The following is a 56,573-nucleotide window of genomic DNA, read 5'->3' as shown; positions in this document are numbered from 1 at the left end:
CGTTGATCCGCCTGTTCCAGCAGGCGCAGGAGCCGCTGGGCCTGCTCGGCGCCTTCGCCGACGGCATGGCCGCGCTGCATGGCGAGTTGGGCGACATGGGCCGGCGCCTGCAATCGGCGGCCAGCAGCGGCGACTGGCCCAGCTATGGCCGCGCACTGCGCCAGTTGATCGACAAGTACATCCGCACCATCGACGTCGAGGATCCGTTGGCAGGGCCCAGCGACAGCGAGCGCCTACGCGACCTGCTGCGGCAGACCGTGGCCGGCGCGCTGGCGGCGCTGCTGCACACCCTGCCGGAACTGGCCGGCGAAGCCGAGGCCAGCGGCGAGGCGCTGCGCCAGTGGCGACCCGGGCAACCGCTGGAGCCGGTGGCGCAGCAGGTGCGCGAGTTGTGCCACCAGATCGCGTTGCGCGCCAACGACAGCCAGGAGCAGCAGGCGCTGTTGCTGAGCCTGTTCGACCTGCTGCTGGAGAACGTCGGCGAACTGCTCGACGACACCAGCTGGCTGCAGGGCCAGATCGCGGTGGTGCGCGACCTGATCGCCGGGCCGCTGGACCGCTACTCGATCGAGGAGGCGCGCGGCAGCCTGCGCGAGGTGATCTACAAGCAGGGCCTGCTCAAGCAGGGCATCGCCGAATCCAAGGAGGCGATGAAGGACCTGATGCTGAGCTTCGTCGAAGATCTGGACGGCATGGCCGCCAGCACCGGCGAATTCCACGACCGCATCGCCGACTACTCGCAGACCATCCGCGACGCGCGCAGCATCGCCGACCTCAACCGCCTGCTGCAGGAAGTGTTGCAGGACACCGGCCACGTGCAGGAGCAGGCGCTGCGCGCGCGCGACCACCTGATCGCCGCGCGCCAGGAAGTGGAGGCGGCCGAGCAGCGCATCCTGCGCCTGGAGCAGGAACTGCAGGACGTCAGCGGCCTGGTGCGGGTCGACCAGCTCACCGGCGCGCTCAACCGCCGTGGGCTGGAGGACCTGTTCGCGCGCGAGCTGGTACGTACCGAACGCAGCGCGCAACCGCTGTGCGTGGCGATGCTGGACCTGGACGATTTCCGCCAGCTCAACGAGACCTACGGCCACCCCGGCGGCGACAGCGCGCTGCGTCACGTGGTGGAAGTGGCGCGCACGACGTTGCGCGCCAGCGACGCCATCGCCCGCTTCGGCGGCGAGGAATTCGTGCTGCTGATGCCGGACTGCACGATCTTCGAGGCCAGCGCGGCGGTGACCCGCGTGCAACGCGCCCTGGCCCAGCGCGCGGTGGTACACGAGGACCAGCGCGTGTTCGTGAGCTTCAGCGCCGGCGTGGCCCTGCGCCAGCCCGGCGAAGCGCAGGACGCGCTGATCCGCCGCGCCGACCGCGCGCTGTACGAGGCCAAGAAGGCCGGCAAGAACCGGGTGGTGTCGGCCGATTAGCTGGCGCCGGCGTGGCCGGCGCGGGATTGGCGAGTCGGGATTGGGGACGCGCAAAAGCGCGCATGCGCGGCGCTGTCACGAATCCCGGATCTCCAATCCCGAATCCCTACTGCCGCACCTTCTTGACGCCCAGCACCACCGCCAGCACCACCGCGCCGGCCACGATACCCACCACCGCATTGCCCAAGGCCAGTACCAGGCTGCCCAGGCCGCCGCTCGGGGCGATGGCCTCGATGGCGTGGTGCAGCGGGCCGATGCTGTGCACCAGGATGCCGCCGCCGACCAGGAACATCGCCGCGGTGCCGGCGACCGACAGGGTGCGCATCAGCCACGGCGCCAGCCACAGGATGCCGCGGCCGATCGTCGCGGCGGCGGCGCCCTTGCGGCTCAGGTACAGGCCCAGGTCGTCGAGCTTGACGATGCCGGCGACCAGGCCATAGACGCCGGCGGTCATCGCCAGCGCGATCGCCACCAGCACCGCGACCTGCTGCACGAACGGCACGCCGGCGACCACGCCCAGCGACAGCACGATGATCTCGGCCGAGAGGATGAAGTCGGTGCGGATCGCGCCCTTGACCTTGTCCTTCTCCAGGGCCACCACGTCCACCTGCTGGTCGGCCAGCGCCTGCACCTGCTGCGCGCGACGTTCCGCGTCCTCGTCCTTCGAATGCAGGAAACGGTGCGCCAGCTTCTCCACGCCCTCGAAGCACAGGAAGGCGCCGCCGATCATCATCAGCGGGGTGATCGCCCACGGCAGCCAGGCGCTGATCGCCAGTGCCGCCGGCACCAGGATCGCCTTGTTCAGCAGCGAGCCCTTGGCCACCGCCCACACCACCGGCAGTTCGCGGTCGGCGTTGACCCCGGTCACCTGCTGCGCGTTCAGCGCCAGGTCGTCGCCGAGCACGCCGGCGGTCTTCTTGGCCGCGACCTTGGTCAGGATCGACACGTCGTCGAGCAAGGTGGCGATGTCGTCGAGCAGGGTGAACAGGCTGGCGCCGGCCATGCGGGGATTCCGTGCGGGGTGGGCGGCGATTCTCGCCGATTCCGCCGCGCGGGTGCGTGAGCGGCACGGTCTCAACCGCGCGTAACGCCGGCTCGGCTATCGTCCGCGACGACGCCGCACGGCCCGCACAGGACACCCGCATGGACCAGTTCCTCACCGCCCCCCGCGCCATCGTCGACGACGTGCTCGCGGCCGTGGCCACGCTGCAACCGCTGCTGCTGTCCGAAACCGGCAGCGGCACCCGCACCGTGCTGCAGGCCGCGCGCGATCCGCGCCAGGTCGCCGTGCTGTCCGGCGGCGGTGCCGGGCACGAACCAGCGCATGCCGGCTTCGTCGGCCCCGGCATGCTCAGCGGCGCCATCGCCGGCGACCTGTTCGCCTCGCCCGGCGTGGAGGCGGTGCTGGCGGCGATCCGCGCCTGCGCCGACGCGCCCGGCGTGCTGCTGGTGATCAAGAACTACACCGGCGACCGGCTCAACTTCGGCCTGGCCGCCGAGCGCGCCCGCGCCGAGGGCATCGACGTGGCCAGCGTGCTGGTCGCCGACGACATCGCCCTGCCCGACGCCGCGCAGCCGCGCGGCATCGCCGGCACGGTGCTGGTGCACAAGTACGTGGGCCACCTGGCGCGCGAGGGCGTGCCGCTGGCCGACCTGGCGCAACGCGGCCAGGCCTTCGCCGACCGCCTGCTGTCGCTGGGCATGGCCTTGTCCAGTTGCAGCGTGCCCGGCCAGCACGTCGGCCGCCGCGCGCCGGAACTGGGCCTGGGCATCCACAACGAACCGGGCGCGCGGCCGGTGCAGCCGAGCACGGTGGAGGAAGCGCTGGCGCTGGTGCTGGACCCGCTGCTGGCGCAGGCCGATGCCCGCTTCGGCGCCGACGCGTCGCTGGTGCTGATGCTCAACGACCTCGGCGGCTGCTCGACGCAGGAACTGGGCGTGCTGACGCGGCTGGCGCTGCAGCGCATCGGTGTCGAGCGGGTGGCGCTGATGGCGGTGCCGGCGGCGCTGATGACCTCGATGGACATGCACGGTTTCTCGATCACCCTCGCCCCGGCCGATGCCGACGTGCTTGCCGCGCTGCAGGCGCCGGTGCAGACCCTCGGCTGGCCCGGCGTGCGCGTGCCGCACGCGGTGCGGACCTTTGCGCCGGCACTGAAGCGCGACGACAGCCACCGCCAGGGGACGCGCGATGCGCAGTGCGCGGCAGCGCTGGCGCGGGTGGCGCAGGCACTGATCGCCGCGCAGGCGGAACTGGACGCCCTGGACGCGCGCAGCGGCGATGGCGACGCCGGCAGCACCTTCGCCGCCGGGGCGCGCGCCCTGCAGCAGGCGTTGGACACGGATGCGCTGGCCACCGGCGACGCCGCCGCACTGGCGCGCGGCCTGGCGGCGACGATCGAACACAGCATGGGCGGCTCCAGCGGCGTGCTGCTGTCGATCCTGTTCACCACCGCCGCCAGCGCCCTGGCAGACGGACGCGACTGGGTGCAGGCGCTGCAGGCCGGCGTGGCACGGATGCAGCACTACGGCGGCGCACAACGCGGCGACCGCACCCTGCTCGATGCGCTACTGCCGGCACTGGACGCCCTGGCGCAGGGCGCCGGCGTGGAGGCCGCCGCGCACGCCGCCCGCGCCGGCGCCGATGCCACCGCACAGCTCACCCGCGCTGGCGCCGGCCGCGCCGCCGCGGTGCCGGCGGACGCATTGTGCGGCGTGATCGACCCCGGCGCCGAAGCGGTGGCGCGGGCGTTCGCAGCCTGGCGGTGAGAGGCGGCCAGTCATGTCGGCCAACACGGTTAAAGGCAGGCCTGGGTCATCCGCGACGGCAGGCGCTACCGCGACCGCCTGTCGCGGCTGAAGCCGCTCCTACGACAAGCCAGCACATGGCATGCGTAGCGTTATGACCGCACGCGCAGGTAGACCCGCGTGCAGTTCAAGGACCATCGCCGGCTGCAGCCTTTGTAGGAGCGGCTTCAGCCGCGACAGGCTGCACCGGGAACGCCCGTCGCGGCTGAAGCCGCTCCTACAAGGCTTGCGGCGAGCTGCCCGGGTGCACTGTGGGAGGGACTTCAGTCCCGACGCGCGCGTGTCGAAATCGCCAGCGCCTTTGGAACATCGCCCCGCCACCCGCTACTCAGCCGACGCAGCCTCCAGCACCTGCGCCACCGCCTGCAGCGAGCCGTGCACCGAGCCGGGCTGCAGCGCCAGCGCCTGGGTCTTGCCGCGCACCACCACCTCCATGCGCTGCGGCACGCCCTGCGCATCACCGACGATGCGGTAGGTGGTGTCGCCGCGCGTGAAGCTCAGCACCTGGTGGTCGGCGTCGTAGTCCATCGCTTCGCCCTCCGCATTCGGATACAGCAGGTCCACCCGCTGCTGCGCGCCGATCGCCGCATAGAACGGCTTGCCGCTTGCGCCGTCGCCGACATTGGCGAACACCACGATGCGCTTGCCGGCCGGCGCCAGGCGGAACGCGAGCAGGAGCTTGCGCTCGCCCGCGGTGGTACCGCCCTGCTCGTCCCACAGATAGTGCGTGTCGGCCACGCGCTTGCCGGCACGGTCGCGGTACACCGTCTCCTGCGCCAGTCCCGGCCCCTCGCTGCGCGCATCCTCCACCACCTCGCGCTCCAGCAGCGGCTCGCCATCGCGCACCGCGTACGTCGCGTACTGGTGCCAACAGCAGCCGTCCTTGGTCATGGTGTGGAGTTCGCGCGCCTGCGCATCCACCTGGAACAAGCCGCAGTTGCTCTGTGCCAGTTCGGTGAAACCGGAACTGGCCTGGAAGCCGTCGGCGGTGCCCAGGTACACCTGGTAGGACGGGCCGTGATAGCAGCTGTTCTGGCCGTCCATCACCGCCAGGTCCTTGATCCCGTCGAAATTGAAATCGTCGTAGATCAGCACGCTCTGCTCGCCGTACGGCAGTTCATGCACGTTGGCCTTGACCTTGCCGCTCTTGCCATCGGTGTCCAGCACCAGTTCCGACGAGGCCACCTCGAGCAGCGGCGTGGCGTTGCCGCGGGCGAACACGCGCACGATCCCGGGACGGAACACCTCGTCGTTGTCCTCGACCTCCAGGGTCGCGCGGTAGCGGTCGGAAAAGTCCTGCAGCTCGTAACTGCGGCGCGTGCTGGCAGCGAAGGCCTTGGCGTCGAACTCCTCGCCGGCATAGCGCTGGGGCGCGGGTGCCGCAGCCGCGGTCGCCGACAGCAGCCCCGTCAGCAACGCGCACGCGCACAGGACGGCGGCACGGCAAACGGCGGGCAAAACGACGACGGACATGGCAGCGCTCCTGGCAGGTGATGGCGAACGCCCAGGGTAAGCGCGGTCGCGGCACCGGAACAGGGGCTGCCAACCGCCCGTGGGTCAGAACAACGCACGCGCGAGGGCGCGCAGGGCGCTGCGCACCTCGGTGGCGACGCCGGCGCCGTCGTCGCCCAGCCAGGCCATGACCAGCAGCGCCAGGATCACCGCCGCCAGCAGCGCGAGCCGGCGTCCGCTCATCGGGCCACAGCCATGCCGACACCGCGCGCCCGCGTGCGCGTCGCGCCGTCCCATGGCGCGGTCTCTGGCGCAGCGCGCCGATGATGACCGCGCCCCGAGGGATGGCACCGACGCGCCCCGATCGACCTCGCCCGTTCGCTCCGCTGCACTCCGCTCCCTCCGACTTGCGCCATCGCAACGCGGCAGGATACGACGCAGCGCCATGACGGGACGCCATCGCCAGCGGCCCCGGGGACGTAGCGGCGATGACGGCAGACCACCTGCACGGCACCCGGCGCCGATCGCGGCTGTCGCAAGGGCACGATCATCGGCCCTCCCCTCCCGTCAGCGACGACCAGAGACGTCACGCTGCGGGATTCACCGCGCGACGACCCGGCGGTCGCCACACTCATGACCTGCCTTTCGCCTGCCGGAGCCTACCTTGAGCGCGACGCCCGACGCTGCGGACGCACCGCACGTGATCGGCGGCCTCAGCCGCCGCACCCAGATCCTGCGCCTGCTGCTGCGCTACCGCAGCTCCGGGGTGTTTTCCGGCATGGACATGGAGACCGCCCAGGGCGAGCACGAGCTGCCGCCGGAAGGCACGCCCGAACAGTTCGTCACCGACCTGGAGGCGCTGGGCCCGACCTTCGTCAAGCTCGGGCAAATGCTGTCCACGCGCCCGGACGTGGTGCCGCCGGAGTTCGCTACCGCGCTGGAGCGGATGCAGGAGAACACCGCGCCGATTCCGAGCGAGCGCATCCGCGAGATCGTCGAGGCCGAACTCGGTGTCGGCATCAACAAGGCCTTCTCCGCGTTCGACGACACCCCTCTGGGCAGCGCCTCCCTGGCGCAGGTACACCGCGCCGCGCTGCGCGACGGTACGCCGGTGGCGATCAAGGTGCAGAAGCCCGAGGTCGCCGCGCAGGTGCGCTCGGACCTGGAGGTGCTGCGCAGCTTCGCCAGCGCCGCCGACAAGCTGACCGGGCTGGGCCGGCGCATCCGCTTCGCCGACTGGCTGGCCGAGTTCGGCAAGGCGCTGCTGGCCGAACTGAACTACGAGGCCGAGGCCGAGAACCTGGCGCGCTTCGGCGAACACCTGCGGCCGTTCCCGCAACTGTGGGTGCCGCAGCCGGTGTGGGACCTGTGCAGCCGCCGCGTGCTGACCATGCAACTGGCCGAAGGCGTGCGCGTGGACAAGATCTCCGGGCTGCGCCGCACCGAGCAGCCGATGGACGACCTGGCCGCGGCGCTGGTGCGCGGCTACCTGGACCAGATGTTCGTGCACGGCGAGATCCATGCCGACCCGCATCCGGGCAACCTGCGCGTGCTCGCCGATGGGCGCCTGGCGATCTTCGACCTGGGCATGGTCGCGCACGTGCCGCCGAAGCTGCGCGAGCGGCTGCTCAAGCTGCTGTTCGCGGCGGTCGACGGCCGCGGCGAGGAAGTGGCCGAGGAAACCATCGCCCTGAGCACGCGCCTGGAGGACTTCGACGAGGAGCGCTACCAGCGCGAGACCGGGCAGATGATCGCCCGCTACGCCGCGCACGACGCCACCTCCGAAGGCCGGGTGGTGCTGGACCTGGTGCGCATCGCCACCGCCTACGGGCTGCGCACGCCGCCCGAATTGAGCCTGCTCGGCAAGACCCTGCTGAACCTGGAAGCGGTGTGCCGCGCGCTGTCGCCGCACCTGGACACGCGCGTGGTGGTCGAGGACCAGCTGCAGCACGTGATGCGCGCGCGGCTGAAGAAGTCGCTGTCGGCGGCCAACCTGGCCAGCGAGGCGATGGAGCTGCAGGCGCTGCTGCGCGAAGGCCCGCGCCGGCTCTCGGACATCCTCACCCTGGCGGCGGAGAACCGCCTGCAGGTGCGCGTGGCTGGGCTGGAGGAATCGCGGCTGATGGAGAGCCTGCAGAAGATCGCCAACCGCGTCGCCGCCGGCATCGTCACCGCCGCGCTGATCCTGGCCTCCACGCAGATGATGCGCATCGACACCGGCACCAAGCTGTTCGGCTACCCGGCGATCGCGATGGTGCTGTTCCTGCTCGGCGTGATCCTGGGCCTGGGCATCGTGGTCAGTGCTGTGCTGTTCGACCGGCGCATCCGCGCCCGCGAGGAGCGCGGTAGGCGCTGAAAAGCCGGGAGTAGGGAATCGGGAATGGGGAATCGTAGGAGCGGCTTCAGCCGCGACCTGCAGCGCCGACAGGCAGCAGCCAAGCCTGCTTTGCGCTTCACCAATCCCCAATCCCGAATCCCCAATCCCCGCTACTGACGCACCAACTTCACTTCCTGGGGCGATTCCAGCGCGATGCCCTCCTCGGCCAGGCGCTGCAGCAGGGCGAAGAACAGGTCGCTGCGGGTGCCGTAGGTCAGCCGCGGCGAGGCCACGTAGGCGAAGCTGTTGAGGGTGACGTGGCCGCTGGCGATGGAGTCGATGAACACCGACGGCGCCGGGTCGTCCAGCACGCCCGGGTGCGCCGCGTACAGCTCCAGCAGCAGGGCACGCAGCTTGGTCACATCGGTGCCCAGCGACACCGCGAACTGGATCTGCACCCGCCCCAGCGGCCCGGCCAGGGTCATGTTGCGCAGGGTCTTGGTGATCAGTTCGGAGTTGGGGACGATCAGGGTGGAGCGGTCGCCGACCTGGATCTCGGTGGCGCGCACGCTGATCCGGCGCACGTCGCCCTCCTGGTCGCCGATCTTGATCCAGTCGCCGATCTTCACCGGGCGCTCGGCGAGCAGGATCAGGCCGGACACGAAGTTCTGGGTGATCGACTGCAGGCCGAAACCGATGCCGACCGACAGCGCACTGACCACCAGCGCGATGCGCTCCAGGCCGATGCCCAGGGCGGCCAGCGCCCACAACGCCGCCAGGATGATGCCGACATAGCGCGCCACCGTGCTGATCGAGTTGCGCGAGCCGTCGTCCAGTTCGGTCTTGGGCAGATAGGTCTGGGTCAACCAGCGATGCAGGTACTGCATGACGCCCAGGCCCAGCAGCAGCACCAGCACCGCGCGGGCGATCGCGCCCGGGTACAGCACCACCTTGTCGCTGACGCGGATGCCGTCGGACAGCAGCGAGAACCAGTCCGAGACGATGGAGACGTTGGTACCGAACGGCATCAGCAGCGCGCCGACGCCGATCAGCAGCAACAGCACCCGCAGCAGCGCCGAGGTCAGCACGCCCGCCTGCTCCAGGCTGCTCGAACGCACCCCGAACGCGCCGTTGGCGGCGCGGCCGATGCGGCCTTCGCTGGCGAACAGCCACAGCGCGAAGTCGTCGGCGAAGGTCATCAGCAGGCGCACCGCACCGACGATCATGGTGATCCAGATGATCTGCCGGGTGATGAAAAGCCCCAGGTGCAGGTAGCCCAGCAGCGCCGCCAGCAGTGCCACCACCACCGCCACCTTGACCAGCACCCCGATCAACGCCAGCACCCCGCCGTGCTGGCCGGGCGGCGGCGGCTGGTCGTTGGCCAGCGCCTGCGCCGCGGCCTCGGCGTACTGCCGCCGGCGCAGCCGCGACAGGCTGGTCAGCGTGGCCAGGATCAGCACCCCGTAGACCAGCGCGATCACCCCGTCGGCGGCGACGGTGGCCGAATCGCTGGTGCGCGCGGCCTGGTTGACCACCAGCAGCATGCTGCTGAGCCAGGCCAGCGCCGCGGTGGCCCAGGTGTACTTGCGCAGGCGCCGCGCGGTGGCGTCGTCGATCGGGAACAGCCGCCAGCTCGGCTGGTTCGGCAGCAGCACGCTGGCGCCGAGCGAGCCCATGAAGGCCGCGGCGAAGCTGACCCACACGAAGCCATTGAGCACTGCATCCAGGCGCTCGGGCACCGCGTCGATGCTGCGCAGGGCTTCGGCCAGCGCCACCGCGGCCAGGCCCGGGGTCAGCGTGCCCAGCAGCAGGAACCAGATCGCCAGACCGGAGCGGCGCAGGCGGCTGCCCGGCGCGCGCGACACCGCATAGCGCTTGCCCAGCCAGCGCAGCAGGTAGCGCAGCGGGAACAACAGGATCAGCGCGATGGCGATGCCGAACCCGAGCGCGCCGCGGCCATGCTCGGCGATCGCGCCCTGCAGCGCCTGCTGGCCCAGCGCATACAGCGCCAGCAGCTTGGCCTGGTCGTCGGGGAAATCGGCGGCGATCTGCTTCCACAGCGCCGGCGACAGCGGCGAGGGCGAGCGCAGCGACAGCTCCTGGCTGAAATGCTCGGCGCGCGCGCGTTCGATCTCGTCGGCCAGCTGCCGCGCCTCCACCACCATCAGCTTGCCGCGCTTGACCCCCGAATCCAGCGCATCGCGTTGCTTGGTCAGCGCCTTGCGCTGTGCGGCGATGTCGGGCGAGTCGCCGGTGGCGGCCGGGCCGAGTTGCTGCAAGCGCGCATTGACCTGCGCCAGCTGCTGCGAGAGCGCATCGGCGGCGGTCTGCGCATCGTTGGCGGCATCGGAGACCTGCGCCACCAGATCCTGGAACGCCGTCTGGTTGCCTGCGTCCACTTCCTGGCCGCGCGCGTCCTTCAGCGACTTGGCGGCGTTGTCCAGCAGGGTCTGCGGGTCCGGCGGCGCGTCGTCGGCGTCCTGCGGCTGGGCGGAGGCCACGGCCGCGCACAGCCACAACAGCAGCAGGACGCAACGCAACAGGGACGACGAGGACGCGGAACGGGGCAGCAGGCGCACGCAGGGACCGGCACGGGCATGCGCGGACCACCGCGCGTGCGGCGCACTATACGGCGCGGCGCTTGAACCGGGCCAGCGGTGACGGGGGGCTGATACTGGGGCTCGTGTTTCGAGGGGTACCGGGGCCACCTGCGCGGGTGCGCGGTGGCCACCGGGGGCTGCCTCCCTTCACGACCGACAACGCGTAGGAGCGGCTTCAGCCGCGATGGGCGTTACCGGGAACGCCCGTCGCGGCTGAAGCCGCTCCTACGACGGCACGCGGGTCGCCGCGACCGATGCCCGCGTTCACTGCGCTGCTGTCGTCAGCACGATCTTGCCGATGTGCGCACTGGACTCCATCAACGCATGCGCCTGCGCCGCTTCCTGCAGCGGGAAGCAGCGGTCCACCTGCGGTTTGATGCGGCCCTGCGCCAGCAGCGGCCACACCCGTTCTTCCAGTTCGCGCGCGATCGCCGCCTTCTCCATTACCGAGCGCGGGCGCAGGGTCGAGCCGGTGTGGGTCAGGCGCTTGGCCAGCAGCGGCATCAGGTCCAGTTCGCGCACCTTGCCCTGCTGGATGCCGATCTGCACGATGCGCCCGTCCAGCGCCGCGGCCTGGTAGTTGCGCGCCAGGTAGTCGCCGCCGATCAGGTCCACGATCACGTCGGCGCCACGGCCCTCGGTCAGGCGCATCGTCTCGGCGACGAAGTCTTCCTCGCGGTAGAGGATGGCCGCCTCCGCGCCCAGCGCCAGGCTGGCGGCGCGCTTGTCGGCCGACCCCACGGTGCTGATCACCCGCGCGCCGAAGGCCCGCCCGAGCAAGGTGGCGACGCTGCCGATGCCGGAGGTGCCGCCGTGCACCAGCAGGGTCTCGCCGGACTGCAGGCGGCCGCGCTGGAACACGTTGGCCCACACCGTGAAGAAGGTTTCCGGCACCGCCGCGGCCTCGGTCAGGCTCAGCGCTGCCGGCACCGGCAAGGCGTTGCGCTCGTGCACCACCGCGTACTCGGCATAGCCGCCGCCGGCGACCAGCGCGCAGATCTGGTCGCCCAGCCGGTAGCGTTCCACGCCCTCGCCCAGGCCGACCACCTCGCCGGCGAACTCCAGCCCCGGCAGCGGCGAGGCGCCCGGCGGCGGCGGATAGCTGCCCTGGCGCTGCATCACATCGGGCCGGTTGACGCCGGCCGCGGCCACCCGCACCAGCAGTTCGCCGCGCCCCGGATGCGGCAGCGGCACGCGCACCGGCACCAGCACCTCGGGCGCACCGGGCTGGCGGATCTCGATCGCGGTCATGGTGTCGGGCAGCGCGGCGGCGTGGGTCGGGGACATGGCGGGGTCCTGGCAAAGAGCGCGGCGCACGCAGGCGCAGGCGCGTGGGGGAACCGCGATGATCGACCTTCCGCGCTGAGGGGTCCGTGACGGCGGGCGGCATTTACCCCGGCCCCGTGACACGCGTAGGAGCGGCTTCAGCCGCGACAGGCATGACCCAGGAACAGCCGGTCGCGGCTGAAGCCGCTCCTACGGTGCCGCCCAGCGCAGGCGCCGCCTAATCGCCCACCGGTGCCGCTTTCGCCGGCCATGGCGTCATCGCCGGCACCGCCGCCTCGACCCGTTGCGGATCCAGCCGCGCCTGCAGTGCCGGCAGCGCGATCGCCAACGGGCAGCGCAGCCGGCCGCCGCAGCCGGGCAACGGCCAGCGCCGCTCGCGCAGGCCGTGGCCGTCGAAGCGGTTGGCGCGCAGCGCCGGCAGGGTCGGCACCAGGCTGCGCAGTTGCAGGAAGTCGTGGCCGTCCTGCCGCACCAGTTCCAACAGCAGCGCACCACCGGGCGGATACGCGTCCGGCTGGCCGCGCACGAGCGGATCGATGCCGAACAGGCCGGCCAGATGGGCCAGGTTGGTGTCGTGGCCGAGCAGCAACAGCGCGCGCGTGTCCGCCGGCGCCAGCGCTGCCACCGCCGGGGTCTGCCCGGCCGCCGTTTGCAGCGTCGCCAGCAGGTGCGCGAGCAGGTTGGAGCCGCCGGCACGTGCCGCCGGCAGCGCCCGCTTGCTGTAGGCGAAGGACGCGTTGTGCAGGCCGATCAGTCGCTGCAGCGCCGCGGCATCGGCGCGCCCCCACGCCACCTGCGGCAACGGCAGGCCCTGCGCGTACTCCAGCATCAGGTTCTCGGCCAGGCTGCCGGCGGTCTTCAATGCCTTGGCCGCCTGCGCCGGCTCCTGCAGCCGCTGCGGATCGTCCAGGCGCGGCGCGACCGGCGCAGCGCAAGCCGGAGTCGCGCAGCCGGACAGCACCCGCTGCAGCGCGCGCAGCCGGGTGCGGGTGGCCGCGTCCAGGTGCAGCGGCGCCGCGGGCGCAGCGTCGTCCTTGTCCTCGTCCTTGCCGAAATGGAACAGCGGATTGTTCTGTGTCGTCGGCAACGCCAGGTACTGCGCCTGACACCCCGGCAGCAGTCCCTCGGTGAACGCCGCCGCGCTGTCGTGATTGCGCGGCGTGCTGTCGGCGATCACCACCGCGCCGGACCTGGCGCAATCCGGCGCCAGCGCCGCCGTGCCCAGCCAGCGCTGCCGATAGCGCGCGCCCAGCGCCTGCATGCCGGCCGCCCCGTGCCCAGTGAGCTGGCCGGGCGCCACCGGCCATTGCGGCCACGGCTGTGCGGCGTACTTGGCCAGCTCCTGCGGCGATTGCGTCGGTGCGCGCACGCCGTGGCGCATCACCACGATCGTCAGGCGCACCTCCGCCGCGCTCGGTGCGGCAGCCGCCGCCTGCCTGGGCGATGCGGCCACCGGCCACGCGGCGCTGGCGACCCACAGCAGCGCGGCCAGACGCCATCCGCTGCGCACGCGTGCAAACTGGGAAAAGGACATGGCCGGCCTCAGAACTTCAGCGACAGGTCGAGGAACACGCCGCGCCCGGCCAGGCCGAAGTACAGCGGCTGGTTGTCGGAGGAACGGGTGCCGGCGTAGCCGATCAGCGCGTGCCGGTTCAGCAGGTTGTTGACGTCCATGCTGATCGAATAGCCCTTCAGGCCGTAGGGCCCGTGCGTGCTGCGGTAGCCCAGCGCCGCGTCCAGGCTGGCGTAGCCGCCCAGGCGCTGGTCGTTGCCGAACACGGTGGCGCCGCTGGCGGTGGTGCTGTTGTCCACGCCGTACTGTGCGCCCACCATCTTCTCCATCAGCGAGCCGAAGTAGCCAGTGCCGCTGTTGTACAGCAGGCCCAGCGCCGCGGTCACCCGCGGCGTGCCGGCGACCTGGGTGCTGCTGTGCTTGTAGGTGGCGTCGTTGTAGCTGGCGTTGGCGTACAGGCTCAGGATCGGCGTCAGCGCGTAGGTGGCCTCGGCCTCGGCGCCGCGGTACACCGCGCCGCCGCCGTTGACGTAGGCGCTCTCGGTACCGCTGTCGGTAGTGATCAGGGTCTGGCTGATGTAGTTGCTGAAGTCGATGTAGTAGACGTCGGCGCCGAAGGTCAGGCCGCGCGCGGCGTAGCTGGTGCCGAGCTGGTAGTTGCTGGTCAGTTCCGGGCGCAGGCCGCGCGCGCCGTTGAGTTCGATCACGTCGATCGGCGGCGCCAGGAAGCCGCGCGCAGCCTGCACGTAGCCGCTCCAGTGCTCGTTGAAGGCCTGGTGCAGGCTCAGCGACGGCAGCGTGGCGTCGTAGCTGGCCGTGCTGTGCGCCGGCGCCGGCGGCGTGCTCTTGTTGAGCTCGGCATCGAGCTGGCGCTGCACGCGCGCGTAGCGCAGGCCCGGGCTGAGGGTGAGGCTGTCGCTGAGCTTCCAGTCGTACTGCAGGTACGGCTGCAGGGTGTCGGTGCGGTCGTGCAGGTTGTAGTTGTACAGCGGGCCGTACTTGGTGCCGCTGGCCGCGCCGGTGCTCATGTCCACCGGCAACTGCTGGCGCTCGTCGAGGTTGCGCTCCACCCACACGCCGGTCTGCAATTGCCCCGGGCCGAGGTCGCGCGCCAGCCGCAGCACGTCGCCGAAGGCGCGGAAGTCGTTGTCCGACAGCTTGCCCGGCACGTCCTTGGCGGCCTTGGACAGCTTCTTGCCGGTCGCGCCGTAGAAGGTCACGCCGTTGTCGGCGGCGCTCTCGCTGGTGGGGATGCTGGTCTTGGCCGCGGTGTGGTCGAAGCTGTTGTAGTAGATCTTGTTGTCCAGGTCCCAGTCGCCCAGGCGCGTGCTCAGCCCCAGGTAGGTGAAGCTGGAGTAGTAGGCGGCGGCGTTGTAGCCGGTGTAGTTCTGCAGGGTCGGATCGTTGCCCAGGCCGTAGCGCCAGCCATGCTGCGCGATCTGCGCGCGGGTGGCGCCCTGCACGGTGTTCTGGTGCTCCTGGTTGTAGCTGCTGACGAAGGTCAGCGTGGTCGCCTCGCCGAGATCGCTGACGGTCTTGAGGAAGGCGTGCTCGCGGCGGTCGTCGGTGCCTTTGAGGTAGGTGTCGCTGGCCTCCTTGGACAGGTCGGCGAACAGGCGCGTGTTGCCGATGTGCTCGTCGGCGCTGACACCGCCGGCCCAGGTGTTCCAGCTGCCGCCGGTGCCGTAGACGGTGACCCCGTCGACCTCGCTGGGATTGCGCGTGCGCAGCGCCAGGGTGCCGCCGAAGGTGGCGTTGCCGATGGTGGCGCCGCCGCCGGGGCCGCGGTCGATCTCGGCCTGGCCGAGCACGTGGTTGTTGAAGTAGGCCGAGGTGGTGTGGTGCAGATCGCTGGCATCGCCGAACGGGATGCCGTCGAAGGTGATGTTGAACTGGCCGTCCTGGAAGCCGCGGATGCTGATGCCTTCGTTCTTGCCCAGGCCCGGGCCTTCCGGCGAGGTGGTGACCACGCTGGGCGCGTACTTGATGATGTCGTCGTAGTTGGAGTTCAGCCGCAGGCCGTCGCGGATGAAGCGCTCGCCGATCACCGACGTCGGCTGGCTCGCCTCCAGCGGCGCGGCGCTGGGCGCCAGCGTGTCGACGCTGTTGGCGGTGACGTTGATCGGCGCCAGTTCGCGCGGGCAGTCGTGCTCGCCGTCCGCCTCGGCGCGCGCCGGGGCGGCGCTGCGCGGCGCACGCGGCGCGGCGGCCGGGGCGGTGGCGACGCTGCTGCGCACGATGGCGACCGAGCCCGGGGTCAGCATGCGGTAGTCCAGGCCGGTGCCGGCAAGCAGGGCGTGCAGTTGCTGCGGCGGTGCCAGGCCGGCCGGGGCACCGCTGCTGTGCAGGCCCGCGGCCAGCGCCGGGTCGTACATCAGCTGCAGGCCGCTGCTGCGTGCGAACCGGTCCAGCGCCTGCGCCAGCGGCATGGGCGCGATGGCCGCCGCCGTGGCGGCGGGCGCCGACCAGGCCGGCAGCGAGGACGCACTGCCGAGCAGCAGGGCGATGGAGACGACGAGAGGCTTGCGCATGACGATCACACCAGAGGGGAGAAAGGGCGGCCCCGCGCGTGCTGCGCGATGGCCATGCGTCCTAGGAGTGCCCCGGCGCGCCGTGCGGCTACCGTCGATTGCGTGAATTTTTTCTTACAGCGGCGCCGGTGCGCGGCGGAGGGTCACCGCCTGCGCATCGCGCTGCACCTGCACGCCGGGCAGGCTGCCGACATAGGCGACGAAGGCCTCCGGATCGCGCAGGTGGAACACGCCGCTGACCCGCTGCGCCGCCAGCGCCGGGTCGGCGATGCGCAGCGGCCGCGTGGTGTAGGCGTTGAACAGCCGTGCCACCTCGCCGAGGCTGCGGTCCTGCACACCGACCTGCGCCGGCAGCCAGGCAGTGGCGTCGGCGATGTCGGCATGGTCGCGCAGCGCCAGCACGCGGCCCTGCGCATCCACCCGCGCCTGCTGGCCGCCGCCCAGGTCCGCCAGCGTCGTCCCGTCCGACGGCAGGTCGCCGCGGCGCCACCATGCCGGCGTGTCGCGCGACACCTGCACCCGCCCCTGCAGCACGGTGACCCGCGCCCCGCCGGCCTGCGGGTCGACCCCGAACACGGTACCGACGTCGCGCAGCACCAGGGTGCCGACGCTGACCCGCAGCGGCCGTGCCGGATCGTGGCCGAGATCGAACACCGCCTTGCCGCGCAGCAGGGCGATATCGCGGCGCTGCGCGCCGTAGCGCACCGCGATCGCACCGCCGCGCTGCAGCTGCACCATGCTGCCGTCGTCCAGCGCGATGCTGCGCGGCGCGTCCGCCGGCGCTTCGTAGACCGTTGCCGGCACCGGCGTCGGAACGCTCAGGCGCAGCGCCAGGCCGATGGCGGCCAGCGCCAGCACGGCCGCCGCCGCCAGCGGCCAGCGCCTGCGTCGTGGTACGACACGGCGCGGGTTGAACGCCACCGCCGGTGTGTCCACGTCCGGGCGCAACGGCACCACCACCGCCCCGCTGCGCAAGGCATGCGCGCGCAGTTGCGCACTGCTGGCCTGTTGCGCCTGGGCCGCGGCCGGCAGGTCGCCGTGCATGCGCGCGATGTCGAGATAGGCGGCCACGTGCGCTGGCGAGTGCCGCAGCCAGCCCAGGAACGCGGCCTGCCGCGCCGGCGGCAGCGTGGTCTCGCGCTGCGCCAGGTACCAGTCCGCGGCGGCTTCGGCGCTGCGTCGTGACTCCTCACGCATAGCGCGCCATGCCCTGCCGGCACACCGCCAGGCCCTTGATGATGTATTTCTTGACCATGTGGCTGGAGATCTGCAGTTGCTCGGCGATCTCCTGGTAGCCCAGCTCGTCGCGGTAGCGCAGCACCATCGCCGCACGGCACTTCGGCGGCAGCCGCGCCATCAGTTCGGCCAGGCGCTGCCGGCGCTGCGCGCGGTGCACCTGCGCATCGGCCTCGCAGGGCACTGCCAGCCGGTCCAGCACGTCGTCCAGGCAGGTATCGCGCTGGCTGCTGCGCTGGTGCAGCAGCGCGTGCTCGCGCATCAGGTTGGCGGCGATGGTGAACAGGTAGGCTTCGGGATTGGCGATCTCCGGCGCATGCGCCTCGCTGCGCTGCAGCCGAAGCCACACTTCCTGCAGCAGGTCGTCGGTATCCCAGGCCGCGGCGCGGCGCTTGCGGAAATAGCGGCTCAGCGACGGCCGCCATTGCAGGAACAGCCGCGACAGGGCCGGCAAGGGTTCGGGACGCACCAGGCGCTCGCAGGATCGGAAAAGCCTGCGATGCTGGCCGCGGCAGATGACAGTCCAATGACGCACGGGTCCTGCGGGCGCAGCTGCGCGGTTGCGCCCGCGGCGAGCATTCAGCGCACGCCGCTACCTGCCGGGTCGCTCGATCGGCGCATGCAACGCGGCCGGCCACCGCGCCTGCGCCATCGCCATGGACGCGGCGGCGGGGCAGCCCAGCGTTTCCCGAGCGGGACAGGATGTCCTTCGGGCCGGCCTTCCGTTCCATCGGCATCGCCCCATATCGTGAAGGTTGCCGCGTCCAACCTCGGGCGGCGTTCGCACGAAGGATCTCTCCATGACCGACCCCATCGTCCAGATCAAGCCGCTCGGCTTCCCTTGGGACACGATCGACCCGTTCCTGTTCTGCGTCCACCACGACGATGCCTACCCCGCCGGCAACGGCGCGATGGGGCCGGCGGCGTCCCTGCACGGCCGCGCCATCGGCCAGGACTTCAGCCGCAAGGACGGCTGGAGCATGTATCACGGCGAGGAGATTCCCGGCTTTCCCGGCCATCCGCACCGCGGCTTCGAGACCGTGACCATCGTGCGCAAGGGCCTGATCGACCATGCCGACTCGCTCGGTGCGGCGGCGCGCTTCGGCGCCGGCGACGTGCAATGGGTGACGGCGGGCGCGGGCATCGTCCATTCGGAGATGTTCCCGCTGCTGGACACGGCGGCGCCCAACCCGCTGGAACTGTTCCAGATCTGGCTCAACCTGCCGGCGCGCAACAAGCTGGCCGCGCCGCACTTCACCATGTTCTGGTCGGAAGACCTGCCGCGCTTCACGGCCACCGACGACGCCGGCCGCACCACCGAGGTGGCCTGCGTGGCCGGCCGCATCGGCCCGGTCGACGCCGCGCCCGGCAGCGCCGGTGGCCCGCTCGCGCCGCCACCGGATTCGTGGGCCGCGCAGGACGATGCCGATGTGGCCATCTGGACGATCCGCATGGCACCCGGCGCACGCTGGACCCTGCCCGCCGCGCAAGGCCGCGGCACGCGCCGCAGCCTGTACTTCTTCAAGGGCGCAGCGGTGACGGTGGGCGGGCGCCCGGTCACCCGCCACGCGGCGATCGAGTTGCGCGCCGATCAAGCGGTCGAGTTGGTCAGTGGCGACGGAGAGGCGAGCGAGTTCCTGGTGCTGCAAGGCCGACCGATCGCCGAACCGGTGGCCCAACACGGTCCGTTCGTGATGAACACCCAGGCCGAGATCGCCCAGGCCATGGCCGACTATCGCCGCACCCAGTTCGGCGGCTGGCCATGGCAGGACGAGGCGCCGGTGCACGGCAGCGACCCGGCCCGCTTCGCGCGACATCCGGATGGGCGCGAGGAGCGGCCGGCGCCGCACGCGGTCGCCGCCAACGGCTAGGGCGTGTCACCGATTGCCGAGAATGCCGCGTTGGCTCTGGCAGGCGCGCGCGCCCATGGCCGCGTCATCGCTCGGGCGTCGACGGACGTCCACGTCCTCACGCCTCCTGGCCACAGGCGCACGCAATCGCGGCGCGGCATGCTCGGGGATTGATGGCCACCCCAGCGGCTGTTTCTTCTCCCCTCGAGAGCACGGCCCTCATCGTCGGGGAAGGTGCCCCGCAGGGACGGATGAGGGTAGTGACGCAGCCTCGTGCGCCGCAAACGCTGCGCGTCGCTTCGCGCCGTACCCTCACCCCAACCCCTCTCCCGGCGGGAGAGGGGCCACGCGTTCCATAGCGGGCCGAGGCTAGTGCCTGCGCGGCGGTGACCGTCGGCCGCTAGAATGGCCGCATCGCCCACCGGCTCCAGAGCGCTTCGACCTCGCCGATGACCCTCGCACCCGACAGCCGCGCGCCGCGCAAGCGCGTGGCGCTGTACGAAGACGTGGCCGAGCGGCTGCGGCAGAAGATCTACGACTACGTGCTGCCGCCGGGCGAATGGATCGATGAGCCGGCGCTGGTCGCCGAACTGGGGATCAGCCGCACCCCGCTGCGCGAGAGCCTGAAGCTGCTCGCGGCCGAAGGCCTGGTGCAGATCGAACCCGGCCGCGGCGCACGCGTGACCCGGCTGACCCTGGAAGACCTCAACGAGCTGTTCCCGGTGATGGCGCTGCTGGAAGGCCGCTGCGCCTACGAGGCGGTGCGCAAGGTCGACGCCACCGGCCTGGCGCGGCTGGAGACGTTGCACGCACGCATGGAGCAGGCCGCCGACGAAGGCGATCTGGCCGAGTACTACCGGCAGAACTACCTGATCCACGAATCGGTGCAGGAACTGGCCGGCAATCCGTGGCTGATCCGCGTCACCCACGACCTGCACCGCATCCTCAAGATGCACCGAGGACGCCAGCTGCTGGCGCCCGGACGCATGCAGCAATCGCTGTCCGAACACCGCGAACTGATGGACTGCTTCCGCCGCGGCGATGCCGAAGGCGCCGAGCGCACCATGAACCGGCATCTGCAAAGCCAGGGCAACGCCCTGGCGATGTACGTGGCCGCCGGCGGCAAGTTGAACGTGCCGGCGCCGTTGCCTGGGAGCCGGGATTCGGGATTGGAGATTGGGGATTCGTAACAGCGGCGTCTGCTGCGCCGATGAAACGCTGCGGCGGTCGAAACCCTGCAAAAAAGCGCCGACCCAACGGCCGGCGCTTTTCTTGCAACGCAGGTTGGATCAGGAACCGCGATCCGCTCTAACCAATCCCCAATCCCGAATCCCCAATCCCAGCCTCACAGCCACCCCGGCACCACCAGCAGCAGCCAAGCCAGCAACGGGCCGAAGAGCACCACCAGGCCGCTGTAGATCAGGAAGCGCTTGTACAGCGCATCGCGTTCGTCCGGGGCGGCCGAGGCCACCACCAGCGCGCCGTTGGTCGAGAACGGACTCACGTCCACCACCGTGGACGAGATCGCCAGGGCGCAGATCACCCCGGCCGCGCCGAGGTGGCCCTGCAGCAGAAACGGCACTGCCAGCGGGATGGTCGCGCCCAACACCGCCGCCGACGAGGCGAACGCGGAGACGATGCCGCCGACGTAGCACACCAGCAGCGCGCCGAGCAGCGGGATGCCGATGTCGGATACGCTGTTGCCGATGAAGTCCACCGCCCCGCTCTCCTGCAGCACCGCCACGTAGGTGACCACGCCGCTGATCAACAGCACCGTGGACCAGCTGATGCCGTCCACCGCGCCCTTCTGCGCCTTCGGCGACAACAGCGCCAGCACCACCGCCACGGTCATCGAGACCAGGCCGACGTTGAGGTTGTAGATCAGCGAGGCGATGCCCAGGCCGAGCAGGCCGAACAAGGTCAACACGCGATCGCGGTTCAGGCGCACCGACTCCAGCGCCGCCGGGTCGGTGGACAAGGTGCCGCCGCCGGCCGACAGCAACGCGCCATGGCCTTCGATGGCGAACCGGCGATGCGAGGACTGATCGCCCACCGCCACGTACTCGGCATTGGCCAGCGACGGCGTCTGTGCGCGCCGCAGCAAGGCCAGGCCGCCAAAGGCGAAGAAGCAGATCACCGCCATCAGCAGGTTGAAGCCGAGGCTGGTCAGGAACACCGCCATCTCGGTCACGTCCAGCCCTGCCTTCTCCACCACCTTGTTGGTGATGCCGCCGTACACGCTGATCGGCGAGAATCCGCCGGCCTGCGCGCCATGGATCACCAGCAGGCCCATCAGCAACGGATTGATCCTGTACTGCTTGGCGAAGCGCAGCGCGACCGGGCCGATGATCGCCACCGCCGCCGGACCCAGCGCACCGAACGCGGTCAACACCGCGGTGACCACGAACATCACCCATGGGATCGCCACGATCTTGCCGCGGACCGCGCGCACCGCCCAATGCACCAACAGATCGATGGTGCCGTTGTTGCGCGCGATCGCGAACAGATAGGTGATGCCGACCAGGGTCAGGAACAGGTCGCCGGGAAACCCGGCCAAGACCTCCTTCCCGTCCATGCCGACCCAGACGCCACCGATGATGAAGGCCAACGCGAACGCGACCGCGCCCATGTTGACCGGCAACGCCGTGGCCACGATGAACATCACGATCAAGCCGATGATCGTTGCGATTTGTGGACTCATGCGCCCTCCCGAGCTGGCTGGATCCGTATCACTGCCCCTGCCGCGAATGGCCACCCGCCATCCTGGGTCGATCGCCCATTGCCAGCCGCCGTTGCGGCGCGGCGGCGGCCATCGCCGTCCCCGGTCGCCGCCGCGGCTGACATCACTGCATCCGCTGCTCCGCCTGCCGCACCCACGCCGCCGCTGCGGCCAGGCTGCCGAACTCCTCCACCGAGCGCGCCTGGCACTCCGGCAGCACCTCGCGCGCGATGCGCGCCAGCGCACCGCCCGGCCCCAGTTCCAGGAACACGCGTACGCCGCGTTCGGCGGCCTGGCGCAGCGTGCCGGCCCAATCCAGCGTCGTCGCCAGCTGCGCCGACAAGGCGCCGATGGCGTCGTCGCGATCGCCGATACGGTGTCCGTCGATGCCGGCCAGCACCGCGGCGCGCGGCGCCGCCAGCGGCGCGGCGCGCAAATCGGCGGCGAACGCCTGCGCCGCGCTCGCCAGCAGCGGCGTGTGCGCGGCCACCGACACCGGCAGGCGCGCGACCCGCGCGCGCTGCGCACGCGCCTGCCGCTCGCCGTGCGCCAAGGCATCGGCATGGCCGCCGAGAATCAGATGGTCCTCGCCATTGACGATGGCCAGGTGCAGGCCGGTCTGCGCGCACAGGGCCTCGGCCTGTTCGCGCAGCAGGCCCTGCACCGCGATCAGACCGTCGCCATTGCGGCTGGCCGCATCCATGCGCTGCGCGCGCTGCACCGCCAGCGCCAGGCACGCGTTAGCCTCCAGGCCGCCGGCCAACGCGTGCGCGGCCAACTCGCCGATGCTGTAGCCGAGCAGCAACGCCGTCGCCGACAGTTGCGGCAGCAACGCCGCCGCATTGGCCAGCACCGCGGCGCAGACCAGCGGCTGCGCGATTGCGTTGTCGTAGCGCGCGTCGTCGCCGGCCAGCGCGCGCGGGTCGGCGGCGAGCACCTGCGCCGCCGCCGCCAGCACCGACTCGGCCGCCGGCACGCCGGCGCTGTGGTCGAACATCGCCGGATGTTGCGCGCCCTGTCCCGGGCACAGCAGCGCCAGGCTCATAGGCCCTCCTGGCGCTGCAGGAAGCAGGCGCAGGCCAGCAGGTCGGCGCTGCCGCCCGGGCTGAGCCGGCGCGCGACGAAGGCGTCGCCGATGCGCGACAGCTGCTGGCGCCAATCCGGCTGCGCAGCGCCGCCGGCCTCGAGAAACGTCCGCGCACTGCGCTGCGCGAAGCGCAGCCCGTCGCGGCCGCCGCGGTGCAACAGATTCAGATCGTCGGTCTGCGCGATCAGTTGCAACAGGGTCTGCGCCAGCGCCGCCTCCTGCGCCAGGCCCGCACGCAGCGCCGCCTGCAAGCTCGGCAATGCCACCTCGCGCAGCAGCGGGAAACCGGCCGCCGCCTGTTCGCGCACGCCGGCCACGCCGTGCAGGCGACGCATGCGCTGGCCGTGGCTGTGCGGGTCCAGCGGGGCGTCCAGCAGCGCATCGCGCCAGTAGACGCCGACGGCATGGCAGACCGCCACGCCATCCGGCGCCGCCTGCGTCCGGCTGCGCAGCCGCGCCGCTGCAGCGACCAGCAGGCCCAGGCTGAAGATCGCGCCGCGGTGCGTGTTGATGCCGCCGGTGGCGCGCAGCATGGCACGCTCGGCGCCGATGCCGAGTTGGCGCAGCGCGGGGAACGCCGCGGCGGTCGCGCCTGCGGCGGCGATCGCGACGAAGTAGCCGCGCAACGCGAACAGGCTGCGCAGGAACGTGGAGGCGTCCATGTCGTCGTGGCTGCCGCGATCGAACGGCGTGACCAGGCCAGGCTTCGGCGCGCAGGCCAGCTCGGCATGCAGGCTGGCGACGGCGAGACGGCCGAGGCGGTGCGGCATGGCGGCCGGATCGTGGAAATTCGCCGCGGTCTTCGCCGCGGCATGCGTCGCCGTTGAAGTCACCTGCGGATAGCCTGCAGAAGGGGCTTCTTCGGCACCGGTCGCGTCCGCTGCCGCGGAGACCACGGCAGCGTTCGTCGCCGCTGAAGCCGCTCCTACAGGGACATGTGCATGGCCGGCTATTTGCACCGCGGGAGGGACTTCAGTCCCGACGGCTGCCGGTATCGGAAAGATCGCGGCTGCGATCGTCGCGGCTGAAGCCGCTCCTACGGGGACTTGCGGACAGTCGGCTACCTGCACTGTAGGAGCGGCTTCAGCCGCGACCGCTACCGGCGCCGCGCCGTCCACCGCTGCAGGTGCCCGCACGAAGCTGCGGTCTTCCACACCGCGCAGCGCCCGCAGTTCCATCACGCCCCCCATGCCTGCAGCAGTTCGGCGCGCGGCTGCAGCCGACAGTCGCGCAGCGCCTTGACCAGCAGTTGCGCGCTGTCGCCGGCCAGTTCGCGCCAGCTCACCGCGGCGCCGTCGGGCAGCAGCACTTCGCCATCGACGCGGCGGCCGTGGCGCTGTTCCCAGCGCGCCAGATCGGCGAGCAGCGCCGTCGCCCGCGCTGGCGACGGCACCGGCCACAGCAGATCGATGTCCGAGCCGGCCTGCACGTACGGCAAGCCGGTCAGCGCCTGCCAGGCGAAGGCGCCGAACACGCGCGGCGCAAGGCCATGCGTGGCGGCCAGCGCCTGCAGTGCGCGCAGCGGCCCTTGCCACGGCGGCACGGCCCGCACCTGCGCGCAGACCTCGTCCAGCGTGAGCGGTGCGCGCTGCCGCACTACCGCATCGCGCTCGGCCGACAGCGACAGGCGCTGCTTGCCTTCGGCCGGCGGCAGCGACACGCCGAGACGCAACAGCTGCGCATCATCGCTGCGATCGCCGCGGGCGACGATCGCCGGATGGCCGGCCGCGAACCAGTCGCGCAAGCGCGCCTGCGCACCCGGCGTACGCGCCTGCCACGGCGCGTCGGCCGCCAGCCAGACCAGGTCGTGCCGGGCGAGCGGCTCATGCATGGCCGGCGGCGACCTCCGCGGCAATCCGTGCGGCCAGCAGGCGGCCGTTGCGCTCGGCGCCGCGCTGCGCACGCGTGTCGCCGTGCAGCGGCGCCTGCAGCGCGGCGACCAGCGCTTGCGCCAGATCGCCCTGCCACAGCGCATCCACCGCGCCCATCGCCGCGTAGTTCTCCACGCCCGGCGCGAAGACCGGCGAGCTCTTGCTCAGCGCCTGCAGCTTCTCCAGTGGCTGTTTGGTGACCCGCGCCATCGCGCGCAGGTCCATCACCCTCACCTGCGCCTCGGGCAACGCATAGATCGCATCGGCCATCAGCCCGAAGGCGAGGAAGCCGCCGCTGACCGATTCGCCGTAGACCAGCGTCAGCAGCCGCGCGCCGCGCCGCCGCGCCAGGTCCAGGCATTGCGCCAGATGGCCGAAATAGCCGTTGATGCCGAGCAGTTCGTCCTTGCGCGACGGCCGCTGGCCGGCGGTATCGACCAGCATCACGATCGGCCGCTGCGGGTGCGACCGGGTGCTGTCCAACACCGCGGCGGCCAGCGCCAGCGCGTGCTCCACGCCCACTTCCAGCTTGTCGGCGCTGCCGATCACGCTGACCTCGCCCAGCGCGGTGCTGGCGCTGCCGCCGATCACGCCGTCGTGCACCTCGACCCGGTGGCCGAGCGGGAACAACGCTTCCAGCAAAGGCATCAGCTCCATCACGGGCTCCGGTCGGCAACGGCGGCAAGAAAGGCGGCGGTGTCCAGCAGCGGCAGCGCTTCGGGATCGGCGATACCCTGACGGCGCCAGATGTCCACGCCGTCGCGGCAGTCGCCATAGGCGTCCAGGCGCGTGCGCAGCGCGGCGTGCTCGGCGGCGATGCGCGCCAGGCCGTCGTCGTCCGCGGCCGCCGGCGGCGCCGCCAGCGCGGCGATCGCCGCGGCGCGGAAGTCCTCGATGGCATCGGCGACCAAGGCCTGCGCCTCGCCGAGCAGATAGCGGTGCTTGCCGCCGGTCACCCGCCACACCAGGGCGCGATCGCGCGAGTCGAATTCCTCCACGCCGCGCACCGTCTCGATCACTTCCGGACCCGAAAGACCAAGCCGCCCTTCCTCGGACATGACCACGCGCGTGCAGCAGCGGCTGACGATGCCCATGCCACCGAAGCAGCCATTGCCACTGCCGATCAGCGCCAGCACCGGCACGCCGGCGGCGCGCGCGTCCAAGGTGGCGCGCATGATTTCGGAGATCGCGATCAACCCGGCATTGGCCTCGTGCAGGCGCACACCGCCGCTGTCGGGCAGCAGCAGCACCGCCGCCGGCCTGGTCGCCGCGGCGCGCTGCAGCAAGCCGGTGAGCTTGGCGCCGTGCACTTCCCCGACCGCGCCACCCATGAACTGGCCTTGCTGCGCGGCGATCAGCACCGTGCGCCCGTCGAGCCGGCCCTCGCCGACGACGATGCCGTCGTCGAACGCGCCGGGCTGGTCCAGTTGCGCCAGGTGCGGACTCATCGCCCGCTGGCGCGGGCCGACGAACTCGCGGAACGAGCCGGGATCGAGCAAGCCGGCGATACGCTCGCGCGCGTCGGCTTCGTAGAAGCTGCGCGGGCGGCGATTGTTGGGGATCGCACTCATGCGCAACTCCGGTGTTGGGGACGTACTCGCCGAACTCGCCGAATCGGCAATGCGGGACCATCGTTCACTGCAGCGGGTATCCGGATCGCAGTCGGCGCCATCCAGGTGCTGTCGGAAGATCGTGTCGGGGCTGAAGCCCTTCCCACAGCGTTCCTCGCGGGAACGGGGTCCCTTGTAGGAGCGGCCTCAGCCGCGACGAACGCAGCCGAAATCTCGCACGCTCCAGACCCAGTCGGGGCTGAAGCCCCTCCTACAGAGAGCTCAGCGATTGCGGACATGCGGACTCGACGCATCACGCATCCTCCTGCAACGCTTCCACCGCCTGGTCCAGGCGCAAGCCGACCACCGCCGGAGTGGCGCCGACGTCGTTGATCGAGATGCGCACGTCACGCAGCGGATGGCGCGCGGCGAAATCGTCGAGCACCGCCTGCCAGATCGTGCCGAAGCCATCGGCGGCGGTGACGATCTCGATCTGCATCGCGCCGCCGAGGTCCTGCGGTTCGATCAGCACTTCCAGGTTGCCGGAAGACACCACTCCGACCAGCACGTGGTCGCGCCGGCCATTCGGCGCCAGGCGCCCGTCGTAGCGATAGCGAAGGGTTTCCATCGACGTCCCTTACCAGTTGCGGAAACGTTGCGGCGGCGCGTACAGGCCGCCGGACCAGCGCACCAGATCCTTGACGCTGCGCGCGGCCAGCAGGTCGCGGGTGGCGTCGCGCAGGCGGATGCCGAGATCCTCGGGGCGGCGGATCACGCCGCGGTCGCGCAGGTTCTCGACCATGCGCCGGTCGCGGCCCAGACCCACCGCGGTGTAGCCGGCCACGCCGCGGATCGCCTGTTCGCGCTCCTCCGGCGTACGGCACAGCAGCAGGTTGGCGATGCCCTCTTCGGTCAGCACGTGGCTGACGTCGTCGCCGTAGATCATCACCGGCGGCAGCGGCATGTTGGCGCGCTCGGCCAGTTCCCAGGCGTCGAGCCGATCGACGAAGGCCGGCGCCATGTGCTCGCGGAAGGTCTCCACCATCTGCACCACCAGCTTGCGCCCGCGCGGCATCTCGCCCGGGCGCGCGGCCTCGCGCCCGGCTTTGAGCCAGGCCTCGCTGCCGTGACGGCGGCCGCGCGCATCCGATCCCATGTTCGGCGCGCCGCCGAAGCCGGCGATGCGGTCGCGGGTGGCGGTGGAACTGTTGCCCTGCAGGTCGATCTGCAGCGTGGACCCAATGAACATGTCGCAGGCGTACAGGCCGGCGGTCTGCGAGAACGCGCGATTGGAACGCATCGAGCCGTCGGGGCCGGCGAAGAACACGTCGGCGCGTGCGGCGATGTAGCGCTCCATGCCGAGTTCCGAGCCGAACGAATGCACCGATTTGACGAAGCCCGATTCGATCGCCGGGATCAGCGCCGGATGCGGATTCAGCGCCCAGTGCCGGCAGATCTTGCCGCGCAGGCCGAGCGACTCGGCATAGGTCGGCAGCAGCAGTTCGATCGCCGCGGTGTCGAAACCGATGCCGTGGTTGAGCCGGTCCACGCCGTATTCGGCGTAGATACCCTTGATCGCCATCATCGCCATCAACACCTGGATCTCGGAGATCTGCGCCGGGTCGCGGGTGAACAGCGGTTCGATGTAGTGCGGACGCGGCGCCTGCACCACGTAGCCGATCCAGTCGGCGGGAATGTCCACGCGCGGCAGCGTGTCCACGATCTCGTTGACCTGGGCGATGACGATGCCGCCCTTGAACGCGGTGGCCTCGGCGATCACCGGCGTGTCCTCGGTGTTCGGCCCGGTGTAGAGATTGCCTTGGCGATCGGCGGCTTGCGCCGCGACCAGCGCCACGCGCGGGGTCAGATCGACGAAGTAGCGGCCGAACAGTTCAAGGTAGGTGTGGATCGCGCCGATCTCGATGCGCTTGTCGGCGACCAGCCGCGCCAGGCGCAGCGCCTGCGGCCCGGAAAACGAGAAGTCCAGGCGCTGCGCGATGCCGCGCTCGAACACGTCCAGGTGCGTCGGCAACGCCAGCACCGATTGCAGCAGATGCAGCCCGTGCACCCGCGCCGGATCGACCTCGGTCAGGCACTGCGAGAGGAAATCGGCCTGTTTCTGGTTGTTGCCTTCCACGCACACGCGATCGCCCGGCTCGATCACCGCCTCCAGCAGCGCCACGGCGTCCTGGGCCTCCACCAGGCGCCCGCGCGCCAACCCATCGGCGCGCTGCAGACGTTGCCGGCGATTGTCGGCGAGCGTGTTCCAGTCCTGAGGCATAAGGCTTTCCGTCGGCGAATGGAGGTGGCCCAACATGGTGGCGAGGCCGGACCGATACTGTAATTACGATATAATTATGAAGCTGTGACCAATGCACGCTGCGTTGCAACAGGCATGCTGTCGATCTGTTGCATCCGGATCCGGGGCACCCACGATTCAGCGTGCACGGCGTGCATGGTCGTGTCGTTGCCGGCCTTGCCGGCTTAGCGCCGCCCCAGACGTCGCGAGCGGTCGCCAGGGGCGCGGAGGAGCCGCGAGTGCGGGAGGGGGTCATGGGCATGCCGCGCACCGCCTGCGGCGGCTGCGTCGCCGTTCTGTAGCGGCTCTCAGGGCGTGTCGCCGATTCCCGGATGCCTCATTGGTTTTGACAGGCGCCGGCTGCGCGGCTGCCAGGACCAACCGAAGGGCCGCGCGACTGCGCGCCCCCATGGCCGCGTCATCGCTCGGGCGTGGACGGACGTCCACTTCCCCCGCCTCCTTGCCAAAAGCACACGCGATCGCGGCGCGGCATGCGCGGGATTTAGGGCACACGCCCCAGTGGCTGTTTCTTCTCCCCTCGGGAGCATGGTCCTCGTTTTTTGGGAAGGTGCCCCGCAGGGGCGGATGAGGCGACTGGCGAAGCCTCGTGCGCCCCAAACGCTGCGCGTCGCTTCGCGCCGTCCCCTCACCCAGACCCCCGCTCCGCGCCCTGGCCCGCGCTTGCGGCGCGGGCGCTCCAGGGTGCGCGCGCCAGTGGCGCGCAGGCCGCACCCTGTCGCCCCAACAGGAGAGGGGCGGCGTGCTCAGTAGCGCGCCGACGCCAGCGCCTGCGCGCGCTCCAGTTGCTCGGCGATGCGCTTGCGCGCCTGCTGCAGTTCCTGGCGGGTGGCGTCCTCCTTGGCGGCCGGCACCAGTTCGGCATCGATCACCGACAGCGCATCGGAATACTGCCGCACCACCGCCGCCGCGTAGGCGTTCATGTAGGCGGAGTTGTCCTTCTCGTCGCCCAGCGCCTGCAACTGCGCGCGGCCCTTGGCCACCTGCGCGGCGATCTTCTCCGCATCGCCAGGGCCACCCTTGCCGGCGGTGGCCGGGTCGGCATCGTGATGCACGGCAATGGTCTCGCGGGCGAAGTCGGCCACGGTCTTGCTGACATCGCGCGACAGCGCCTGCTTCGACAGCGCCACCACGTTGCCCTCCAGCACCTGCAGCATCGCCTTGGCCGAAGCGTCGCCACCGATCGGCGCACGCCCGCTTTCGCCGCCGACCGGCGCGGCGGTGGGCTCCGGCGAGGTGGCCGGCGCGGTGCGCGAGGCCTGGTCGCCGGGCTTGCCGCAGCCGCTCAACGCGACGGCGGTCAGCGCGGCCAGCAGGGACAGGCGGGCGGGATGAAAGGATGAGGTCATGGAACGCTCCTGGTTGGTCTGCGTCCCACCATGCCCAGCCACCGCGCAAACCTGCGTGAATCGTTGGCGGCGGACAGGGTTGGATGCAGGCTACCGTGAACGCATGCGCGGTAGCTGCAACGCCAAAGCGCCGCGCCTAGGCGCGTGCTGTGCCGCCGGCCGTCATTGCACCCATTGCGCTACATCCCCGGAGCCGGCCTGGCGCGACCGGCCCCGGGCGCGGCTCAGCCGCAGCAGTAGCAGATCAGCGGCTGTCCGGGGCCGCCCGGCCCCAGCTCGCCGCCGAACGGCGCGCATTCCTGCTGGCAGGCCCAGGCGCTGCAGGCCGCCTCCTTCTCGATGCCGTCGCCGGCAGTCGCCTGCACCGCGCCAAAGCCCATGCTGGCCAGGAACACGGCCGCGAGCATCCCGTTGCGTAACGCTGTCCAACGCTGTTTCATGGCTTACTCCTCGATGGTTGCCAAGGCCGGCGGCGCATCCGTGCTGCGCACTGCGGCCATCAGGTCCTGCATCCGCTCCGTGGTCTCGAAGACGCCGACGCGCGCGTAGCGCACGCGTCCCTCGCGGTCCAGCGCCAGCAGCGTCGGCACGTTGCGCGCGCGAAACAGCATCAGCGCGCGGCGATCGGTCAGCGTGGTCACCGGAAACGTAAAGCCATGCTCGGCGGCGTAGCGCTGCGCCTGCGCGGGACTGCAGTGGCACACGCCCAGCACTTGCACGCCGGGCTGCTGCGCGGCCAGGCGCTGCGCCGCCTGCACCACGTGCGGCGCCGAGCGCTTGCAGTACGGGCAGGTGGTGGTGAAGAAGAACAGCACCTGGCGCTCGGCCGTCGGCTCACCGAGCGTCAGCGACGCGCCGTCCAGGCTGGTGGCGGCGATACGCGGCACGTACATGCCCAGATACGGCTCGGTGGTGCGGGTGACGAACCAACGCCGTTCCTCGCGCAGGCTACGGTTCTGCCAGGCCAGCACCAGCACCAATGCACAGGCCACCAACAGCGCCAACCAACTCCAGGGAAACCGCCGTGCCATGCCGTGTGCCCGTGTCACCGTGTTCCCTGCAGGCTGCGCAGCTGTGGCGCGATGGTCAACGCTTTGCGCGCAGGTGCAGCGAATGCGTGATCAAGCTGGGGAGCGAGTCACGTGCCCCATGGGTGCGCATTCCAGCGGTGTGCTGCACGCATCGCGGCGCAACGCGTGTGCAGCGTCGCCATGCGCAGAACGCCGCCTCATGGCGCGACAACGCCGCCTTCACTGCATGCGGCACGCGGTCGCGATGTCGCTCGCTTGCAGGAACGGAATCAGGCAACGAAGCGTCGACGCACGCATGACGCAGCCTCGGCATCGCATTGGTAATTCGACCCGCCGGGCGGTTTGTCACGACCCTCAGGATGCGTCCCGCTCACCGAACGCACGCTGGCAGGCCTCGCGGTCGAACTGCAGCGCGGCGCGCATGCGCTGCTCGGTGAGTGGGCGTACCACCCAGTTCACCTCCAATTCGCCGCCGCGCGACACCACGGTGGGAATCGCCAGGAACCAGCGTGCGCCGGGGCCGCGGCAGTACCAGAACGCATCGCCTTGATTCACGGCTGGGCTATCCGGCAAGAGCGCCACCTGCTGCGTCGTGCGGATGAGCTGTTGCGCCTTCTTCAGCACCTGCAGATCCACGCCGCGCAGGGCGATGCCGTCGCTGGTGAAGGACAGGTGGCGAAACGAGGCCATCAGCAGGGCGTCCATGCGGCGCTTGTTGTATCGATGGAGGCCTACCGCCAGCAGCGCCACGATCGCGGCGAACAGATAGAAGACCGCGTTCGCCATCACTTGCCCTCAGTCACCCGACCACCACGCGCGATGCGCAGCGACCAGGCATGCGCTGGTCTCGCTGGCCGTAGTGCGCATGCGACACAGGACGCGACCGCACTTCCTGCAGGGAGGCATCCGCCACGGCACACCGGCAAATGTCAGCCACGGCGCCTACGCCAGCGCCGCACTGATCTGCGCCGCGGCATCGCACACCGCGCGCATCGCCGCCTGTGCGTCGATCGGTTGCGGGCGGCGTTCGATGAAGGGCACGGTGAGGGTGTAGCGGGCGATGCCGTGCTGCAGGATCGGTGCGGTGAGGTCGATCACCCCGACCACCGCCTCGCTGGGATGGATGCTGTAGCCCAGCGCGCGCACCTCCTGCGCCGCGGCCAGGAACGCGGCGCGGTCGTACGCCACCTCGCTGGCGTCCAGGCGCTGCAGCAACTGCGCCTGCGCATCGGCCGGCTGGAACGCGAACAGCACCAGGCCCGAGGTGGAGTGCGCGAATGGGCGGCGGTGGCCGGGACGCACCACCAGCCCCAGGTCGCTGGGCACGTCCATCTGAGCGATGACCACGATCTGGTCGTCCGACGGCGCCACCAGGTGGCAGGGCTGACGGATCGCGTCGGCCAGCGCGCGCATCACCGGCAGCGCCACTTCGGTGACGTTCTGCACGCGCGGCTGTTGCATGCCGAGCATGAACAGGCGGTTGGTCAGCGTGTAGCCCCCCTCGCCCGCGGCCCGGGTCAGGTAGCCGCGCTCTTCCAGCACCTGCAGCATGCGGAAGATCTCGCCGCGCGAGCGGCCGATGCCCTGCGAAATCTCGCCCATGGTCATCGGCCGCCCGTCGCGCGCCAGCAGCTCCAGGATGTCCAGCCCCTTGTCCAGGGCGGGCGCGCGGTACTTGGGCAAAGGGGTGGTCATTCCGTCGAGGACCCGGCAGCAGGCGAAGAGGGCTAGGGTACAGGGACGCCGCACCGGGCCGCACCGCTCGCGCGTTGCGCTGCGTGAATCGGCGCCGGCGACTCCATGCAAATATGAACTCAAATTTTATATTTGCATGGCACTCGCCGGCGCAGTACGCTCCGCCGACAATCCGAACGCGACGCGGCACACCTTGGGAGGGGTAGGCGGCAATGCACTACAGCAGCGAACGCGCCACCCCGGCGCCCGCCAGTCTCACCCGGACCGCGCTCGCGCCGCTGGTCCTGATCGTCAGCCTGTTCTTTCTCTGGGGCATGGCGAACAACCTCAACGACATCCTGATCAAGCAGTTCAAGAAGGCCTTCGAACTGACCGACCTGCAGGCCGGGCTGGTGCAGAGCGCGTTCTACCTGGGCTACTTCGTGTGCGCGATCCCGGCGGCGATGTTCATGCGCCGCTACAGCTACAAGGCCGCGGTGGTGCTGGGCCTGCTGCTGTACGCGGTCGGCGCGTTCCTGTTCTACCCCGCCGCGCAGGTGCACACCTACTGGCTGTTCCTGCTGGCGCTGTTCGTCATCGCCAGCGGCCTGGCGTTCCTGGAAACCACCGCCAATCCGCTGGTCACCGTGCTCGGCCCGGCCGAGGGCGCGGCGCGGCGGCTGAACCTGGCGCAGGCGTTCAATCCGCTGGGCTCGATCACCGGCATCCTGGTCGGCCAGCACTTCATCCTGTCCGGCGTGGAACATACCCCACAGGAACTGGCGGCGATGGCGCCGGCCGCGCGCGAGGCCTTCTTCGCCACCGAATCGCTGGCGGTGCAGACCCCATACCTGATCATCGGCGCGGTAGTGCTGCTGTGGGCGCTGCTGATCGGGCTGACCCGCTTCCCGACCACCCGCGCCGGTGGCGACAGCGCCGGCGCCGGCGGCTTCGGCCAGTTGCGGCGCAACCGTCGCTTCGTGTTCGCGGTGATCGCGCAGTTCTTCTACGTCGGCGCGCAGGTCGGCATCTGGAGCTACCTGATCCGCTACCTGCAGGACGGCGTGCCCGGCACCCCGGAGAAGACCGCCGCCGATTTCCTCACCGTCTCGCTGGTGCTGTTCATGGCCGGCCGCTTCATCGGCACGGCGCTGCTGCGTTTCCTGGCGCCGGCGCGGCTGCTGGGCGTGTTCGCCCTGCTCAACCTGCTGCTGTGCGCGGTGGCGGTGGCGCTGCCGGGCTGGATCGGCCTGTACGCGCTGGTCGCCAGCAGCCTGTTCATGTCGGTGATGTTCCCGACCATCTTCGCCCTGGGCCTGGACGGACTGGACGACGATGCGCGCAAGCTGGGCGCCTCGCTGATCGTGATGGCGATCATCGGCGGCGCCGCGCTGACTGCGGTGATGGGCGCGATCTCCGACCATGCCGGCATCCACTGGGCGATCGCGGTGCCGGCGCTCGGCTTCGCGGTGATCCTCGGGTTCGCGCTGCACGCTTCGCGCCGCAGCGCGACGCCCCTCCCCTCTGCCCGCGGAGCCTGAGCCATGCCGCGCCATTGCTATCTGCTGGACCTGCACGACGACCCGGCGCTGATCGCCGAATACGAACGCTGGCATCGTCCAGACACGGTGTGGCCGGAGATCGTCGCCTCGCTGCGCGCGGCCGGCATCCGCGAGCTGGACATCCACCGCTGCGGCGATCGCCTGGTGATGCTGATGGAGGTGGACGAGGCGTATTCGCCCGCGGCCAAGGCCGCCGCCGACGCCGCGGACCCGCGGGTGCAGGCATGGGAGGAGCTGATGTGGCGCTTCCAGAAGCCGCTGCCCGGTTCGGCACCCGGCGAGAAATGGCGCGAGGCGCTGCAGATCTTTTCGTTGCAGGCGGCGCTGGCGGAGCAGGAGCGCAAGGGGGCGGGCTGAGGCGTTTGCGAGCGGGTTTGCGTGTGTTGGAAAGCCGGTGCCTAGCGCGCGCGAGATCGGTTGGTTTGCCGCTTCGCTCGTCGCGGCTGAAGCCGCTCCTACAGTTCCAGAGAGTGCGGCAGGCGCGGCGGATGCTGGGTGGCTTTTGTGGGAGGGACTTCAGTCCCGACTGCGCCGACGCCGGTGCATTCACAGGTTCATGCGTCGCGACTGAAGTCGCTCCCACAGCGAGCGATCCAGCACCGCTGCCGCCGCCGTCGTAGGAGCGGCTTCAGCCGCGACAGATGCACTGGCAACCATCGCAACCGGTGCGTTTCCTTCTGCGGAAACGCACCAATTCGGTTGGCGTCAGGCGCCCTGGGCCGCCAGGTCCGCACTCCAGAACGGGCCATCCGGGTACAGGAACTGGGTGACCGAGGCGGCATGCATCTCGGCCGAGAAGCCCGGCGCCATCGGCGCCAGATAGCGGCCGTGCACGATCCGCACCGGATCGACGAAGTGCTGGTGCAGGTGATCGACGAACTCGATCGCGCGGTCTTCCATCTTGCCGGTGATGGCGACGAAATCGGCCATGGCCAGGTGTTGCACCAGTTCGCACAGGCCCACGCCGCCGGCATGCGGGAACACGCGCACGCCGAACTTGGCCGCCAGCAACAGGATCGCCAGGTTCTCGTTGACGCCGCCCACGCGCGCGGCATCGATCTGGATCAGGTCCACCGCGCCGGCCTGCAGCAACTGCTTGAACACCACCCGGTTCTGGGTGTGCTCGCCGGTGGACACCGGCACCGGGGCGATGCCGCGGCGGATCGCGGCGTGGCCGAGTACGTCGTCGGGGCTGGTCGGCTCCTCGATCCAGGCGATGTCGAATTCGGCCAGCTGGCGCATCCAGGCGATCGCCGGGCCCACGTCCCAACGCTGGTTGGCGTCCACCGCCATGGCGATGTCCGGACCGATCGCCGCGCGCGCCAGGCGGCAGCGGCGGATGTCGTCCTCCACGTTGGCGCCGACCTTGAGCTTGATCGTGCGGAAGCCGTCGGCCACCGCCTCCTTGGCCAGGCGCACCAGCTTCTCGTCGGAATAGCCGAGCCAGCCCGGCGAGGTGGTGTAGGCCGGATACCCCTGTTCCAGCAGCGTCTGGATGCGTTCGGCGCGCAGCGGTTCGGCCTCGCGCAACATGGCCAGCGCCTCGTCCGGGGTCAGCGCGTCGCTGAGGTAGCGGAAGTCGATCGTAGCCACCAACTGTTCCGGCGACAGCTCGGCGATGAAGCGCCATAGCGGCTTGCCGGCGCGCCGCGCGGCCATGTCCCAGGCGGCGTTGACCACGGCCCCGATGGCCATGTGCATCACGCCCTTCTCCGGGCCCAGCCAGCGCAGCTGCGAGTCGTCGGTGAGGCTGCGCGCGAAACCGCCCAGGTCGCCGATCACCGTCTCCACGTCGCGGCCGACCACGTGGTGCGCCAACGCCGCCACCGCCGCGCTCTGCACGTCGTTGCCGCGGCCGATGGTGAACGCCAGGCCGTAGCCGGCGAGGCCATCGTCGGCGTCGGTGCGCAGGCGCAGATAGGCGGCCGAATAATCCGGATCCGGATTCATCGCATCGGAACCGTCCAGTTCGCGCGAGGTGGGGAAACGAACGTCGAAGGTCTCGAGCGCGACGATTTTGCTCATGGGGATCCTGGTGGGTGAAGCGGTAGGAAAGTCAAAAAAACCGGTGATACAGCCCCTCTCCCCTCGGGAGAGGGGTTGGGGTGAGGGTGCGGTGGTGCATGGCGGGCACCGACCCTGCAAAACAAGAACGAAGTCAGAGCACGTCGCGGTGTCGCGCACGCGCGAGCGAAAATCCACATCTGCATACATTGCGAGGTGGCTTCGCCCCCGACCCTCACCCCAACCCCTCTCTCTCCCAAAAGGGGACTCCCTTCGGTCGCCGAAGGGAGAGGGGCTTTAAGCCGCGTCGCGCGGATGCGCGACCACGGCCTGGCGCTGCTCGCCCAGGCCTTCGATGCCCAGCCGCATCACGTCGCCCGGCTTCAGGTACACCTGCGGCTTCTGCCCCAGGCCCACGCCCGGCGGCGTGCCGGTGCTGATCACGTCGCCCGGCAGCAGGGTCATGTAGCGGCTGATGTGGCTGACCAGCTCGGCCACGCCGAACACCATCGTGCGGGTGCTGCCGTTCTGGTAACGGTGGCCGTTGACCTCCAGCCACATCGACAGGTTCTGCGGATCGGGCACCTCGTCGGCGGTGACCAGCCACGGGCCGATCGGGCCGAAGCCGTCGCAGCTCTTGCCTTTCACCCACTGCCCGCCGTGCTCGAGCTGGAACGCGCGCTCGGACAGGTCGTTGATCACCGCATAGCCGGCGACGTGCGCCAGCGCCTCGTCCACCGACACATCGCGCGCGGTATCGCCGATCACCACGCCCAGCTCCACTTCCCAGTCGGTCTTGAGCGAACCGCGCGGGATCGTCACCGTGTCGTTGGGGCCGCTGATCGCACTGGTGGCCTTCATGAACAGCACCGGCATCTCCGGCACCGCCATGCCCGACTCGGCGGCGTGGTCGGCATAGTTCAGCCCGACGCAGATGAACTTGCCGACGCGGCCCACGGCGGCGCCGTAGCGCACCTCGCCGTCCACCTGCGGCAGCGTGGCCGGGTCGAGCGCGCGCAGCCTGGCCAGGCCGGCGGCGGTGAGATGCTCGCCCGCAACGTCGTCGATCACCGCCGAGAGATCGCGCAGGTGGCCGTCGGCATCGAGCAGGGCCGGGCGTTCGTGGCCGGGTTCGCCGTAACGCAGCAGTTTCATGGGAAATCCTCTGTCGTAGTGGGAAGGCGCGGTCAGTTCGACCAGCCGCCGTCGATGATGTGGGTCTGGCCGGTGGTGAACGAGGATTCGTCCGAGGCCAGGTACACCACCAGCTGCGCGATCTCGCGCGGGTCGCCCAGGCGGCCCATCGGCTGGCGGTCGGTGAAGCTCTTCCACACTGCCTGCTCGTCGCCGCCCAGCGCCTTGACCCGCTCGCCCAGCGACGGCGTCTTGATCGTGCCCGGGCAGATCGCGTTGCAGCGGATGCCCTTGGCCACGTAGTCGGCGGCGATGGCCTTGCTCAGGCCGATCACCGCCGCCTTGGTCACGCCATAGGCGAAGCGGTTGGGCACGCCCTTGATGCTGGACGCCACCGAGGACATGTTGACGATGCTGCCGCGGCCCTGCGCGAGCATGCCCGGCAGCACCGCCTGGCACAGGTAGTACATCGCATCGACATTGATCGCGAACGAGCGCTTCCAGGCCGATGCATCGCAGTCGAGGATGCTGCCCTGGTGCACGTAGCCGGCGCAGTTGAACAGCACGTCGAAGGTCGGCTGCGCCGCCACCAGCGCCTGGATCGCGGCGGCGTCGGTGACGTCCAGGGTCTGCGTGGCGATGCCATCGGCCTCGGCGGCCAAAGCCTGCAGCGCGGCGGCGTCGATGTCGGTGGCCAGCACCTGCGCGCCTTCGCGCGCGCAGGCCAGTGCGCTCTCGCGGCCGATGCCGGCGCCGGCGGCGGTGATCAGGCAGCGCTTGCCTTGCAGACGGCCGCTCATGCGCGGCTCCCGGAAACGGATGCGAACGTGGTCATGGGGCGGGACTCCAGGTGGGGGAGGAGGAAGCGATCGGATCGGACAGGCGGTAGACGCGCCGCGCATTGCCGGCGAACACCGCCTCGGCGTCGCCGGCGGCATGCTGCGCGACCCAGGCCTGCGCCAGCGTCATCCAGGCGGCGTAGTCGGCGCGCTGGGTCAGCACCGGCCAGTCGCTGCCCCACAGCAGCCGCTGCGCGCCGAAGCAGGCGAACAGCTGCGCCACGTAGGGGGCCAACGCGGGATCGTCGATGGCGGCGTCGGCAGGGAGTTCGGTGAGCAGACCGGACAGCTTGCACACCACGTTGGGATGCTGCGCGAGCTGCGCCAGGCCGTCGGCCCAGGCCCGGAAGTCGGCACCGCCGATGGCCGGCTTGGCGGCATGGTCCAGCACCACGCGCAATTGCGGGTGACGCTGCAGCCGTGCCAGCAGCGCCGGCAGGTGCAGCGGCCGCACCAGCGCGTCGAAGGCCAGATCGTGCTGCAGCAGTGCGTCGAACGCCGCGTCCAGCTGCGGCCGCGCCAGCCACTGCGGATCGGCCAGGTCCTGCACCATCGGCCGCAGTCCCTTGAGCAGGCCGGCGCCGTCGGCGCACAACGCGGCGATGCGCGCGGCGACATCGGCCGCCTCGAAATCCACCCAGCCGACCACGCCGGCGATGCGCGGCTCGGTCCGCGCCAGCTGCAGCAAATAGCGCGTTTCCGCTTCGCTCTGCGCCGCCTGCACCGCCACCAGCGCGGTCACGCCGTGCGCGTCGAGCGTCGCGGCCAGGTCCTCGGGCAGGTAATCGCGGTACAGCACGCCCAGGTTTGGGGTCAGCCAGGCATAGTCGCCACGCGCCAGGCGCCAGAAATGCACATGGGCGTCGATAAAGTTCACGGCGTCGGCACCGGCGCGCGCAGCAGGCCGTCGTCGCGCAGCTGTTGCCACAGCGCCGCGGGAATCGCCGCGCGCAGGCGGGTGGCGGCGCTGGCCACTTCCGCCGGCGTGCGCATGCCCGCGACCACCGTGCTCACCGCCGGATGGGCCAGCGGGAACTGCAGCGCCGCCGCGCCCACGTCCACGCCGTGCGCCGCGCAGGCTGCGAACAGGCGCTGCGCGTGCTGCAGCGTGGCCGCATCCACCGGCGCGTAGTTGTAGGTCTCGCCCGGGCCGCGCGCATCGCTCAGCAGGCCGGAGCTGTACGGCCCGGCGACCAGGATGCCGACCTGCCGCTGCAGCGCCTGCGCCATGATCCGCTGCGCGGCGTGCTGCTCGAGCAGGGTGTAGCGGCCGGCCAGCATCACGCAGTCGAGCGGGAACAGCGGCAGCAGTTCCACCGCCACGTCCTCCTCGTTGACGCCGATGCCGATCGCCCGGCACGCGCCCTGCGCCTTGAGCGCGGCCATCGTCGGCAAGGCCTCGTCCAGCGCCTGCCGCAGCATGGCCGGATGGCGCGCGCCGTGGGTCAGGCGGCCGATGTCGTGCAGCAGCAGCACATCGATGTGATCGGTGCCGAGCCGCTGCAGGCTGGACTCGAATGCACGCAGCACGCCATCGCGGCTGTAGTCGAACTCGGCGCGGCGCCCGGCCACGGCGAAACCCTCGCGCCCCGGCGCGGCCGCGGCATCGTCGTAGACGCAGCGCCCGACCTTGGTCGAGAGCGTGTAGCTGGCGCGCGGCAAGCCGCGCAGGCCCTGCCCCAGGCGTTGCTCGCTCAGCCCGTAGCCGTAGTACGGCGCGGTGTCGAAATGGCGGAAGCCGGCGGCATAGGCGTCGGCCACTGCGGCCAGCGCCACCGCGTCGTCCACCTCGGTGTATAGGTTGCCGATCGGCGCGGCGCCGAAGCCCAGCGTGGACAGGTGCACGCCGCTGGCGCCCAGCGCACGTGGAGCGCTGACGGCATCGGTGGCGGCGCTCAACGCCATGCCCGAACTCCCAGGATGGGCCGCACCGCAGATCGCCCGCGGACGCGCGAGGGACGGTGGCGACGGGGATTGCACATGGCACGCCTCTGCCCGGGATCGGGCGCGGTGGGTTAAGGCCGCAGCATGCGCGCTCTGGATGGCAGCGGGCACGGCGACTGTTCGCATATGAATATAGCAATCACAAGTGAACAATCAACCTGCAGCGCAGCAATCGCCTGGTCGGCGTTGGGACGGCAGCACCAGCGCTGACAGCGCGTCCGGCCGCTGCAGCAACGGCAGCGGCGTGTGCGGCTGCAAGGCCGCCGGCAAGGTGTAGCCCCAGGCCACGCCGGCAAACGCGATGCCGGCCTGACGTGCGGCCTCGGCATCGCGGATCTCGTCGCCCACGCAGAGCGCCCGCGCGGCGGGGACGCCGCAGGCGCGCAGGCTGGCGCGCAGCTTGCGGCGCTTGCCCAGCACCGCCGCGCCGCAGCGCACGTCGCGAAACTGCGCGAGCAACGCCGGGCCGAGCACGCGCTCGGCGTTGGCGCGGCTGTTGGACGTGACCAGGGCCAGCTGCACCCCGGTCTGCGCCAACTGCACAAGCAGCTCGGCGATGCCGTCGAACAAGGCGATACGCGCGATCTGCTCGCTCATCAGCGTGCGCATCCGTTGCGCCACCGCCGGCACCCGCCACCAGCGCAGGCCGCTGCGCGCCATGAGCTCGCGCGCGCTCAGGCTGCGGATTTCGTCCAGCCGTTCGACGTCGAAACGGCGGAAGCCGAATTCGTCGGCGACGCCGTTGATGGTCGCCAGGAACCAGGGGAAGGAGTCGGCCAGGGTGCCGTCGAAATCGAAGATGACCAGGTCGTAGCGGCGCATGCGGCGGCAGCATGCCGGAGCGCTGGCATCCACGCCAGCGGCACGCCTGCCGATCGCGGCAGCCAGGCACGCGGATTGGCCCGCCTTTCATCCGCCGTTGCCGTGCGCTTCACCCGCACGCGCCTGCGCAGCGCGCACGCTGCAGGCTCATCGCACGGAGACGGCCATGCACATGCAATCCCCCAACCCCGCCCAGGATCCGCAGCAGCCACCGAACGAGGTGCCGGGCCAGGTGCCGAACCCGGGCGTGGACCCGACCCCGGACCGGCCGATCGATCCGATCCCCGACCAGCCGACCGACCCGACCATCCCGCCGATCCAGGACCCGGTCGGCGGCGTCGACGCCCCGGTGCCGGGTCCGCGCGGACCGACGCAGTACGTCTAGGCAGCTGCGACCAAGGAGCGAGTGTGGAGCTTGCGGCGCGCGATCCGCCGCAGGAATAACGTCGATGCCGGTTGGAACGCCGCGGCTCGGCGTTCATGGGAAAGCCTGCCGCGGCTGAAGTCGCTGCTACGCGATTCGTATCGCGGCTGCCAGGTTCGCGACAACACGAATGATGAAGCGACCTTGCTGCCGGCAGACGCAAGAGCATCCACCGTCGTAGGAGCGGCTTCAGCCGCGACCAGGCTTTCCCAGGAACGCCCGGTCGCGGCTGAAACCGCTCTTACGTGTTTTGCTTGCCTCAGCGAATCCGAAAGCCCATCGTCGCCTCTACCGCCTGCTGCCAGCCGGCGTACAGGGCCTCACGGCGCTCGGCCGGCATGTCCGGCTCGAAGCGGCGGTCCACCGCCCACTGCTGGGCGATCTCGGCACGGTTCTTCCAGAACCCGGTGGCCAGGCCGGCCAGGTAGGCCGCGCCCAGTGCGGTGGTCTCGGCCACTTCCGGGCGCAGCACCGGCACGTCCAGGATGTCGCTCTGGAACTGCGCCATGAAGTCGTTGGCGATGGCGCCGCCGTCGGCGCGCAGTTCCTTCAGTTCGATGCCCGAATCGACCTGCATCGCGGTCAGCACGTCGCGCGTCTGGTAGGCCATCGACTCGATCGCGGCGCGGATGAAATGCTCCTTGGTGGTGCCGCGGGTCAGGCCGAACACCGCGCCGCGGATGTCGCTGCGCCAGTACGGCGCGCCCAGGCCGACGAAGGCCGGCACGAAATACACGCCGTCGTTGTCGCCGGCGCGCTCGGCATAGGCCTGCGAGTCGCTGGCCTTGCCGAGCATGCGCAGGCCGTCGCGCAGCCACTGCACCACCGAGCCGGCGACGAAGATCGCGCCTTCCAGCGCGTACTCGACCTTGCCGTCCACGCCCCAGGCGATGGTGGTGAGCAGGCCGTTCTTCGACGCCACCGCCTTCTCGCCGGTGTTCATCAGCATGAAACAGCCGGTGCCGTAGGTGTTCTTGGCCATGCCCGGCTCGAAACAGGCCTGGCCGAACAGCGCCGCCTGCTGGTCGCCGGCGATGCCGGCGATCGGCACCGCGTGGCCGTAGAAATACTGGCCCTGGGTGTTGCCGTAGATCTCGCTGGACGAGCGCACCTCCGGCAGCATCGAGGCGGGGATGTCCAGCAGCTGCAGCAGTTCCTCGTCCCAGCGCAGTTCATGGATGTTGTAGAGCAGCGTGCGCGAGGCATTGGTGTAGTCGGTGACGTGGACCTTGCCGCCGGTGAGATTCCAGATCAGCCAGCTGTCGATGGTGCCGAAGGCCAGTTCGCCGCGCTGCGCGCGTTCGCGTGCGCCCTCGACGTGGTCGAGGATCCACTTGACCTTGGTCCCGGAGAAATACGCATCGATCAGCAGGCCGGTCTTGGCCCGCACCAGGTCCTCGTGGCCGTCGGCCTTGAGCTGGTCGCAGATGTCCTTGGTCTGTCGCGACTGCCAGACGATGGCGTTGTAGATCGGCTGGCCGGTGGCGCGGTCCCACACCACCGCGGTCTCGCGCTGGTTGGTGATGCCGATGCCGGCGATCGCGCTGGCGTCCACCTGGTGGTTGTTGAGCAGTTCGGTGATCGTGGTGTAGACGCTGGTCATGATCTCGCGCGGGTTGTGCTCGACCCAGCCCGGCTGCGGGAAGATCTGCGAGAACTCGCGCTGGGCCATGCCGACGATGCGGCCCTGGCGGTCGAACAGGATCGCGCGCGAACTGGTGGTGCCCTGGTCGATGGCCAGGATGAACTGCTTTTCCATCGGAGACTCCTGCGGGATGCACGCCGCGCGCACGGGCGCGGCGCCAACGGGGAATGGGGAGATGCGCGCAAAGCGCGCGGAAACGAACGTCCGGCGGGCGCTAGCCGCGGCGCGCGGCGGCCTGTTCCTCTTCCAGCGCCTTCACCCGTGCCGGCAGGAACGGATAGATCAGCCACTGGTAGGCGGCACCGCCGATCACGCCGCCGATCAGCGGGCCGACGATCGGGATCCACCAGTAGTTGTCGGCCGACGGCAACGCCGAGGAACCCCAGCCGGCGACGTAGGCGAACAGGCGCGGGCCGAAGTCGCGCGCCGGATTGATCGCCCAGGCTTCCAGATAGCCCATCGACGCGCCGATGGTGGCCACCAGCAGGCCGATGATCAGCGCACCGGAATTGGCGGTGGGCGCGGCTTCGTTGTAGCGCTCGGTGATGGCGAAGATGCCGAAGATCAGGAACGCGGTCAGGATCACCTGGTCGCGCAGCGCGTGCATCGGCGTGATCGCCAGGCCCGGCGCGGTGAAGAACACCCCGGCCGCGCCGCCGCCGGCACGGGTGAGATGCTGCGCCTGGTTGTAGTGGTCGATCACCGGCGCGAACAGCAGGTACACGATCCACGCGCCGAGGAACGCGCCGATCACCTGGGCCACCCAGTACGGCAGCACCTTGGGCCAGGGAAAGCCACGGTACAGCGCCAGCGCCAGGGTCACCGCCGGATTGGCGTGGGTGCCGGACACCGAGCCGGTGACGTAGATGGCGATGGTCACCGCCAGGCCCCAGGCGATGCACACGCCCCAGTAGGCGTGCTGGTAGGGGCTGGGGTCGTAGAGCACGTACATGCACGCCACCGAGCAGCCGAAGGCGATGATGATCAGCATCGCGATCGCCTCGGAAATCAGTTCACCCACCAGTTGCCGGCTCATGCCCATGCCTCCCGGCCTGCCGTCGTTGCCGCTGTCGATCCACCCATGCCTGCCACCCTCCACGGTTGCGTCCAGGTTCCTGCGCCGCGGCGGGGGCCGGGCGCAGCGCGATTGTGCACGCGCCGCCGCGGCCCGAACCGGGCCGGCGGCAGCGTTTTGATCATGCCGGTGCCGCGGCCAGCGTGGCCGGCGCCTGTTGCAGGTAGGCGACCAGGCGCTCGCGGCCGGTGGCGTCCACGCGCAGGCCGAGCTTGCTGCGGCGCCACAGCAGGTCGTCGGCCTCCACCACCCACTCGTGCTGGCGCAGGTAGTCGACCTCGGCCTGGTACAGGTCGGCGCCGAAATGCTGGCCCAGGTCCTGCAGCGAGCTCGCCTCGCCCAGCAGCGTGTCCGCGCGGGTACCGTAGTTGCGCGCCAGCCGCTGCGCGGTGGCCTCGGCCAGCCACGGCCGTGCCGCGCGCAGTTCGCGCGCCAACGCGGCGATGTCGTTGCGTTCGCCGCCGGGCAGCGGCGCGCCATGCGCGGTCCAGGCCGGTGCCTTGCGTCCGGCGTGCGCGGTCAGCCGGTCCACCGCCTCTTCGGCCAGCTTGCGATAGGTGGTGAGCTTGCCGCCGAACACGTTGAGCAGGGCCGCGCCGTCGCGTGCATCCAGTTCCAGCAGATAGTCGCGGGTGACCTCGGCGGCGTTGTCCTCCTCGTCGTCGAGCAGCGGGCGCACGCCGCTGTAGCTCCACACCACGTCGTCCGGGGCGATCTGCTTGCGGAAATAGCGGTTGGCCGCCTCGCACAGATAACGCGTCTCCTCGCCGTCGATGCGCGGCGCGGCCGGATCGGCACGGTAGTCGACATCGGTGGTGCCGATCAGGGTGTAGTCCTGCTCGTAGGGAATGGCGAAGACGATGCGCCGGTCCGGCTGCTGGAAGATGTAGGCGTGGTCGTGCTCGAACAGCCGCGGCACCACGATGTGGCTGCCCTTGACCAGGCGCAGCGCGTGGTCGTGGCCGACATGCGCCACCTCGTCCAGGAACTGCACCGCCCACGGCCCGGCGGCATTGACCAGCGACCGCGCGCGCAGTTCCTCGCGGCGGCCGTCGGCGTGCTGCAACTGCACCTGCCACAGGCCCTCCACGCGGCGCGCGCCGACGCAGCGGGTGCGGGTGAGGATGCGCGCGCCGCGCTGCGCGGCGTCCATCGCGTTGAGCACCACCAGCCGCGCGTCCTGCACCCAGGCGTCGGAATAGACGAAGCCGGTGCGGAACTCCTCGCGCAGCGGCGCGCCCACCGGATGCGTGCGCAGCGCCAGGCGCCGCGAGCCCGGCAGGGTGCGGCGGCCGCGGCCGAGGTGGTCGTACAGGAACAGGCCGGTGCGGATCATCCACGCCGGGCGCAGGTGCGGCTGGTGCGGCAACAGGAAGCGCAGCGGCCAGATGATGTGCGGGGCCAGCCGCAGCAGCACCTCGCGCTCGGCCAGGGCCTTGCCGACCAGGGCGAACTCGTACTGCTCCAGATAGCGCAGGCCGCCGTGGATCAGCTTGGTGCTGGCGCTGGAGGTATGCGCGGCCAGATCGTCGCGCTCGCACAGGCACACCGACAGGCCGCGACCCACCGCATCGCGGGCGATGCCCACGCCGTTGATGCCGCCACCGACCACCAGCACATCGTAGGTCTCACGCATAGCCGACTCCGGAAATGTCGTGTCCGGGCTCGGCGGAGGCGCCAAGCGCGGAACTGAGGACGAAAAGATCGTAAACGAACATTTTCGAACATATCACGCTGCACTGCAGCGTGGCGTCGACGGTGCCGGAGAAACGCGGCAACAGGCCTGACAGTCCTAGTTCATGGACAGCCGAGAGCACGCAGGACGCCGGCGCGGCGCGCCAAAGCGCCACATCACGCAACATTAACGAAATAATTCGAACACGGGCTCCATCCGCCGCCAGCGTCGGAGCCAGAGCCGGCGGTCCACTCAAGGACACCTCTAATGCCGCCTTATCGCCGGGCGCGGCAGGATGTCTCGTCTCGACTGTAGGAGCGGTTTTAGCCGCGACGGGCATTCCCAGTGACGCCCGTCGCGGCTAAAGCCGCTTGTGTCTTATGAGGCTCTATCGTTGTAGGTGAGAGCGGAGTGCGGCAGGCCGTTTAGCCGCAGTGCCAAGCAAGCACGAGTAGGAGTCAGCGCCGCCGCACTCCGTACTCCTGCCTCACAAGCCCGAACAGTTGCCCGAGTCGCGAGCTCGAACTCCACAAGCATGGGCATCGGCAGGAGTGCTCTCACCCCTGAGTCTACTGCGGAGAACGTCTATGCGACGCTTTGTCGGGATCGATGTTGCCAAGGCCGAACTGGTCATTCATGTCCTGCCGGAGGGCCACACTTGGACCCAGCCCAACACCGCGCAGGAGCGGTTTGCGCTGGCCCAGTGCCTGGCGGGGCTGGACTGCGAGCGGATCGTGCTGGAAGCCAGCGGTGGCTACGAACATGCCCTGCTGCGAGTACTTCGGGAGGCGGGCCTGCCAGCGGCGCGGATGGCCGCCGATCGTCCGCGGAACCTGGCCAAGGCCCTTGGCCTGCAGGCCAAGACCGACGCCCTGGACGCGCGCCTGTTGGCCATCGCCGCCCAGCACATTCCGGCCACGCCCACAGCCGTACCGCCCGAGCATCTTCAGTCCCTGCGCGAACGGCTGGATCTACGTGACACCCTGGTCGGCCAGCGTGATGCCCATCGGCGGCGGCTGGAGCACATCACCAGCCCCGAGGTGCAAGGCCACTGCCAAGAGGTGATCGCCCTACTGAACCAGAAGATCCAGGCTTTGACGCGGCAGATCGAGCAGCAGGCTACGACCTGCTCCACGCTGCCGAAGGTGCCCGGACTCGGCGCAATCCTGCGCGCGGTCCTGGCCGCACGGCTGCCGGAGCTGGGCAAGTTACCGCCGCGCAAGCTCGCTGCTCTGGTCGGGCTGGCCCCATTCAATCGCGACAGTGGCCGCTGGCAGGGCCAGCGTCGCATCAAAGGCGGACGGGCCGACGTCCGACGCGTGCTGTACATGGCCAGCTGGGCCAGCATCCGCGCCAAATCCCCTTTGGCCAACACCTACGCGCGCCTGCGCGCAGCTGGCAAGCCGGCCAAGGTCGCCATCGTCGCCTGCATGCACAAGTTCTTGCGCTGGCTCAATGCGATCGCGCGTGATCAGGCAACGTATGCCCCTCCTGCCATCGCGGCTGCATGACAGTTGACTCCTACCGATGGCCTTCGTCGTTGTTACAGGTGCCTCAATTCGCAGCCACGTCCAGGTCCGGCGCGCCCGGATCGGCAGCATCGCCCTCGGCGACGAACACCCGGGTGCCGGCCGCGTCCAGCACCGCGGCCAGCTCGGCCGGCGGCGCGCGGTCGGTGAACCAGGCGTGCACCCGCCCGATCGGCCCCAGCCGCACCATCGCGTTGCGGCCGAGCTTGCTGTGGTCGGCGGCCAGGAACACCTGCCGCGAGTGCTCGATGATCGCCTGCGCCACCCGCACCTCGTGGAAGTCGAAATCCAGCAGCGTGCCGTCGGGGTCGATGCCGGAAATGCCGATCACGCCGAAGTCCACCTTGAACTGGCGGATCAGCTCGATGGTGGCCTCGCCGGTGACGCCTTGGTCGCGGCCGCGCACGCGCCCGCCGGCCACCATCACCTCGAAGCTGGGATTGGCGCTCATCATCACCGCGACGTTGAGGTTGTTGGTGATCACGCGCAGGCCGCTGTGGCCCATCAGCGCGCGCGCCACGTCCTCGTTGGTGGTGCCGATGTTGATGAACAGCGAGGCATCGTCGGGGATGTGCTGCGCCAGCAGCGTGGCGATGCGCCGCTTCTCCTGCGCCTGCAGCGACTTGCGCGCCGCATAGGCCAGGTTCTCCACGCTCGAGGGCAGGCTCACGCCGCCGTGGTAGCGGCGCAGCACGCCGGCCTCGCACAGCAGGGTCAGGTCGCGGCGGATGGTCTGCGGCGTCACCTCGAAACGCGCCGCCAATCCTTCCACCTCGGCATAGCCTTGCTGGCGCACCAGCGCCACCAGTTGCTCCTGGCGCGGATTGAGCGCAGAGACTGCGTTCGGCTTGGGAATCGGATGGTCCATGCCCCGATGATGGCGCATGCGCCGGCGGATGCAACCGCGCCGCGACGACGCAGGGCGCCGCGACGCGTGCATACCCTCGGTGAACCGCAACCCTGGCCTGGGCCTGCGCGGTCTACGCACTGATGCGGGCCAGCGCCTAGGGCCTGTCACCCATTCCCGGGTAGGTCGCGCCGCCCTTGCGCGTGCCTGGGGCAAGGAAGCGCGAGGGAGTGGACGTGCGTCCACGACCGAGCAATGACGCAGTCCCGGGCATGCACAAGGGCGGCCCTTCGGGTTGTCGCTGCAAGGCCGCCATCTTCGCGCCGCGCGGCTTGACCTGACGGCCAGTCAGGCCTACGCCACGCGACGCAAACCTGACGGCCTTGCAGCGCCAACGCGGCCTACCCGGGAATGGGTGACAGGCCCTAGACTAGCGCCCCTCGCCGGGCCGCCCGGCACTCCCGCACCGATCATGCTCAACAACGACATCCTGCGCTCCATCCGCTACATGCTCGACCTGAGCGACCAGAAGATCGTCGATCTGGCGCACCTCGCCGATCCCGCGTTCCCGATCGACAAGGCGCAGATCCCGGCGTGGCTGAAGAAGGAGGACGAGGACGGCTTCGTCGAATGCAGCGACGCGGTGCTCGCACACGTGCTGGACGGGCTGGTGTTCCACTACCGTGGCCGCGACGACAGCCTGCCGCCGCGCCCGGTGGAAGCGCGTGTCACCAACAACGTGGTGCTGAAGAAGCTGCGCGTGGCGTTCCAGCTCAAGGACGTGGACATGCACCAGATCTTCGACGCGGCCGGTTTCCCGGTGTCCAAGCCGGAACTGTCGGCGCTGTTCCGGCAGCCGGAGCACAAGAATTTCCGCCTGTGCGGCGACCAGTTGCTGCGCAATTTCCTCAAGGGCCTGACCCTGCGCGTGCGCGGCGCCGGCTGAGCCGCGCGCACCGCGGCACCAGGGCGCGGCCGTCGCCGCGAGGCCGGTTTTCCACACACCGGCCATCGCGAATCGGTAGGATGCGCGCAGTCCGCCACCGTGGCGGCGCGGCCGGCCACCGGCCCTGCCCGCCTCCCGTTCCGTTCCGAGGGTCCCATGAAGCTAGAGGCGCTGTTCGACCAGTTGCACACCCTGCCGACCATTCCCCAGGTGGCGCAGGACCTGATCCTGCAGTTCGATGCGCCGGGCACCAGCCTGGACGCGGTGGCGCGCAACATCGAACGGGACCCGGTGATCGCGGCCAAGGTGTTGCGGCTGGCCAATTCGGCGCGCTTCCGCGGCGCGCGCGATTCCACCACGGTGGAAGACGCGGCGCTGCGCCTGGGCTTCAACACCTTGCGCACCCTGGTGCTGGCCTCCTCGGTGACCGGCGCCTTCCATGCGCCGGCGCATTTCGACCTGCGCGCGTTCTGGCTGCACAGCTTCGAAGTGGCCGGCGTGTGCCGGTTGCTGGCGCGGCAGAAGGGCCTGGACGCGGAGACCGCGTTCACCTGCGGCATGATGCACAACATCGGCGAACTGCTGATCCAGACCGGCGCGCCCGACTACGCCGCGCAACTGCACCCGGACGCCTCGTCCAGCGGCCGCGCCGCCGACGAGACCGTGCAACTGGGCTTCGGCTACCCGGAAGTGGGCGCCGAGCTGGCGCGGCGCTGGCACCTGCCGCAGGTGATCCAGACCGCCATCGCCTTCCAGGCGCGGCCGCTGCAGGCGCCGGAAGGCGAGCCGATGCCGAAGGTCGTGGCCCAGGCCGCCTTGGTCGCCGACGCGCTGGAACGCCATGGCGGCGCCAACGAGCAGGCGCGGCAGGCGGTAACCGGCCCGCTGATGGACGACGTGGACCTGGACGCCCTGTTCGCCGCGCTGCCCGACGTGATCGAGGCCGATCGCGCCTTTACCGAGATGCTGAAGTAAGGGAAGACATACGCCGCGTCGGCCACGCCGCGCGGCGGTAGCCAGGGATCGGTGCCCTCCCCGCTTCGCCGCGCCCTCATCCGGCGCTACGCGCCACCTTCTCCCGGTGGGAGAAGGGGTGGTTTGCGGCGCTTGGTGCCGCGTGCGGGCTTGGGCGGCGCCTCGGTCGCGGCGCGCGGCTTGCGCGCTTTTGGCGTCTGCGCTTTCGGCGTTGTCGCTTTCGTCGCCTTTGCTGCGCGTGTCGTCTTTGTTGCGGGCTTTGGCGTCGACGCTGTCTCAGCAGCGCGGGCCGTCGTCTTGCGCTTGGTCCGCGTTGCCTTCTTCGCCGACGCCACCGCGCCAGATGCGGCGGTGCGTGGCGTCTTTTTCGCCTTGCCGCCTTTGGGCTTGCCTTCGGCGCCCCCGTCACCGCGCCTCGGCTTGGCCGACGCCGCGGCGGCACCGCGGGCCGGCGACGCGCCGATGGCGACCCAGGTCGGCGCATGGTCGCTGGCATGCGGCAGGTCGCGCACCCAGCGGTCCACGCCGGCATCGCGCAGGCGCGCGGCCAGTGGGGGATTCAGCAGCAGGTGGTCGATGCGCAGCCCGGCATCACGTTGCCAGTGCTGGCGGAAATAATCCCAGAACGTGTACACGCGGCGCTCGCCGTGCACCTGGCGCAGGCTGTCGGTCCAGCCTTGCGCCAAGAGCTCGGCATAGGCCTGGCGGCTTTCCGGCTGCAGCAGCGCATCGCGCCGCCACGAGGCCGGGTTGTAGATGTCCGCATCGGTGGGCACCACGTTGAAGTCGCCGATCAGGGCCACCGGATGCGGCAGCGCCACCAGGTGCTGCGCATGCCGCTGCAGGCGCGCGAACCAGTCCAGCTTGTAGTCGAACTTCGGCCCTGGGCGCGGATTGCCGTTGGGCAGGTACAGGCAGCCGACCAGCACGCCGTGCGCCTTCGCCTCGATGTAGCGGCTCTGGGTGTCGCGCGGGTCGCCGGGCAGGCCGCGCCGGCTCTCGATGGGATCGCAGCCCTTGGCCAGCAGCGCCACGCCATTCCAGCTCGACTGCCCCATCCACACCGCGCCATAGCCGGCGGCATGCAACTCGGCCAGCGGGAAACCCGCATCCACGCTCTTGAGTTCCTGCAGCCCGACGATGTCCGGCGCCTCGCGCTGCAACCACTGCAGCAGCTGCGGCAAGCGGCTGCGGATGCCGTTGACATTGTAGGTGGCGATCTTGAGCGTCTTCATCCGGCGCGCCTGCAGAACCAGCCATCACCTTGGCTCCGCTACCCTCGACGCATCGTGAAAACGGGAGCCGCCGCATGACCCCGCTCGACAAACCCTTGCGCCGCGAACTGGAGATCGACGGCGTGCACTACACCCTGACCGTGGACCCGGACGGCCTGAAGCTCACCGAGAAGGGCCGACGCAAGGGCCTGGAACTGCGCTGGAGCGCCCTGGTCAGCGGCGACGCCGCATTGGCCACCGCCTTGCAGGCCTCGCTGGCCGATCGCCCCGGCAAACGCTGAGCGCGGGCACGGCGGGCGGCTTGGCGGCGGCACGCCGGCGGACGTGGCCGCCGATGATGCTATCGTCGCGCCATCGGCAACCAGCAGGGAGCGGACGGATGCACAGGCGCAGCGATGGTGCGATCGGAAACGGACAGATGCGCCCCCGGCATGCGCGCTGGATCGTGATCCCGCTGCTGCTTGCCTTGCCGTCGCTGGCGGCCTGCGCCTCGCCGAACACGCCGGACAGCCTGCGCGTGTCCAGCACCAATACCTACGCCGCAGGCACGCCCGAGTGGCGGCAGGTGCGCGACTGGCTGGCGCAGCACCGTACGCGCAGCGACGGCGTGCGCATGGGCAATCTCGACCAGCTCGGTCCCATCGTCCTGAGCTACACGCGAGCGCTGCCGCCCGCCAGCGAGCGGCTTCCCGCGCCCGTGCCACTGCCGGCCAACGGCGCGACCAGCGACAGCATCGCCATTACCAGTTGCTCAGACAACGTGCGCCAGTCGTGGCGCTACGGCGTCGAGGCACGCCCTGAGGGTGCGTGGGTCCTGACGTCGTTTGCTACTTCGCAAGCTGAGGATTGCAAGCAGGCCGATAACACGCACTGACGCTGCAATCGCCATCGCGGCGTATGCCAGGCTCCGCGTCGCATCGCCGTTCACCCTTGCTGCGCCTCGGCGAGACGCACGTTGTTTTTGTAGGAACGGCTTCAGCCGCGACGGGCTGCCCCGGTAACGCCTCGTCGCGGCTGAAGCCGCTCCTACGCGTGCGCCTCGCCGTGCTGTTTAGAGACCTGTTTCAGCCGCCACGAACGACAGCGCCCCTCGGTGTCACGCATCCGTGGGGCGGAAGCACCACAGCTGCCGCCTGCCCGACGCGACGCTCCTGATGCTCACGCACCGCGCTGGCGCATCGCATCGGCTGGCACCGACCAGAGGTGGACGGCGCCAGCCGAACCCCCTCACTGCACCGCGCAGAACGTGGTGTAGTGGTCGGCCGAGTAGTAGCGCTGCGCGATCGTCGACTTGGCCTTGCCGTCGGTGGCCAGGAACACCAGGCGATAGGTGCCGGCCGCGCCGCCCGGATCGCGCCGCGCCTTGCCTTCGTAGTAGGTCTGTCCCTTGCCGGCTTTCGGCAGGCGCCCTTCGGCGTTGCCGAACACCTGCACGTCCACCTGGGTGGAACCGCAGGCGGCGATCGGGTTGGCCATGGTGATGCAGTACGCCATGTCGCGTGCGGCATCGCGCACGTAGGTCGGCAGCGCACTGCAGGCGGGCGGCGCCTTTTGCGCCTGCGCCTGGGTGGACGCCAGCAGCGCGGCGAGCAGGGCATAGGAAATCGGACGATGCATGGACGTGTTCCTTGGAAGTGGTCGGGATGGTCTCCACGGCGAACGGCGCCGTGGCGGACGCTGCCACAATGCGCAAGCGTCACCGCCACGCCCATCGGGCGATGGCTGATCTGCGGAAGATGCAGTTCCCCGGTGCGGCATGGGCCTGAAACACCTGCGAAGGCACGACGTGAGCCAAGCACGGCATCGGCATCGGCATCGGGAAGGCGGAAACGGCGTGACGCCTGACGCGCTCACGCGACACGCCATGGACAAGGCGGCGGCGTGATGCCGAAGACGCAGGCCTCGGCTACCATCGCCGCGGCCACGCCAGCGCGCGCGCCGACCGTCTCCCCAGCCGCCACCGCCCATGCCCGACGCCGCTTCGCCCCGCCCCGCCGCAGCCCCCCTTGTCGGCCGCCTGCGTACCGTCGTTCGCGTGGCCATCTGCCTGGTCGCCAGCGTGCTGCTGATCCCGCCGCAGTGGCTGTTGATGCGCCTTACCCGCGGCCGCGGCGCGTTCGTGCTGCCGCGGCTGTGGTTCGGCTGCCTGCGGCGCGCCCTGGGCATCCGCGTCGAGGTGGTGGGCGTGCCGCGCGACGCGGGCGGCACGCTGTTCGTCGGCAACCACATCTCCCACTTCGACATCGTGGTGCTGGGCAGCCTGCTGCGCGCACGCTTCATCGCCAAGAACGACATGGAGCGCTGGCCGGGCATGCGCCACATCGGCGCGCTGGCGCAGACCGTATTCATCAGCCGGCGCCGCCAGGATGCCGCCGCCGTGGCGGCCGCGGTCGCCGCGCAACTGCGCCCGGATCACGACGTGGTGCTGTTCGCCGAAGGCACCACTTCCTCCGGCGAACGGGTGGCGCCGTTCAAGTCCAGCCTGTTCTCGCTGTTCCTCAGTGCCGACCCCGGCGCGCGGCACTGGACGCTGCAGCCGTTCACGCTGGAGGTGCGCAGCGTCGACGGGCAGCCGCTGGCCCAGGGCGGCGATCGCGATGCGTATGCCTTCTATGGCGAGATGCAGGCCGGCGCGCACGTCGCGCACTTCCTGCGCCTGTCCGGTGCGGTGGTCAGGGTGACCTTCCACGCACCGATTGCGGTCGCACCGGGCAGCGACCGCAAGGCGCTGGCCGCGCAGTTGCACGGCATCGTGGCCTCGGCACTGCCTGCCGCGCCGGCGGACGCGGCTGCGGCCTAGACCAGGGCGACACAAGAACGGGCGCGCGCCCGGGCAACGCCCACTGGCGCGTCAGTGCATGGCGTCCGGCACCACCGGCTCCGGCAGGCGCACCACCGCGTATTGCTTGCGGAACTCCAAGGCACCCAGCGCCGGCCAGGTCTCGGCGTAGCGGCGCAGGCAGGCCACGCCGTCGGGAAAGTCCTCGCCGTTGACCCGGCAATCGGCCGCGACCTCGCCGTCGGCATCGCGCGAGGCGAACAGGCGGATCCCGAGCATGCGCTGATCCCGCTGCAGCAGCGGCATCAAGGCATCCAGGCTGTTGGTGAACAGGCAGCACGGGCAGAACGCGTGTTCGGTGTCGTCGCCCGCCGCGGCCCGGGCCGCATCGCCGTTCATATGCGCCACCGGCCCCAGCACCACCGTGCGCCGCACCGAGGCCTGCGCCCCGGCCTCGGCAGGAAACTCCATCTGCAAGGTCATGCAGCGGGCCTCGGCGGGAGCGCTCACCGCCTCCGACAGCGCCACCAGATCGGTGCGCGCCCAGGTGGTGAAGCCCGAGGCCAGACTCGCCTCGGTGTCCTCGCCGATGGAATGCTGGAACTCGACGATCCCCTCGGGGAACAGGCTGCGGTGATGCACGCGGATGCAGCTGGCCGTGCGCACGCCGCTACGCAGCTCGGCCAGGTCCACCAGTTCGGTGAGCAGGTGCAGCCCATTGCCGAGTACGACGCCGTCCTCGTGCAAAGTCGCCGCATGGCCCTCGCGCTGCAGCACCTGCAGCAACAACTGCTGCAGTGCGCGGCCCGGTTGCGCGTCGGGTGCGGCCTCCGAGCCTGCGGCATCGGGGGCGGCATCGGCCCCGCGGGGCGGGGTGCGGGACAACAGGCGTCGCAGTCGATCGATCATCCTTGCTCCAAGGCGTCCAACGCGCCATCGGTCGCCGGAAGTATGCGCAGTCGCCCGCGGCGACGGCAACCGGCGCCGCCACAAGTCTTATCGCCAGCGACGCATCGCGGGCGGGCGCGATCGCATCGGCGGCCTTTGCACACGCGCGCCGCCGTCGATCGCAGGCGCAGCAGCGCCATCGCATCGCCTCTCGCGCCGGCCCTGCTGCACGGCGCCGCACGCAGGCGGCGCCCTCGCAGCGCGTCCTGCCATGCGCCTGGCGCAGGCGCCTGCTCAGTCCTTGGCCGCCTCGCACAGCTTGCGATTGAACCAGGTGGACTTGGCGATAGGCAGGTAGGCGTCCCAGTCGGTGGGCGGCAGCATGGTGCTCTGCTTTTCCAGTTCCGCCTGGAACGAGGCTTCGTCGTGGCTGCGACCGGCCATGGTGCCGTCCAGCACCGCCAGGCACTCCTGCGGCCGACCCAGGCGCAGCAGGGTGATGGCACGGTCGTTGGCGAAGCGGTCGCGATCGAGCCAGTTGAGGAAGCCGCCGCACTCGCCTTCGAACGCCAGCATGCCGGCCAGCGCCTTGTCATAGCGCTTGCCGCGGTAGTCCTGCAGATAGGCCTCGCGCCGCCGGCTGCTGGCCGCGGCAGTGCAGCCAGCCGGGAGCTGCAGGTAGTCGCCTTCGAAACTGGCGCGCATGCCGCAGTAGTCGCGGCAGCTTTCCTGGGTCAATGCGGCCACGTCGAACCCGCCCGGCACCGGCTTGAAGGCGAGCTTGCAGGGCACGTCGCCGGCGTCGTTCACCTCGGCCTTGTCGCCCTGCAGCGTGCCCGACAGCGAGCAGGTATGGCCATTGGCGCCGACCGACAACAGGTCGAACTGGCGCACCCCGCCCTTCTCGGTGACCCGCATGCTGCCCCAGCCTTCCTTGGTGCTGTATTCGCCGGGCGTGGGGCCGGCTGCCGCCGCGCCGAACGCCACCAGCCACACCAGCATCGCGCTCCATCCGTATCGCCGTACCATCGTGTGTTCCTGCCTTCGATCAGAGCCGGCAAGTGTGCGCCATCGCCGCGGCGGCGGACCAGTGCCGATGTCGCACCCGCGCAGCGACGGCCTGTGCACGGCGGCCGCGCCTGGGACAGCGGCCTGGACCACGACGTGGCGGCGGATGCCGATGCGAACGTCCTGGCGCCGCTGCGCCAGGACGCCAACCACCGCAACGGCTGGTACGCGTTCTACCGCAGCGGCAAGGCGGCGCTGAACATGCCGATGCGCAGCTTCGCCGCCCGCCGGCGCGACAGCGCCCGGACCTTGCTGCTGATGGCGCCCGGCTGGTGCGGATCGACATCGGCGGGCCGCAGGCGCGCCTGCCATCGACGACAGCATCCCGCCCCTGCTCGACACCGTCGGCGCCGCCACGGTCGCGGCGGCCAGCACTATCTGGATGACCTGGGCCGAGCGGTGCCGTAGTAAACGGTCGCCGCAGGCCAGTGACGCGCCGGCACGCGGCGCCCGCTCACGCCCCTTCGGCCTGCGCCAAGGCCAGCGCTTCCTGCTCAGGCAGCGGCCGCGACAGGAAATAGCCCTGCACGAAATCGACGTCGAGCGCGCGCAGGGTCTCCAGTTCCTCG

The 56,573-nt window shown here is 70.5% G+C and carries 52 protein-coding genes (2 of these 52 only partly in view); 15 read left to right on the top strand and 37 right to left on the bottom strand.

The window, feature by feature from the left end:
* A protein-coding gene (locus tag NUG21_RS03175) for a GGDEF domain-containing protein (RefSeq protein WP_263392258.1) crosses the window boundary here: on the top strand, positions 1-1,421 show its 3' portion. Its footprint begins 190 nt before the window's first position; 1,421 of the gene's 1,611 nt are visible here — the last part of the coding sequence; its start codon lies off the left edge, out of view; its stop codon occupies positions 1,419-1,421.
* Positions 1,422-1,527: 106 nt separating this feature from the next.
* Here the strand turns inward: NUG21_RS03175 and NUG21_RS03170 are convergent, their stop codons facing one another.
* Complete coding sequence (locus tag NUG21_RS03170) at positions 1,528-2,424, bottom strand: DUF808 domain-containing protein (protein WP_263392257.1); 897 nt, start codon at positions 2,422-2,424, stop codon at positions 1,528-1,530.
* A gap of 140 nt (positions 2,425-2,564) precedes the next feature.
* On the opposite strand from NUG21_RS03170, the gene NUG21_RS03165 reads away from it, so the two are divergent.
* Positions 2,565-4,190, top strand: a complete 1,626-nt coding sequence (locus NUG21_RS03165; RefSeq protein WP_263392256.1) for a dihydroxyacetone kinase subunit DhaK — start codon at positions 2,565-2,567, stop codon at positions 4,188-4,190.
* Between the two features lie 363 nt (positions 4,191-4,553).
* Here NUG21_RS03165 and NUG21_RS03160 read toward each other — a convergent pair whose 3' ends face one another.
* Together NUG21_RS03160 and NUG21_RS03155 are read right to left on the bottom strand one after the other, a co-directional pair.
* Positions 4,554-5,702, bottom strand: coding sequence for an XAC2610-related protein (locus tag NUG21_RS03160; RefSeq protein ID WP_263392255.1), 1,149 nt, complete (start codon positions 5,700-5,702; stop codon positions 4,554-4,556).
* A gap of 84 nt (positions 5,703-5,786) precedes the next feature.
* Positions 5,787-5,924, bottom strand: a complete 138-nt coding sequence (locus NUG21_RS03155) for a hypothetical protein (protein WP_184502635.1) — start codon at positions 5,922-5,924, stop codon at positions 5,787-5,789.
* A 421-nt stretch (positions 5,925-6,345) separates the two neighbouring features.
* Here NUG21_RS03155 and NUG21_RS03150 point away from each other — a divergent pair, with 421 nt between their 5' ends.
* Positions 6,346-8,037 carry an ABC1 kinase family protein gene (locus NUG21_RS03150; protein WP_160945623.1) on the top strand — a complete coding sequence of 564 codons (1,692 nt, stop codon included), beginning with the start codon at positions 6,346-6,348 and terminating at the stop codon, positions 8,035-8,037.
* 131 nt (positions 8,038-8,168) lie between these two features.
* Here the strand turns inward: NUG21_RS03150 and NUG21_RS03145 are convergent, their stop codons facing one another.
* The 6 genes from NUG21_RS03145 to NUG21_RS03120 all read right to left on the bottom strand — a co-directional run bounded on the left by NUG21_RS03145 (position 8,169) and on the right by NUG21_RS03120 (position 17,634).
* Complete coding sequence (locus tag NUG21_RS03145; protein ID WP_263392254.1) at positions 8,169-10,538, bottom strand: DUF3772 domain-containing protein; 2,370 nt, start codon at positions 10,536-10,538, stop codon at positions 8,169-8,171.
* Between the two features lie 324 nt (positions 10,539-10,862).
* Entirely contained in the window at positions 10,863-11,885 is a 1,023-nt protein-coding gene (locus NUG21_RS03140) for an NAD(P)H-quinone oxidoreductase (protein ID WP_263392253.1), read from the bottom strand.
* 217 nt (positions 11,886-12,102) lie between these two features.
* Positions 12,103-13,419, bottom strand: a complete 1,317-nt coding sequence (locus tag NUG21_RS03135; RefSeq protein WP_263392252.1) for a histidine-type phosphatase — start codon at positions 13,417-13,419, stop codon at positions 12,103-12,105.
* 8 nt (positions 13,420-13,427) lie between these two features.
* Positions 13,428-15,929, bottom strand: coding sequence for a TonB-dependent receptor (locus NUG21_RS03130; protein ID WP_263392251.1), 2,502 nt, complete (start codon positions 15,927-15,929; stop codon positions 13,428-13,430).
* A 114-nt stretch (positions 15,930-16,043) separates the two neighbouring features.
* Positions 16,044-17,126 (bottom strand): FecR family protein, encoded by a 1,083-nt coding sequence (locus NUG21_RS03125; protein WP_263392250.1) that lies wholly within the window; start codon positions 17,124-17,126, stop codon positions 16,044-16,046.
* Positions 17,119-17,634 (bottom strand): RNA polymerase sigma factor, encoded by a 516-nt coding sequence (locus tag NUG21_RS03120; RefSeq protein ID WP_242084880.1) that lies wholly within the window; start codon positions 17,632-17,634, stop codon positions 17,119-17,121. Before NUG21_RS03120 ends, NUG21_RS03125 begins: the two co-directional genes overlap by 8 nt.
* A 331-nt stretch (positions 17,635-17,965) precedes the next feature.
* On the opposite strand from NUG21_RS03120, the gene NUG21_RS03115 reads away from it, so the two are divergent.
* Together NUG21_RS03115 and NUG21_RS03110 are read left to right on the top strand one after the other, a co-directional pair.
* Positions 17,966-19,036 carry a pirin family protein gene (locus NUG21_RS03115; RefSeq protein ID WP_263392249.1) on the top strand — a complete coding sequence of 357 codons (1,071 nt, stop codon included), beginning with the start codon at positions 17,966-17,968 and terminating at the stop codon, positions 19,034-19,036.
* Between the two features lie 428 nt (positions 19,037-19,464).
* On the top strand, positions 19,465-20,205 hold the full coding sequence (locus NUG21_RS03110; protein WP_263392248.1) for a GntR family transcriptional regulator: 741 nt from the start codon (positions 19,465-19,467) through the stop codon (positions 20,203-20,205).
* A gap of 155 nt (positions 20,206-20,360) precedes the next feature.
* Here NUG21_RS03110 and NUG21_RS03105 read toward each other — a convergent pair whose 3' ends face one another.
* The 13 genes from NUG21_RS03105 to NUG21_RS03045 form a co-directional block, all read right to left on the bottom strand.
* Positions 20,361-21,716: an SLC13 family permease gene (locus tag NUG21_RS03105; RefSeq protein WP_160945630.1), complete on the bottom strand. Its 1,356-nt coding sequence runs from the start codon at positions 21,714-21,716 to the stop codon at positions 20,361-20,363.
* A 142-nt stretch (positions 21,717-21,858) separates the two neighbouring features.
* Positions 21,859-22,779 (bottom strand): acyltransferase domain-containing protein, encoded by a 921-nt coding sequence (locus NUG21_RS03100; RefSeq protein WP_263392247.1) that lies wholly within the window; start codon positions 22,777-22,779, stop codon positions 21,859-21,861.
* Positions 22,776-23,591: a triphosphoribosyl-dephospho-CoA synthase MdcB gene (gene mdcB / locus NUG21_RS03095; RefSeq protein WP_263393024.1), complete on the bottom strand. Its 816-nt coding sequence runs from the start codon at positions 23,589-23,591 to the stop codon at positions 22,776-22,778. Before mdcB ends, NUG21_RS03100 begins: the two co-directional genes overlap by 4 nt.
* Before the next feature lie 407 nt (positions 23,592-23,998).
* Complete coding sequence (gene mdcG / locus NUG21_RS03090) at positions 23,999-24,652, bottom strand: malonate decarboxylase holo-[acyl-carrier-protein] synthase (protein WP_263392246.1); 654 nt, start codon at positions 24,650-24,652, stop codon at positions 23,999-24,001.
* Positions 24,645-25,349: a biotin-independent malonate decarboxylase subunit gamma gene (gene mdcE, locus NUG21_RS03085; RefSeq protein ID WP_242084862.1), complete on the bottom strand. Its 705-nt coding sequence runs from the start codon at positions 25,347-25,349 to the stop codon at positions 24,645-24,647. The genes mdcG and mdcE overlap by 8 nt, the downstream gene beginning before the upstream one ends.
* Entirely contained in the window at positions 25,349-26,263 is a 915-nt protein-coding gene (locus NUG21_RS03080; protein ID WP_160945635.1) for a biotin-independent malonate decarboxylase subunit beta, read from the bottom strand. The genes mdcE and NUG21_RS03080 overlap by 1 nt, the downstream gene beginning before the upstream one ends.
* A gap of 292 nt (positions 26,264-26,555) precedes the next feature.
* Entirely contained in the window at positions 26,556-26,870 is a 315-nt protein-coding gene (mdcC, locus tag NUG21_RS03075; RefSeq protein ID WP_019797011.1) for a malonate decarboxylase acyl carrier protein, read from the bottom strand.
* A gap of 9 nt (positions 26,871-26,879) precedes the next feature.
* Positions 26,880-28,523: a malonate decarboxylase subunit alpha gene (gene mdcA / locus NUG21_RS03070; RefSeq protein WP_160945637.1), complete on the bottom strand. Its 1,644-nt coding sequence runs from the start codon at positions 28,521-28,523 to the stop codon at positions 26,880-26,882.
* Positions 28,524-29,305: 782 nt separating this feature from the next.
* A complete protein-coding gene (locus NUG21_RS03065) occupies positions 29,306-29,908 on the bottom strand; it encodes a hypothetical protein (protein ID WP_263392245.1) in 603 nt (200 codons plus the stop codon).
* A gap of 224 nt (positions 29,909-30,132) precedes the next feature.
* On the bottom strand, positions 30,133-30,348 hold the full coding sequence (locus NUG21_RS03060; RefSeq protein ID WP_184502632.1) for a hypothetical protein: 216 nt from the start codon (positions 30,346-30,348) through the stop codon (positions 30,133-30,135).
* Positions 30,349-30,351: 3 nt separating this feature from the next.
* Complete coding sequence (locus tag NUG21_RS03055; protein WP_263393023.1) at positions 30,352-30,912, bottom strand: peroxiredoxin family protein; 561 nt, start codon at positions 30,910-30,912, stop codon at positions 30,352-30,354.
* 381 nt (positions 30,913-31,293) lie between these two features.
* Positions 31,294-31,644 (bottom strand): hypothetical protein, encoded by a 351-nt coding sequence (locus tag NUG21_RS03050; protein ID WP_263392244.1) that lies wholly within the window; start codon positions 31,642-31,644, stop codon positions 31,294-31,296.
* A 237-nt stretch (positions 31,645-31,881) separates the two neighbouring features.
* Positions 31,882-32,634: an IclR family transcriptional regulator gene (locus NUG21_RS03045; RefSeq protein WP_019796754.1), complete on the bottom strand. Its 753-nt coding sequence runs from the start codon at positions 32,632-32,634 to the stop codon at positions 31,882-31,884.
* Positions 32,635-32,846: 212 nt separating this feature from the next.
* Between NUG21_RS03045 and fucP the strand changes: the two genes are divergently transcribed.
* Entirely contained in the window at positions 32,847-34,154 is a 1,308-nt protein-coding gene (gene fucP / locus NUG21_RS03040; protein ID WP_263392243.1) for an L-fucose:H+ symporter permease, read from the top strand.
* Positions 34,155-34,157: 3 nt separating this feature from the next.
* Positions 34,158-34,532 carry an L-rhamnose mutarotase gene (locus NUG21_RS03035; protein ID WP_019796753.1) on the top strand — a complete coding sequence of 125 codons (375 nt, stop codon included), beginning with the start codon at positions 34,158-34,160 and terminating at the stop codon, positions 34,530-34,532.
* A 348-nt stretch (positions 34,533-34,880) separates the two neighbouring features.
* On the opposite strand, the gene NUG21_RS03030 is transcribed toward NUG21_RS03035, so the two are convergent.
* From NUG21_RS03030 to NUG21_RS03005, 6 genes are all read right to left on the bottom strand, one after another.
* Positions 34,881-36,200 carry an L-fuconate dehydratase gene (locus NUG21_RS03030; protein ID WP_263392242.1) on the bottom strand — a complete coding sequence of 440 codons (1,320 nt, stop codon included), beginning with the start codon at positions 36,198-36,200 and terminating at the stop codon, positions 34,881-34,883.
* 276 nt (positions 36,201-36,476) lie between these two features.
* Entirely contained in the window at positions 36,477-37,334 is an 858-nt protein-coding gene (locus NUG21_RS03025; RefSeq protein WP_019798227.1) for a fumarylacetoacetate hydrolase family protein, read from the bottom strand.
* 32 nt (positions 37,335-37,366) lie between these two features.
* Positions 37,367-38,113: an SDR family oxidoreductase gene (locus tag NUG21_RS03020; RefSeq protein ID WP_160945644.1), complete on the bottom strand. Its 747-nt coding sequence runs from the start codon at positions 38,111-38,113 to the stop codon at positions 37,367-37,369.
* 31 nt (positions 38,114-38,144) lie between these two features.
* Complete coding sequence (locus NUG21_RS03015; protein WP_263392241.1) at positions 38,145-39,029, bottom strand: amidohydrolase family protein; 885 nt, start codon at positions 39,027-39,029, stop codon at positions 38,145-38,147.
* A complete protein-coding gene (locus tag NUG21_RS03010; protein WP_263392240.1) occupies positions 39,026-40,057 on the bottom strand; it encodes an aldo/keto reductase in 1,032 nt (343 codons plus the stop codon). The genes NUG21_RS03015 and NUG21_RS03010 overlap by 4 nt, the downstream gene beginning before the upstream one ends.
* Positions 40,058-40,249: 192 nt before the next feature.
* Positions 40,250-40,918, bottom strand: a complete 669-nt coding sequence (locus tag NUG21_RS03005) for an HAD-IA family hydrolase (RefSeq protein ID WP_263392239.1) — start codon at positions 40,916-40,918, stop codon at positions 40,250-40,252.
* A 166-nt stretch (positions 40,919-41,084) separates the two neighbouring features.
* On the opposite strand from NUG21_RS03005, the gene NUG21_RS03000 reads away from it, so the two are divergent.
* Positions 41,085-41,303, top strand: coding sequence for a hypothetical protein (locus NUG21_RS03000; protein ID WP_263392238.1), 219 nt, complete (start codon positions 41,085-41,087; stop codon positions 41,301-41,303).
* 298 nt (positions 41,304-41,601) lie between these two features.
* On the opposite strand, the gene glpK is transcribed toward NUG21_RS03000, so the two are convergent.
* From glpK to glpD, 3 genes are all read right to left on the bottom strand, one after another.
* Positions 41,602-43,101 carry a glycerol kinase GlpK gene (gene glpK / locus NUG21_RS02995; RefSeq protein WP_263392237.1) on the bottom strand — a complete coding sequence of 500 codons (1,500 nt, stop codon included), beginning with the start codon at positions 43,099-43,101 and terminating at the stop codon, positions 41,602-41,604.
* Positions 43,102-43,201: 100 nt separating this feature from the next.
* Positions 43,202-44,023: an MIP/aquaporin family protein gene (locus NUG21_RS02990; protein WP_017916383.1), complete on the bottom strand. Its 822-nt coding sequence runs from the start codon at positions 44,021-44,023 to the stop codon at positions 43,202-43,204.
* 160 nt (positions 44,024-44,183) lie between these two features.
* Positions 44,184-45,698 carry a glycerol-3-phosphate dehydrogenase gene (gene glpD / locus NUG21_RS02985; protein WP_263392236.1) on the bottom strand — a complete coding sequence of 505 codons (1,515 nt, stop codon included), beginning with the start codon at positions 45,696-45,698 and terminating at the stop codon, positions 44,184-44,186.
* Between the two features lie 626 nt (positions 45,699-46,324).
* On the opposite strand from glpD, the gene NUG21_RS02980 reads away from it, so the two are divergent.
* Positions 46,325-47,248, top strand: coding sequence for an IS110 family transposase (locus NUG21_RS02980; protein WP_263392235.1), 924 nt, complete (start codon positions 46,325-46,327; stop codon positions 47,246-47,248).
* 43 nt (positions 47,249-47,291) lie between these two features.
* Here the strand turns inward: NUG21_RS02980 and NUG21_RS02975 are convergent, their stop codons facing one another.
* The gene (locus NUG21_RS02975; protein WP_317852476.1) at positions 47,292-48,152 is read right to left on the bottom strand and encodes a DeoR/GlpR family DNA-binding transcription regulator; all 861 of its coding nucleotides are present in this window, start codon (positions 48,150-48,152) and stop codon (positions 47,292-47,294) included.
* 433 nt (positions 48,153-48,585) lie between these two features.
* Between NUG21_RS02975 and NUG21_RS02970 the strand changes: the two genes are divergently transcribed.
* Positions 48,586-49,059: a YehS family protein gene (locus tag NUG21_RS02970; RefSeq protein ID WP_019798843.1), complete on the top strand. Its 474-nt coding sequence runs from the start codon at positions 48,586-48,588 to the stop codon at positions 49,057-49,059.
* 156 nt (positions 49,060-49,215) lie between these two features.
* On the top strand, positions 49,216-50,034 hold the full coding sequence (locus NUG21_RS02965; RefSeq protein WP_160945652.1) for an HDOD domain-containing protein: 819 nt from the start codon (positions 49,216-49,218) through the stop codon (positions 50,032-50,034).
* 86 nt (positions 50,035-50,120) lie between these two features.
* Here NUG21_RS02965 and NUG21_RS02960 read toward each other — a convergent pair whose 3' ends face one another.
* A complete protein-coding gene (locus NUG21_RS02960) occupies positions 50,121-51,269 on the bottom strand; it encodes an exodeoxyribonuclease III (protein WP_263392233.1) in 1,149 nt (382 codons plus the stop codon).
* 74 nt (positions 51,270-51,343) lie between these two features.
* On the opposite strand from NUG21_RS02960, the gene NUG21_RS02955 reads away from it, so the two are divergent.
* A complete protein-coding gene (locus NUG21_RS02955) occupies positions 51,344-51,550 on the top strand; it encodes a hypothetical protein (protein WP_160945654.1) in 207 nt (68 codons plus the stop codon).
* A 98-nt stretch (positions 51,551-51,648) separates the two neighbouring features.
* Entirely contained in the window at positions 51,649-52,143 is a 495-nt protein-coding gene (locus NUG21_RS02950) for a hypothetical protein (protein WP_263392232.1), read from the top strand.
* Positions 52,144-52,496: 353 nt separating this feature from the next.
* Here the strand turns inward: NUG21_RS02950 and NUG21_RS02945 are convergent, their stop codons facing one another.
* Positions 52,497-52,886 carry a ribonuclease domain-containing protein gene (locus tag NUG21_RS02945; protein WP_019797684.1) on the bottom strand — a complete coding sequence of 130 codons (390 nt, stop codon included), beginning with the start codon at positions 52,884-52,886 and terminating at the stop codon, positions 52,497-52,499.
* A gap of 400 nt (positions 52,887-53,286) precedes the next feature.
* Here NUG21_RS02945 and NUG21_RS02940 point away from each other — a divergent pair, with 400 nt between their 5' ends.
* Positions 53,287-54,069: a lysophospholipid acyltransferase family protein gene (locus NUG21_RS02940; RefSeq protein WP_317852482.1), complete on the top strand. Its 783-nt coding sequence runs from the start codon at positions 53,287-53,289 to the stop codon at positions 54,067-54,069.
* A gap of 51 nt (positions 54,070-54,120) precedes the next feature.
* Here the strand turns inward: NUG21_RS02940 and NUG21_RS02935 are convergent, their stop codons facing one another.
* Complete coding sequence (locus NUG21_RS02935; RefSeq protein WP_263392230.1) at positions 54,121-54,957, bottom strand: DUF6348 family protein; 837 nt, start codon at positions 54,955-54,957, stop codon at positions 54,121-54,123.
* Between the two features lie 273 nt (positions 54,958-55,230).
* A complete protein-coding gene (locus tag NUG21_RS02930; RefSeq protein WP_242084797.1) occupies positions 55,231-55,965 on the bottom strand; it encodes a hypothetical protein in 735 nt (244 codons plus the stop codon).
* 135 nt (positions 55,966-56,100) lie between these two features.
* On the opposite strand from NUG21_RS02930, the gene NUG21_RS02925 reads away from it, so the two are divergent.
* Positions 56,101-56,412, top strand: a complete 312-nt coding sequence (locus NUG21_RS02925) for a hypothetical protein (protein ID WP_263392229.1) — start codon at positions 56,101-56,103, stop codon at positions 56,410-56,412.
* A 46-nt stretch (positions 56,413-56,458) separates the two neighbouring features.
* Here NUG21_RS02925 and NUG21_RS02920 read toward each other — a convergent pair whose 3' ends face one another.
* A protein-coding gene (locus NUG21_RS02920; RefSeq protein ID WP_263392228.1) for a sensor domain-containing phosphodiesterase crosses the window boundary here: on the bottom strand, positions 56,459-56,573 show its 3' end. It continues 1,088 nt past the right edge of the window; only the last 115 of its 1,203 coding nucleotides appear in the window; the start codon falls outside the window, past its right edge; it ends in the stop codon at positions 56,459-56,461.

Source organism: Xanthomonas sp. CFBP 8445, assembly GCF_025666235.1.
In the GTDB taxonomy this organism is placed as follows: Bacteria; Pseudomonadota; Gammaproteobacteria; order Xanthomonadales; family Xanthomonadaceae; genus Xanthomonas_A; species Xanthomonas_A indica.
Note: the sequence above shows the minus strand (reverse complement) of the source record. Positions and strands in the feature narration are given on the sequence as shown.

Coding starts and splice junctions, on each gene's coding strand:
- NUG21_RS02980 (WP_263392235.1), top strand. CDS start 46,325: ATGCGACGCTTTGTCGGGATCGATGTTGCCAAGGCCGAACTGGTCATT.
- mdcE (WP_242084862.1), bottom strand. CDS start 25,349: ATGGAGCTGATGCCTTTGCTGGAAGCGTTGTTCCCGCTCGGCCACCGG.
- NUG21_RS03025 (WP_019798227.1), bottom strand. CDS start 37,334: ATGAAACTGCTGCGTTACGGCGAACCCGGCCACGAACGCCCGGCCCTG.
- NUG21_RS03155 (WP_184502635.1), bottom strand. CDS start 5,924: ATGAGCGGACGCCGGCTCGCGCTGCTGGCGGCGGTGATCCTGGCGCTG.
- mdcC (WP_019797011.1), bottom strand. CDS start 26,870: ATGGAAACCCTTCGCTATCGCTACGACGGGCGCCTGGCGCCGAATGGC.
- mdcA (WP_160945637.1), bottom strand. CDS start 28,523: ATGCCTCAGGACTGGAACACGCTCGCCGACAATCGCCGGCAACGTCTG.
- NUG21_RS03065 (WP_263392245.1), bottom strand. CDS start 29,908: ATGACCTCATCCTTTCATCCCGCCCGCCTGTCCCTGCTGGCCGCGCTG.
- NUG21_RS03080 (WP_160945635.1), bottom strand. CDS start 26,263: ATGAGTGCGATCCCCAACAATCGCCGCCCGCGCAGCTTCTACGAAGCC.
- NUG21_RS03105 (WP_160945630.1), bottom strand. CDS start 21,716: ATGAGTCCACAAATCGCAACGATCATCGGCTTGATCGTGATGTTCATC.
- NUG21_RS03130 (WP_263392251.1), bottom strand. CDS start 15,929: ATGCGCAAGCCTCTCGTCGTCTCCATCGCCCTGCTGCTCGGCAGTGCG.
- mdcB (WP_263393024.1), bottom strand. CDS start 23,591: ATGCCGCACCGCCTCGGCCGTCTCGCCGTCGCCAGCCTGCATGCCGAG.
- NUG21_RS03125 (WP_263392250.1), bottom strand. CDS start 17,126: ATGCGTGAGGAGTCACGACGCAGCGCCGAAGCCGCCGCGGACTGGTAC.
- glpD (WP_263392236.1), bottom strand. CDS start 45,698: ATGCGTGAGACCTACGATGTGCTGGTGGTCGGTGGCGGCATCAACGGC.
- NUG21_RS03030 (WP_263392242.1), bottom strand. CDS start 36,200: ATGAGCAAAATCGTCGCGCTCGAGACCTTCGACGTTCGTTTCCCCACC.
- NUG21_RS02930 (WP_242084797.1), bottom strand. CDS start 55,965: ATGGTACGGCGATACGGATGGAGCGCGATGCTGGTGTGGCTGGTGGCG.
- NUG21_RS02955 (WP_160945654.1), top strand. CDS start 51,344: ATGACCCCGCTCGACAAACCCTTGCGCCGCGAACTGGAGATCGACGGC.
- NUG21_RS03115 (WP_263392249.1), top strand. CDS start 17,966: ATGACCGACCCCATCGTCCAGATCAAGCCGCTCGGCTTCCCTTGGGAC.
- NUG21_RS03045 (WP_019796754.1), bottom strand. CDS start 32,634: ATGACCACCCCTTTGCCCAAGTACCGCGCGCCCGCCCTGGACAAGGGG.
- NUG21_RS03160 (WP_263392255.1), bottom strand. CDS start 5,702: ATGTCCGTCGTCGTTTTGCCCGCCGTTTGCCGTGCCGCCGTCCTGTGC.
- NUG21_RS02935 (WP_263392230.1), bottom strand. CDS start 54,957: ATGATCGATCGACTGCGACGCCTGTTGTCCCGCACCCCGCCCCGCGGG.
- NUG21_RS02950 (WP_263392232.1), top strand. CDS start 51,649: ATGCACAGGCGCAGCGATGGTGCGATCGGAAACGGACAGATGCGCCCC.
- NUG21_RS03000 (WP_263392238.1), top strand. CDS start 41,085: ATGCACATGCAATCCCCCAACCCCGCCCAGGATCCGCAGCAGCCACCG.
- NUG21_RS02960 (WP_263392233.1), bottom strand. CDS start 51,269: ATGAAGACGCTCAAGATCGCCACCTACAATGTCAACGGCATCCGCAGC.
- NUG21_RS02945 (WP_019797684.1), bottom strand. CDS start 52,886: ATGCATCGTCCGATTTCCTATGCCCTGCTCGCCGCGCTGCTGGCGTCC.
- NUG21_RS03050 (WP_263392244.1), bottom strand. CDS start 31,644: ATGGACGCCCTGCTGATGGCCTCGTTTCGCCACCTGTCCTTCACCAGC.
- NUG21_RS02965 (WP_160945652.1), top strand. CDS start 49,216: ATGAAGCTAGAGGCGCTGTTCGACCAGTTGCACACCCTGCCGACCATT.
- NUG21_RS03035 (WP_019796753.1), top strand. CDS start 34,158: ATGCCGCGCCATTGCTATCTGCTGGACCTGCACGACGACCCGGCGCTG.
- fucP (WP_263392243.1), top strand. CDS start 32,847: ATGCACTACAGCAGCGAACGCGCCACCCCGGCGCCCGCCAGTCTCACC.
- NUG21_RS03165 (WP_263392256.1), top strand. CDS start 2,565: ATGGACCAGTTCCTCACCGCCCCCCGCGCCATCGTCGACGACGTGCTC.
- NUG21_RS03140 (WP_263392253.1), bottom strand. CDS start 11,885: ATGTCCCCGACCCACGCCGCCGCGCTGCCCGACACCATGACCGCGATC.
- NUG21_RS03110 (WP_263392248.1), top strand. CDS start 19,465: ATGACCCTCGCACCCGACAGCCGCGCGCCGCGCAAGCGCGTGGCGCTG.
- NUG21_RS02975 (WP_317852476.1), bottom strand. CDS start 48,152: ATGCGCCATCATCGGGGCATGGACCATCCGATTCCCAAGCCGAACGCA.
- NUG21_RS03100 (WP_263392247.1), bottom strand. CDS start 22,779: ATGAGCCTGGCGCTGCTGTGCCCGGGACAGGGCGCGCAACATCCGGCG.
- NUG21_RS02990 (WP_017916383.1), bottom strand. CDS start 44,023: ATGAGCCGGCAACTGGTGGGTGAACTGATTTCCGAGGCGATCGCGATG.
- NUG21_RS02970 (WP_019798843.1), top strand. CDS start 48,586: ATGCTCAACAACGACATCCTGCGCTCCATCCGCTACATGCTCGACCTG.
- mdcG (WP_263392246.1), bottom strand. CDS start 24,652: ATGCATGAGCCGCTCGCCCGGCACGACCTGGTCTGGCTGGCGGCCGAC.
- NUG21_RS03135 (WP_263392252.1), bottom strand. CDS start 13,419: ATGTCCTTTTCCCAGTTTGCACGCGTGCGCAGCGGATGGCGTCTGGCC.
- glpK (WP_263392237.1), bottom strand. CDS start 43,101: ATGGAAAAGCAGTTCATCCTGGCCATCGACCAGGGCACCACCAGTTCG.
- NUG21_RS03020 (WP_160945644.1), bottom strand. CDS start 38,113: ATGAGCGGCCGTCTGCAAGGCAAGCGCTGCCTGATCACCGCCGCCGGC.
- NUG21_RS03170 (WP_263392257.1), bottom strand. CDS start 2,424: ATGGCCGGCGCCAGCCTGTTCACCCTGCTCGACGACATCGCCACCTTG.
- NUG21_RS03060 (WP_184502632.1), bottom strand. CDS start 30,348: ATGAAACAGCGTTGGACAGCGTTACGCAACGGGATGCTCGCGGCCGTG.
- NUG21_RS03005 (WP_263392239.1), bottom strand. CDS start 40,918: ATGCGCCGCTACGACCTGGTCATCTTCGATTTCGACGGCACCCTGGCC.
- NUG21_RS03010 (WP_263392240.1), bottom strand. CDS start 40,057: ATGGCGTTGAGCGCCGCCACCGATGCCGTCAGCGCTCCACGTGCGCTG.